Source organism: Polynucleobacter bastaniensis (genome assembly GCF_018882205.1).
GTDB lineage: Bacteria > Pseudomonadota > Gammaproteobacteria > Burkholderiales > Burkholderiaceae > Polynucleobacter > Polynucleobacter bastaniensis.
Map to the genome: position 1 here is coordinate 339,258 of NZ_JACVOU010000001.1, position 55,255 is coordinate 394,512.

Sequence of the window (55,255 nt, forward strand, 5' to 3'; positions counted from 1 at the left end):
TACGTTGGTAAAGGTTTATCTGGTGGACGTGTGATTGTGCGCGCACCTCATGAATTCCGTGGCGATACCGCCAAGAACATTATTGTTGGTAATACCGTTCTTTACGGTGCAATCGGTGGTGAAGCATTCTTTAATGGCGTAGCTGGTGAGCGTTTTGCGGTTCGAAACTCTGGTGCCACAACGGTTGTTGAGGGTACTGGTGATCACGGTTGTGAATACATGACTGGCGGCACTGTTGTGGTGTTGGGCGCAACTGGTCGTAACTTTGCAGCAGGTATGAGTGGTGGTATTGCTTATGTTTACGACGAAGATGGCCTATTTGAAAAGCGCTGCAATACCAGCATGGCGACTTTGGAAAAAGTATTGCCTTCTGCTGAGCAGATTGCCCAGATGCCTCAGTCACAGTGGCATGCCCCTGTTGATGTGAAGGATGGTGGCGAGCGCATGACTGACGAACAAATTTTGAAGGGCTTGATAGAGCGTCATTTCCGTCACACTGGTTCTGAGCGCGCTAAAGCACTCTTAGCTGATTGGGATAAGGCTCGTAGTCGCTTTGTGAAGGTGCTTCCAACTGAGTACAAACGTGCCTTAGGCGAGCTGTGGGAAAAAGCACAAAACAAAACTGTAACTATATAAGTTACTAATAAGTTGCTTAATTAATAAAGACATTAAGAAAAGATACTAAGGATTCGATATGGGTAAAGTCACTGGATTTATGGAGTTTGAGCGCGTAGATGAAACCTACGAAGCTCCCGTCAAGCGCCTGCATCATTACAAAGAGTTTGTTGCAGCACTGACAGATGATGAAGCTAAAGTGCAAGGTGCACGTTGCATGGATTGTGGCATTCCGTTTTGTAACAATGGCTGCCCAGTTAACAACATCATTCCGGACTTTAATGATTTGGTATTTCATGATGACTGGAAGAATGCATTAGATGTTTTGCAATCCACCAATAACTTCCCAGAGTTCACTGGCCGTATTTGTCCTGCGCCTTGTGAGGCTGCCTGTACCTTAGGTATCAATAGTGATGCAGTTGGTATTAAGTCGATTGAACACGCCATTATTGATAAGGGCTGGGAAAATGGTTGGGTTAAACCGCAGCTACCTAAAACTAAAACAGGTAAAAAAGTTGCCGTTGTTGGTGGTGGCCCTGCTGGTATGGCGACTGCGCAGCAATTAGCGCGCGTCGGCCATGACGTCACCGTATTTGAAAAGAATGATCGTGTTGGCGGGTTGTTACGCTACGGGATTCCTGATTTCAAGATGGAAAAGTGGTTGATCGATCGTCGTGTAGAGCAAATGCAAGCTGAAGGTGTGAAGTTTGAGACTGGCGTATTTGTAGGTAAAGAGGCGATTGGTGCTGAAGTAAAAAACTATTCCACAAAAACAGTATCACCTGATCAGTTGATGAAAGATTTTGACGCTGTTGTGATTAGCGGCGGATCAGAACAGCCACGTGACTTGCCAGTTCCTGGCCGTGAATTGAAGGGTGTTCACTATGCTTTGGAATTTTTGATTCCACAGAACAAAGAAAATGCAGGCGATTTCAAAAATGAAATATCTGCATCCGGTAAGCATGTGGTCGTGATTGGTGGTGGTGATACTGGATCTGATTGCGTAGGAACATCCAATCGTCATGGCGCTGCCAAGATTACTCAGTTCGAATTATTGCCGCAACCACCAGAGACTGAAAACAAGCCTTTGGTATGGCCATATTGGCCAACTAAATTGCGTACATCTTCTTCGCATGAAGAAGGTTGTGAGCGCGATTGGTCTGTTGCGACTAAGCGTTTTGAAGGTAAAGACGGCAAACTTGAGAAGTTGATTTGCGTGCGCTTGGAGTGGAAAGACGGCAAGATGACAGAAATGCCAAACTCTGAATTCGAAATTAAGGCGGATTTAGTATTTTTGGCAATGGGTTTTGTATCCCCAGCGGCTCAAGTTTTAAATGCCTTTGGTGTTGAAAAAGATGCTCGTGGTAACGCAAAAGCTACTGTTGATGGCCAAAAAGCTTACCAAACCAATGTTCCTAAGGTGTTTGCTGCTGGCGATATGCGCCGTGGACAGTCTTTGGTGGTTTGGGCGATTCGTGAGGGTCGTCAAGCTGCCCACGCAGTAGACGAGTATTTAATGGGGTCATCTGTTCTTCCCCGATAATATCGAGGATATGAATAGTGGCCACGCCAACTCAGTGGAAGTAAAGCAAAAAACCTCTAGCGGTGGCCATGGCGAAGTTGTCGTTTCAATCAAGGACGTCGACTTCTCTTATGCTCCTGGCGAGCGGCAAATTTTATCCGGACTCAATATGGAGTTCTGTCGCGGCCAAGTGGTTGCCGTCATGGGCGGCTCTGGTTGTGGCAAGACCACTATTCTCAGACTCATTGGCGGTCAGTTCACCGCGCAGTCTGGTCAAGTATTATTCGAGGGCCTTGATATTGGCAAGATGAATGGCGCTGAATTGATGGCGGCTCGTCGTCGCATGGGAATGCTCTTTCAGTTCGGCGCACTGTTTACAGATCTCAGTGTTTTTGAAAACGTCGCCTTTCCCTTGCGTGAGCACACCAACTTAAGTGAAGATCTATTACGTTCTTTAGTATTGATGAAGCTGAATGCAGTTGGCTTACGTGGCGCACGCGATTTAATGCCGGCGCAAATTTCTGGTGGTATGGCACGTCGTGTTGCTTTAGCTAGGGCGATTGCGCTCGATCCCCCTTTAATCATGTATGACGAGCCCTTTGCAGGTCTTGATCCCATCTCTTTGGGTATAACAGCGCGCTTGATTCGGGATTTGAATCAGGCTTTGGGCGCAACCAGTCTTTTGGTTACGCATGATGTGGAAGAAACTTTTGAAATTGCCGATTACGTGTATTTCATTGCCAATGGCCGCATTGGTGCCGAGGGAACGCCGGAAGAGTTAAGTCGCTCAACAGATCCTTTTGTGCGTCAGTTTTTAGATGCCTCGCCAGATGGCCCAGTACCGTTTCACTATCCAGGACAAAGCCTTGAAGAAGATTTTGGGGTGAGCCTCAAATGAGCATACTTCGTAAACCTATAGATCTCTTCGGTGATCTTGGATTTTTCATGCGTCGAAACTTGACTAGCCTTGGGCTTGCTGCACGTATGTTTGCAGCCGTCATTTGGCGCTCTGGTTTTTTATTAAAGAGACCTCGTTTAGTTTCTGATCAAATTTTATTTTTGGGTAATTACTCATTTGTGATTATTGCGGTATCTGGTTTGTTTGTTGGTTTTGTTTTGGGTTTACAGGGCTATTACACCCTGAATCGCTATGGCTCTGAGCAGGCTCTCGGTTTATTGGTTGCGCTATCGCTCACCCGTGAATTAGGTCCTGTGATTACCGCCCTTTTATTTGCTGGTCGTGCTGGTACTTCATTGACTGCGGAAATTGGCCTGATGAAAGCCGGTGAACAGCTCAGTGCTATGGAAATGATGGCGGTAGATCCATTAAGCCGCGTGATTGCTCCGCGTTTATGGGCTGGCATTATTGCAATGCCGATTTTGGCAACTATTTTTACTGCGGTTGGCGTGATGGGTGGCTACTTTGTTGGCGTTCCCTTAATTGGAGTCGATTCTGGCGCCTTCTGGTCGCAGATGCAGGGCGGGGTGGATCTATTTTCCGATATTGGCAATGGCCTCATTAAAAGCTTGGTATTTGGTGTGGCGGTGACTTTTATTGCGCTCTATCAGGGTTATGAGGCAAAGCCCACGCCTGAGGGGGTATCGCAGGCAACCACCAGAACTGTGGTGATTTCTTCCTTATCGGTTTTAGCATTAGATTTCTTGCTCACCGCGATGATGTTCTCGAATTAGAAAGAATAAACTGGGACTCTTATGAGAAAAAGTGCAATTGATATTTGGGTTGGAATTTTTGTAGCCATTGGTTTGCTGGCTGCTTTGTTTCTTGCATTAAAGGTTGGCAATATGAATGCCGTTTCATTTGCACCCACTTACAAAATTTCTGCGCGTTTTGACAATATTGGTGGACTTAAGCCACGCGCTCCAGTCAAAAGTGCGGGCGTAGTCGTTGGGCGCATTGCGAATATCTCTTTTGATGATAAAACATACCAAGCAACTGTCACTATGACGATTGAAGATGCTTATAAGTTTCCGAAAGATTCATCCGCCAAGATTTTGACTTCAGGTTTATTGGGTGAGCAATACATTGGTCTTGAGGCCGGCGGCTCCGATGATATGTTGGCTGCTGGAGATAAGATTACTCAGACTCAGTCCGCAGTAGTGCTAGAGAATCTCATTAGCCAGTTCTTATATAACAAGGCTGCTGACAGTGGCCAAGATAAGGGCGCAGCAAAATAATGTTGTTACTAGTAAAGCTCAAGCGCATCGTGTTACTGGGATTGGTTGGGGCCATGGTGGGTTGTGCCTCCATCCCTGCCGGAGTAGCACCTTCCCCGCATGATCCTTGGGAGCCGTTTAATCGTTCTGTTTTTGAATTCAATGAAGGCTTAGATACTTATCTACTTAAGCCAGTAGTGGCTGGCTACCGTTTTGTCTTGCCAGAGTTTGTACGTGACGGTATTTATAACTTCTTTAGTAATTACAGCGATATCTACACTGCATTGCAGAATCTTTTGCAGGGCAAGCCCGACTATGCTTTTAGCGATTTGATGAGGGTGGTAGTCAATACCACCTTTGGATTAGGTGGCTTGATCGATATGGCAACCCCAGGGGGTCTGCCAAAGCATAAGGAGGATTGGGGTCAAACCTTTGGTGTTTGGGGTGTTCCTTCAGGCCCTTATCTCGTTTTGCCATTCTTTGGTCCGAGTAGTGTGCGCGATACGTTTGGTACGGCGGCAGATTTGGAGTCTGACTACCTATTTAGATTGCTACCAGATGTTGCTTTGCGAAACAGCTTGACTGGCTTGCGAGTGGTAAATGCACGTAATACCTATTACGAGGCGGGTGACCTACTGGATGGGGCTGCAATCGATAAATATAGCTTTGTGCGGGATGCCTATATTCAGAGACGTGCTTACCAGATCAATGAGGGGCGCGACGATGAAGAGCCGCTCATGCCAGTTTACGAGAACCCTTACCAATAAGACGCCTGAGCCTCACTGGATTTACTTAAGGAGCTAAAATGGGCTTCAATGATTAGCGTTGATCGAGGACTCATGAAAAGCCATAAAACCATTCATAAATATTTTTCAGTATTGCTATCAAGCTTGTTTTTGTTTGCTTGCAGCGCTTCTGCCCAAGCGGTTGATCAATCTACGCCAGATGGTTTGATTAAGACTGTGGTTTCTGATGTGATGGCTTCTGTAAAGTCTGATCCAGAAATTCAAAAAGGGAATATCCCGCGCATTGTAGATTTAGTGGAAAAGAAAATTGTTCCTTACACCGACATGCGCCGCACTACTGAAATGGCGATGGGCCCAAACTGGAAAAAAGCGACTCCAGAGCAACAGACCCAATTAGTTTCTGAGTTTAAGAATTTACTGATTCGTACATACTCTGGCGCTCTAAGCCAGCTGCGTGATCAAACAATTCAATTTAAGCCTTTGCGTGCAGCTCCAGACGATAAGGAAGTGGTTGTGAAAACTGTGGTGATTGGTCGTGGTGACCCGGTGCCGCTTGACTACCGTCTTGAAAAAACAGCCAATGGCTGGAGGGTCTACGACATGAACATCATGGGCGTCTGGTTAGTCGAGGCTTATCGCAATCAGTTTGCGAATCAAATTAGCCAGAATGGTGTTGAGGGTCTGGTGAAGTTCTTGCAGGATCGTAATAAGCAGCTTGCTGCTGCGAAGCCCGCAAACTAAAGACCGCACAAGATCAATCAAAGATAAATATTAGATGCCATTTTTGTTACCCAATTCAGTGACGCAAGACAATGTATTGCAGTTGGAGAAAGATGGCCTCTTAAATCTTGCGACATTAAGAGTAGTGGATTGCTGCAATCTCAAGGATTTTGACTCTACCGTACTAACGGTCTTATTAGCATGGCAAAAGAAATTACAGGCTGATGGTCAGCAGATTGCTGTGCAAAATGCACCTGAGAAGTTAATCGTCTTAGCCGGCGTATATGGTGTTGCCCAGTTGCTAGGTTTGTCATAGCATGCACGCCGCAATATCAATTCAAAACGTATCTAAAAATTATGGTGCACTACAGGCGCTAGATGATGTTTCTTTATCCATCGAGCCAGGTGAATTTTTTGGTCTGCTAGGCCCTAATGGTGCTGGCAAGACAACACTCATCTCCATATTGGCGGGTTTAGTGACTGCAGATGGTGGTCATGCTGCCATCATGGGAGCAGATGTTCAAAGCCAATTCCGTGATGCTCGCCGGATGCTAGGTGTCGTGCCGCAGGAGTTGGTGTTCGACCCCTTCTTTACCGTCAGAGAAACACTGCAATTTCAGTCTGGTTACTTTGGCATTCGTCATAACGACGCTTGGATTGACGAGATCATGGCTAATTTGGATCTCACTGGTAAGGCTGATAGTAATATGCGCTCCTTATCTGGCGGTATGAAGCGCCGAGTATTGGTGGCGCAGGCCTTAGTTCATAGGCCGCCAGTCATTATTTTGGATGAGCCTACTGCTGGAGTTGACGTAGAGTTACGTCAATCGCTTTGGCAATTCATTAGTCGCTTAAACCAAGATGGTCACACCATCGTTTTAACAACCCATTACCTTGAAGAGGCTGAGGCATTGTGTCAGCGCATTGCCATGCTCAAGCAGGGAAAGATTGTTGCTTTGGATACAACCGCGAATTTATTGAGCCAATACGGCTCAGTGAAAAAAGATGGTGAGGGTAAAACAGATCTCGAAGATGTGTTTGTCAACATCATGTCGGGGGGTGCTCGATGAAACCTATTTTGAAAAAACTGCCAATCTCTTATGGCAGCGGCTTTCCGACCTTGCTCCGAAAAGAAATCAAACGTTTTTATAAGGTGGCGTTCCAGACAGTCGCCGCGCCAGTCCTTACTGCCGTTCTGTATCTAATGATCTTCGGACATGTGCTCGAAGGCAAAGAGGTATACGGTCGCTTAAATTACACGGCCTTCTTGATTCCTGGCCTAGTCATGATGAGCATATTACAGAATGCGTTTGCAAATACCTCTTCATCACTTATTCAGTCTAAGGTAACTGGCAACCTAGTCTTTGTACTGCTAGCCCCTTTTAGTCACTTAGAGTTTTATGCCGCCTATGTATTGGCCGCAGTGTTTCGTGGAATTGTTGTGGGCGCTGGCGTATTGCTGATTACCGCTTGGTTTGCTATGCCATCTTTTGAATATCCCCTGTGGATCATGGCATTCGCCTTGTTGGGCGCCGCAATTTTAGGAAGCATGGGCTTAATTGCAGGCATCTGGGCTGATAAGTATGATCAATTAGCGGCCTTCCAGAATTTCATCATCATGCCGGCAACGATGCTATCGGGCGTGTTTTATTCCATCCATTCTTTGCCAGCAGCATGGCAAGTGGTATCGCACTTCAATCCATTCTTCTACATGATTGATGGCTTCCGTTATGGCTTCTTTGGAGTGTCAGATATCTCCCCTTGGAATAGTTTGGCGATTGTGACCTGCTTCTTTATCGGAGTGTCAGTGATTGCTTTGCGTTTGCTGCAAAAAGGCTACAAGCTCAGGAACTAAGTTTGTAAAGCGTGTTTCAAAATTAGTATTTAAGAATACTCAGAAATTAGAAATCAGGAGATTGTAATGTTCCCAACCCCAGAACAAATTGAAGGCTATATTCAGCAAGGTCTCTCATGCACCCACGTTAAAGTTGAGGGTGATGGCCAGCATTTTTTTGCGACGATTGTGAGTCCGGCATTTGAAGGTAAGCGTTTGATTCAGCGCCATCAATTGGTATATGGCGCTATGGGTGACCGCATGAAGGCGGAGGTGCATGCTTTATCAATTAAAGCATTTACTCCTGAAGAGTTCGCACAAAACACCCCAACTTAAAATACGAAATTAGCTTTTTACTGGAATAGATTCATGGATAAATTACGGATGGTTGGCGGCACCCCTCTGAAGGGTGAGGTTTCGATTGCTGGTGCCAAGAATGCAGCGCTACCAATTCTGTGCGCTTGCTTGCTCACTGATCAGCCTATCACTTTGCGTAATGTTCCTGACTTACAAGATGTGCGGACTATGCTCAAGCTTCTCCAAGAAATTGGTGTGACTTTCACTTTTCCAGATGTGAATGATCGTAATTGCGTTGTACTTAGGGCAGCCAATATTAAGAGCTCTGAAGCAACATATGAGATGGTTAAAACCATGCGTGCCTCTATTCTGGTTTTGGGTCCATTGCTTGCCAGAATGCATAACGCTAAGGTTTCACTGCCAGGTGGCTGCGCGATTGGTGCACGTCCAGTAGATCAGCACATCAAGGGCTTAAAAGCCATGGGTGCCACCATCAAGATTAAGAGTGGTTATATTCAGGCAGAAACTAAATCTGCTACGGGTCGTCTGCAAGGTGCCTCCATCTTGACCGATATGATCACCGTAACTGGTACAGAAAATTTACTGATGGCCGCTACTTTGGCGTCAGGCACAACCATCCTAGAGAATGCAGCGCGCGAGCCTGAAGTAGGCGACTTAGCTGAGTTGCTCGTCAAAATGGGTGCAAAGATTACCGGCATCGGTAGCGATCGCTTAGTGATTGAGGGAGTTGAAAAGCTCCATAGTGCAGAACATGCTGTGATTGCTGATCGGATTGAAGCAGGCACATTCTTATGCGCAGTTGCTGCTACTGGTGGTGAGGTACTGGTGAAGCACTGCCGTCCAGATACATTGGATGCGGTGATGGTCAAACTCAAAGAAGCCGGTTTAGAGATGGAAGTCGGCCCTGATTGGATTAAAGCTTCTATGAAAGGCCGCCCTAAGGCGGTTAGTTTCCGCACCTCTGAATATCCAGCCTTCCCAACCGATATGCAGGCGCAACTTATGGCAGTCAATGCGATTGCAGAGGGCAATGCCACCATTACTGAGACCATCTTTGAAAACCGCTTTATGCACGTTCAAGAGATGAACCGCCTCGGTGCTGATATCGCAATTGAGGGGAATACGGCTATTGCGCAGGGCGTGGAGAAGCTTTCTGGCGCTATCGTCATGGCCACTGATTTACGTGCTTCCGCCAGCCTAGTGATTGCCGGCTTAGCTGCCCAAGGCGAAACCCAGGTGGATCGGATTTATCACTTAGATCGGGGATATGACCGCATGGAGCAAAAGTTGACCCTCTTGGGGGCTAACATTCAGCGGATCAAGTAAGCCTGATGGATAATTAGTCCATGAAGTTAACTTTAGCCCTCTCGAAAGGGCGCATCTTCGAAGAAACCGCCGAGATCTTATCTAAGATCGGTATTCGTCCGCTTGAGGATCCAGAAAAGTCACGCAAACTGATTATTGAAACCTCTAATCCTGACGTGCGCCTAATTATTGTGCGCGCTTCAGATGTGCCGACCTACGTTCAGTTTGGCGGCGCAGACTTTGGTGTTGCAGGTTTAGATGTGTTGATGGAAAACGGAACCGATGGCCTATATGTTCCTTTTGACTTAAATATTGCCAAATGTCGTATGTCTGTTGCTGTGAGAGAAGGCTTTGACTATGCAGCTGCAGTGAAGCAGGGCTCGCGTTTGAAGGTTGCAACAAAGTATGTCAATTGTGCACGCGAGCACTTTGCTAACAAAGGTGTTCACATCGATACGATTCACCTCTATGGCTCGATGGAGCTAGCCCCATTAGTTGGCTTGGCAGATGCGATTGTAGATTTAGTATCTACCGGCAATACCCTGCGCGCTAACGGCTTAGTTGAGGTTGAGCCTATCGCCGATATCAGCGCACGCTTAGTGGTAAATCAAGCGTCTTACAAACGTAAGCGCACACAGTTGCAGCCATTTTTTGAGTTGCTGAAGTAAAGAAAAATCACATGTCAGCAGACGTCAAAGTTAAACGCCTTAATAGTAAAGATGCAGGATTCAAAGAAACTCTGCTATCTAGTCTTTCTTTGCCGATGGCCGATGATGAGGCAATTGATACTGCCGTAGTGAACATTCTGGCTAAACTCAAAAGTGAGGGTGATGCTGCGGTACTTTCCTTTACAAAACAGTTTGATCGTCTCAACGTTTCCAGTGTTGCTGAGTTGGAAATTTCTCAAGAAGAATTAAAAAAAGCTTACGAAGGTTTATCACTTGAGCAAAAAAATGCTCTCGACGTTGCTGCGCAAAGAGTGCGTGCGTATCACGAGAAGCAAAAGATTGAGGCGGGCTGCCATTCTTGGGAATACGAAGAGGCAGACGGCACGCGCTTAGGTCAAAAAGTCACCGCCTTAGATCGCGTTGGCATTTATGTTCCTGGCGGCAAAGCGGCTTATCCATCCTCTGTACTGATGAATGCGATTCCCGCAAAAGTTGCTGGTGTCAAAGAAGTCATCATGGTGGTGCCTACTCCAGATGGTGCTCGCAACCCTTTAGTCTTGGCTGCTGCTTACTTATCCGGTGTTGATCGCGTCTTTACGATTGGTGGTGCGCAAGCTGTTGGCGCTTTAGCTTATGGCACGCAGACTATTCCTGCGGTTGACAAGATTGTTGGTCCAGGCAATGCGTATGTAGCAGCCGCTAAGCGCCGAGTATTTGGTACTGTCGGTATCGACATGATTGCTGGCCCTTCAGAAATTTTAGTACTCTGCGATGGTTCTAGTAACCCCGATTGGATTGCGATGGACTTGTTCTCGCAGGCTGAGCACGATGAGTTGGCACAATCTATTTTGCTTTGCCCAGATGAGAAATTTATTGAACAAGTACAAAATAGTATTCACAAGCTATTACCTGAGATGCCTAGAAAGAAAGTGATTGAAGCATCGCTTACTAATCGCGCTTTATTGATTCAGGTAAAAGATATGAGCGAGGCATGTGAGATTGCCAACGCCATTGCTGCTGAGCATTTAGAGATTTGCGCTGCTGAGCCGCGCAAGTGGGCTGAGTTAATTCGACATGCTGGCGCCATCTTTATGGGTAACTACACCAGCGAATCTTTGGGTGATTATTGCGCAGGACCGAATCACGTCTTACCAACAGCACGCACTGCACGCTTCTCTTCCCCATTGGGTGTGTATGACTTCATTAAGCGCTCAAGCATGATTGAAGTGAGTGAAGCAGGTGCTCAAACGCTAGGCGCTGTGGCAAGTACGCTCGCGCACGGCGAGGGCTTAACAGCTCATGCCCGCGCTGCCGAGATGCGTTTGAATAAGTAAATTATTTATGAATCATCAGTCTGCAATGGGCGCTCCTATGGAATTCAAAACTGCAACTAAATCAGCTCCCCAGTATGAGGCTGATGAGGGATTATTAACTATGATTCAAATATCTCAAATTAAGAGTTTGATCTCAAGTGGTGTCAAGAAAAAATTGGTCAAATCAAGCTTGATAAGGGATAAAAAAGACCCAGCAAGTGCTTGAACAGAATCGCCTCTAGAGATTTAAAGCTGTACCAGAATTTCTTTTAAGGCGCTAATTAATTCATTTGTTTGCTCATCTGTACCGATAGTGATGCGCAGAAATTCTTCAATCCGTGGGGACTTGAAGTGACGCACAATCATTCCACGATCGCGTAAGGCCTGGTACAGTTTTGCACCGGCATGCTTTGGATGTCGTGTAAAAATAAAGTTGGCTGTTGATGGCAAGGTATCAAAGCCCAATGCAGATAATTCAGAAACTAAGCGTTCGCGAGTTTGAACCACTCTTTTACTCGTCGTTTCCAAATGCGCTTGATCTTGTATTGCAGCAATTGCTCCAGCCTGAGCCAAGCGACCTAGTGGATAAGAGTTAAAACTATTTTTTACACACTCAAGACCCTCAATGAGGGCTGGATGTCCCACTGCAAATCCAACGCGAAGTCCTGCTAGGGCGCGAGACTTAGATAAAGTGTGTACAACTAAGAGGTTTTCTGGGCAGGCATTTCCACGAAGCAGGGGAATACAAGACTCAGTGCCGTAATCGACGTAGGCCTCATCGATCACCACCACTGAATCTGTATTTTTGCTTAGAAGGGCTTCAATCTCAGACCGAGGAATAGCTCGACCAGTTGGAGCATTGGGATTAGGAAAAATAACCCCGCCATTAGGGGTTTTGAAGTTCTCTGTCGCAATTTCAAAATGAGGGCCTAGGGCGACAGTTTGATAGTCAATGCCGAATAATTTGCAATAGACTGGGTAGAAGCTATAGGTGATATCCGGAAACTGAATGGGTTTGGATTGCTTGAGAAGACCTAAAAATACGTGGGCCAAGACCTCATCGGAACCATTTCCTAAAAACACCTGTTTTGGGTCTAGACCATGCAAATCGGCAATGGCTTTTTTAAGGGTCACTCCTTCCGGGTCCGGATAGAGCCTTAAATCATCCGTGTTTTGCTGATTTATAGCTGCTAGGGCCAGCGGGGAAGGGCCATAAGGGCTTTCATTCGTGTTGAGCTTTACCAGTCGCTCCATTTGCGGTTGCTCCCCAGGGGTATAAGGGGTCAGGGTCTGAACAACGGGACTCCAAAAGCGGCTCATGAGGGGCTCTAGTTAAAAATCAGCAAAAGTGAATAAACGCTAGCAATCAAAATCAGCATTTATATCTGTATTAGGAATGATATTATGAGGCTTCAATCAACACTTCGCCTCGCGGCGCACTGAAGCATGCGGCAAGCCGACGTTACCCGAAACACTTCTGAAACCAAAATTCAAATTGCCATCAATTTAGATGGCACAGGTAAAGCTGAGCTAGCCTCTGGCGTACCCTTCCTAGACCACATGTTGGATCAAATTGCCCGTCACGGCATGATTGATCTGAAAGTGGTGGCAAATGGCGATACCCATATTGATGATCACCATACCGTTGAGGATGTAGGTATTACCTTGGGCCAAGCATTTGCCAAGGCAGTTGGTGATAAGGCGGGTATTACCCGTTACGGCCATTCCTACGTTCCTTTGGATGAGACCCTTTCTCGCGTAGTAATCGACTTTTCTGGTCGTCCAGGGCTGGAGTTCAACGTGCCATTTACCCGTGCACGCGTGGGTGACTTTGACGTGGACCTCAGTATTGAGTTCTTCCGTGGTTTTGTAAACCATGCCGGAGTGACTCTGCACATCGATAACTTACGTGGCATTAATGCCCATCACCAGATTGAGACTGTTTTCAAGGCCTTTGGTCGTGCCTTACGCATGGCTTTAGAGTTGGATCTACGTGCCTCTGGTGTTGTTCCTTCGACTAAGGGCAGCCTCTAATCTAGAAAATTTCTAGCGTTGAGTTGAAGACTGTCAAAAAACCACAGAACATAGGCTAACAAGTGGCGCAAACCATTGCGATCGTTGACTACGGAATGGGCAACCTGCGTTCCGTCTATCAGGCCTTTCATCATGTGGCACCAGATGCCAATGTTGTGATCGCGCATACTCCCGAAGAAATTATCTCCGCTGAGCGGGTAGTGCTTCCAGGGCAGGGCGCTATGCCAGATTGCATGAAGCACCTAGAAGAGTCGGGTTTATTGGAAGCCTTGCTTGATGCCGCAAAAAATAAGCCTTTATTAGGTGTTTGCGTGGGTGAGCAGATGCTCTTTAATCAAAGCGCTGAAGTGCGGGCGAATCCCAGTTCAGCCTGGACTCATTGCTTGGGATTGATTCCGGGCGAAGTGCGACGTTTTGAGTTGGCCGGTAAATTACAGCCTGATGGTTCTGCTTACAAGGTTCCCCATATGGGCTGGAATCAGGTACGCCAGGATCGACAGCATCCGCTGTGGAATGGCATTCCAGACTTGACCAGTTTCTATTTTGTACACAGTTATTATGTTGTGCCGCAACGTAAAGAAGATATTGCTGGTTCAACAGAATATGGTGATTGGTTTACCTCTGCTGTTGCAAGGGATAATATTTTTGCTACGCAATTTCATCCAGAAAAAAGTGCAGAATACGGACTAAAGCTATACAAAAATTTTGTTTCTTGGCAACCTTAATACTTTTCTAACGTACCGCTATGCTGCTCATTCCCGCGATTGACTTAAAAGATAGCCACTGTGTTCGACTCGAACAAGGTGACATGGATAAAGCCACTGTGTTTTCTGAAGATCCGGGCGCAATGGCTGCGCATTGGATTAGTAAGGGGGCACGACGTTTACATCTGGTTGATTTAAATGGTGCGTTTGCTGGAAAACTCAAAAATGAATCTGCCATTAAATCCATTCTGAAAGCAGTAGGCGATGAGATTCCGGTTCAGTTAGGTGGCGGCATTCGTGATCTCGAAACGATAGAACGCTTATTAGATGACGGTATTAGTACGGTGATTATTGGTACTGCAGCGGTCAAGAGTCCTGGCTTTGTGCAAGATGCTTGCACTGCTTTTCCTGGCCAGATCATGGTTGGCTTAGATGCGCGGGATGGCAAAGTGGCAACCGATGGCTGGAGTAAGATTACGGGTCATGAAGTCATCGACCTTGCAAAGAAATTTGAAGATTACGGTGTCGAAGCCATCATCTATACCGACATTGGTCGCGATGGCATGATGAAGGGTATCAATATGGATGCCACGATTAAATTAGCCCAAGCCATTCGGATTCCGGTAATTGCCAGCGGTGGCTTATCTAATAACCAAGATATTGAAGCCTTGTGTGAAGCTGAAGCTGAAGGCGTAATGGGTGTCATTGCTGGGCGCTCAATTTACGCTGGTGATTTGGACTTAACTGCAGCGCAAAAATATGCTGATGAGTTAACGCTCAAGTTTGCCAAGAAAATTATCTAAAGTGTCGCCCAGTGCTAACTAAAAGAATTATTCCCTGTCTTGATGTCACGGCAGGGCGCGTTGTTAAAGGCGTGAACTTTGTTGGCCTGCGTGATGCGGGGGACCCAGTAGAGATTGCTAAGCGCTACAACACTCAGGGTGCTGATGAACTTACCTTCTTAGACATTACTGCTACTTCTGATGGTCGTGATCTCATATTGCACATCATTGAAGATGTCGCATCTCAAGTATTTATTCCCTTGACTGTTGGTGGTGGTGTACGTGCAGTAGCAGATGTCCGGCGCTTGCTCAATGCGGGTGCTGATAAGGTCAGCATGAATTCCTCCGCAGTAGCGAACCCAGATTTAGTTTCTGATGCGGCGGCGTATTACGGTTCGCAATGTATTGTGGTCGCGATTGATGCTAAGAAGACCGAGGCCGGTAATTGGGAGGTCTTTACCCATGGTGGTAGAACTGCTACTGGTATGGATGTCGTTGCATGGGCTTCTGAAGTCGCTAAACGTGGTGCTGGAGAAATTCTGCTCACGAGTATGAATCGCGACGGTAGCAAAGACGGCTTTGATCTGGAGTTAACTGCTGGAGTGAGTGATGCAGTAAGTGTTCCAGTAATCGCCTCTGGTGGTGTGGGAAATTTGCAGCATTTAGTTGATGGCATTACTAAGGGCCACGCTGATGCAGTACTTGCGGCAAGTATTTTCCATTACGGTGAATACACCGTTGGCCAGGCGAAAGAATATATGGCGAGCCAAGGAATTCCTGTCCGGATTTAACTTACTTAACCATCTTCAAGGCAGGCCTGAATAATCATAAAAATTTCTTCTAATTGGCTAGTCCAATTTAAATAAAGAATATGAAATTAACTCCTATCATCGTTGATACTTTCGAAGCAAAATCTCATTTTGAAGAACTGCTCAGAAGGGTGGGTACCGGTCGGGTAGTTCGGACCACGCAACGCGGCAAGCCAGTTGCAGATTTGATACCAATTTTATCTAATGATATGGATTTACCCACAGTTGCCGCACAAAAAATGCTGTCTTTAATGAAGGGTGTGTCAGCTCAGACTGAGATTGACATCAAGTTCCTCATTCATGCTGGTAGAGACACCTAAATTTTATTATTACGGGGCATGCAACCTTGTTACGCCCTATATTTAGTAGTTAGCAATGTGATATTCAATTCCTTTGGTAAACCTAGACAAGGATCTCATTTCCGCTATGAAAAAGGTGTACGTGTAGCGATTAATGGTCTAGTTTTCGTAATGAGGGGATAACGAAGATTTTCCAATATCGATATCCAGGCTAAAAGACCATTTTTTCTGTCAAAATGAGGCAAATGTCAGATAAAACAATAAATACAAATCCAGAGCAAGCGGCTTTATTGGAGGCTGTTACTTGGAATGAGCAAGGTCTGGTTCCGGTAATCGCTCAGGAAGAAGGCAGCAAAGACGTCTTGATGATGGCTTGGATGAACCGCGATGCACTTTTGGAAACCTTGCGTCTAGGCGAGGCCGTGTACTGGACTCGCTCAAGGCAGAAACTCTGGCACAAGGGTGAAGAATCCGGTCATACCCAAAAAGTAAAAGAAATTCGCCTTGATTGTGATGGAGACACTATTCTTTTAATGGTTGAGCAGAAGGACGGAATTGCTTGTCATACTGGGGAACATAGTTGTTTCTTTCAGGAGTGGGATCCAGTTGGCTCAAATTGGCGAAAAATCAGCAAAATCTGACATAAATCTTTGGTTTTAAAGGTTTCCCTAACACCCCACTATGATTTGAAATGATATATACTTTGATATATACCAGGGGGTTCGAATGATGAGTCAAACGGCAAAAGTCTTTATGAATGGGCGCAGTCAGGCTATTCGCTTGCCTGCCGCTTTTCGTTTTGAGGAAAAAGAGGTATTTATTCGGCGTGACGCCAAAACCGGCGATTTAATTTTGTCTAGAAAGCCGGAAAACTGGGATGGTTTTTTTCTAGCCTTAAAGGGCGGGGGCGTTCCAAAAGACTTTTTGAGTCCCGAAGATCGAAATCAAGGCTCACAAAATCGAGATCCATTTGTAGGAATCGATAAGTAATGAAATATATGCTTGATACTAATACGGTAAGTAGTTTCATAAAAGAAAACCCAAAAGTAAGTAAAAGAATCTCAAGCATGTCTATGGATAAATTATGTTTATCTGTGATTTCTGAAGGTGAGCTTTTATATGGTTTGGCTAAAAACCCCAATGCGCTTAATCTTCACAGAATAGTTCGAGAGTTTTTAAAGCGAGTTGACATACTGGATTGGGGCAGCGATGTAGCTGAGTATTACGGTTCCCTCAGGGCGCAATTGGAGCGCTCAGGAAGTTTAATGGGATCCCTGGATATGCAAATTGCCGCACATGCCGCTCAAGTTGGCGCTGTTCTGGTCACAAATGACAAAGCATTCAAAAGGGTTCATAAATTAAAGGTAGAGGACTGGACGGTATAGTCTCAGTAGAATGCTTCAATGGACAATATTAAAAATTTAGACTCTGCTTTGGCCCATCTGGCCAATGTAGTGGACCAGCGACGTGATGCATTTAAAGCTGGACAGACCGATCCAAAAACCTCATACACTGCTTTGCTCTTTTCCAATGGCGATGACGGTATTTTAAAGAAAATTGGTGAAGAGGCCACCGAGGCGGTAATGGCCGCCAAGGATGCCCGTAATGCCAATCTAGCCCCGGAGCAGCAAAAGCTACTAGTGGGCGAGATGGCAGATCTTTGGTTTCATTGCTTAATTGCACTTTCCCAGTTTGGCTTGCGTCCAGAAGACGTGATTGCTGAGCTAGAGCGCCGTCTCGGTACTTCAGGCATCGAAGAAAAAGCCGCCAGAAAAGCGGCCAATAAGGAGTAATTGATGTCACATGACCCAAATTGCCTGTTTTGTAAGATTTCTCAAGGATTAATCCCATCTCAGAAGGTTTATGAAGATGAAGAAATCTATGCTTTTAAAGATATAAATCCAGCCGCACCTATCCATTTTCTGATCATTCCCAAAAAACATATCCCCATGTTGGAGTCTGCGGAACCGATGGATGCGCCATTGCTAGGTAGAATGATGGAATTAGCACCGCGTCTTGCCAAGGAGCAGGGTTGTCGTCCCGGAAAAGATGGCGGCTTTAGATTGGTAGTGAACAATGGTGCGGATGGTGGGCAAGAGATTTATCACTTGCACTTGCATGTGATGGGCGGACCGCGCCCCTGGAAAAAATAGTCCGAGGAGATTAAAAATGGGTTCATTTAGCATTTGGCATTGGTTGATTGTCTTGGTAATCGTGATGTTGGTATTTGGTACCAAAAAATTGCGCAATATCGGCACTGACTTAGGTGGTGCTGTTAAAGGTTTCAAAGACGGTATGAAACCGCCTGAGGGAACTGAAGAGCCACAAGATAAGGCCAAGGAACAAATTCAGACCGCTGCCGCATCACCAGAGAAAACTGTGGATGTTCAGGCAAAAGACATCAATAAATAATTGTTGATAGAAATAATGCGCAGCTGTAATGATTGATCTCGGAGTTTCAAAGCTTGCACTCATTGCAGTAGTTGCATTGGTAGTGGTCGGCCCAGAGCGCCTTCCTAAGATCGCCCGCATGGTGGGTAATTTATTCGGACGAGCTCAACGCTATATGGCGGATGTCAAAGCCGAAGTTAACCGGCAGATGGATGTCGAGGAGTTCAAGAAGCTTCGTGAAGAGAGTGTCTCCGCTTTTAAAGATGTTGAGAATTCACTGCAATCTACCGTTCAAGAGGCAGGCGCTAATTTAAGCGATCAGGCCGACATCTTTGAAAATAATTTCACAAGAGCGCCTCTTGATGAAAAAGAAGTGCTTAGCAAGTCAATCCGTCAAGGACGCAATAGTTGGGGTGTGAGACGCGCAGCTAGACCAGTTTGGTTTAAGCACTCAACTGGGATGCGCACTCGCGTGCAATCTGGTGCAGCCCGCATGAAGCGCTTTCACCATAGTGCTAATAAGTAATAAAAAATCAAGACTACAAGAATATAAATATCCACGCATGACTGAAAAAAACTCAACAGAAGATTCCGGCTTACAAGAATCCTTCTTGTCTCATTTATTTGAGTTGCGTGATCGCATTATTAAGTCATCGATAGCCATCATTGTGGTTTTTGTTTCCCTAGTGTACTGGGCGCCGGATATTTTTCATTTATTCTCGCAGCCACTATTAAATGCCTTGCCCTCTGGTGGCAAGATGATTGTGACTGATGTCACAGGTTCATTCTTTGTACCGATGAAGGTCACCATGTTGGTGTCTTTCATCATTGCATTGCCCGTAGTGATGTATCAATTATGGGCTTTCATTGCACCGGGTCTGTATCAGCATGAGCGCAAACTGATCGTGCCGCTGGTGGTGAGTAGCTATAGCCTCTTTATATTTGGTATGGCATTTGCCTACTTCTTAGTATTTCCAACTGTATTTGAGTTTATGGCTAGCTACAACGCCCCCTTGGGTGCGGAGATGTCAACGGATATTGATAAGTACCTTGGCTTTGCCATGAATACCTTCCTGGCCTTTGGACTTACTTTTGAAGTACCCGTTGTGGTTGTGGTTTTAGTGCGTATGGGCATGGTCCCCCTAGCAAAGCTCAAAGAGATTCGTCCCTATGTAATCGTTGGTGCTTTTGTTATTTCAGCAATTGTCACGCCGCCTGATGTGCTTTCTCAATTACTGCTGGCAATTCCAATGACTCTGCTTTATGAGCTCGGACTTTTGATTGCCCGATTTTATGTGCCAAAACCATCAGACGATGATGCTGACGCAAGTACAAAGCCAGATACTCAAGCCACAACTTGATCTTGCCCGAAGGTACTAGCAAGCCACTCTGTCACCCGATCAAATCGATAACGTCTTTGTCTTAGATTCCCCTCCAAGTCTGCGTTGCTACTTGCAAACACTTTTCCTGCAGCAAGCAATGAGCGGCGTTGCTGAGTGGTATCAATCTGAATTAATCTAGGTAGTATCTTTGGCAACTCATGGCGAATATCAACAACGACACAATGTTCATGTTGCAGTTGACCGACTTCGCACAGTAACAACTCTGCCTTGCTCAAGTTAAATTGATTGGCAACAATAAGTCGGTGACATAGCAAGGTCCACTCCTCATCTAATTGATGCTCCGCATGATGATTTAAAGCTTTTTCAGCATAAGTGGCCAATTCAAACCAATCATTATTCTTGGGGCTAGAAACATTTTCCAGGACTTTACTGAGCAATTCTTTTGCTTCGGGCACACCTTGTTGGTGAGCTTGCCAAATCCAATAAGAAGCTTGAAGTCCGCGCACCTTCTCTTCCACTTTTTCACGTTTACGCCAGAGGTTCGCGCCTCTTCTGAATTGAGATACCGGATGACCTAAATCTGCTGCGCGATCAAAGCAGCGATCACTTTCACTAGCGTTGTATCCAGAGAACTGTGGGCGACGATAGATTTCACCCAAAGCAAACCAGGCATCTCGATCACCATCTTTTGCAGCAAGCCCTAGCCAGTAAGCTGCTTTCTTAAGAGAGGCATTTGATTTGACGCCACCAGCCTCAATCGAATCTTTCGTATCAGAACCCACTTCATTTAATTGAGCAAGACGTAAACCCAGGGTCAGTTTTGCAATTGTCAGTCCGAGTTCTGCTGCTTGAACTAGTGCACCTTCATCCTTTTTTGAGAGCCAAGCACTCCACAGGGAGGAGAGTGCCTCATCTTTTGGTTGGAGCTTAATCAGAAGCTCTTTAGCTAAATTGGTGAAGGGGGTTTCTGATTCCGCTAGTTGAAGAAGAAATTCTTTCGCAGTTTTTTGTAGAGCGGGGAGGTCAAGATCGCTCTTCTGCTTTGAGAGCCACTTAGTAAGCTCTACATGAAGCACTTTTTTATTTGGATCAAGTAGTAGTTCTGCAAGTTGCCATTGCGCGGCGTAGCTGATATCAATATTCGCTTTAGCTAGCATCCAGAATGATTCCCAGCCAAAAGAAAAGGCTAGTGAATTAAAGGTGAGATCTAGGGGAACTGTTGATATTTGCTTCAAAATTCCCAGCATCTCTGGGGGGTATGTATCTAGCTCAAAAAGTTCAGTAGAACCCGCACTGGAATTACTAACGGCTTGATTTTTACAGGATAAATAGGATTTCTCTAGCCAAATCAATGCATTAGCCGGCTGGATTGGAGCCCTAAAAGACCCCGTTAAATAAGCGGAGGCTAGGTTTTGTTGTGCGGATACGTCACCTAATCGAGCAGATTGTAGGATTTTTAAGAATTCACGGCTTGCCATATGACAATTTTGGCATCTCAAACCCTAAAAAGACAGGAAACAAAGCCCTTGTTGCCCTGATACAACGAAGAAAGCCAAAAAACTGCCTTTCCACAAGCAAAAACAGCCTCTAAATGCCCTTACCCCCAACCTAGGAGGGCAAAACAAGCAAAATTCATATGTCCCAAACTTATTTGGGCATTACTTTCAATTTATGGAGATTTAAAGAATGAAAAAATCGCTATTAGCAGTTGCAGCAATCGGCGCATTTGCGTCAGCAGCTCAAGCTCAGTCATCAGTGACCGTATACGGTATTTTGGATGTTGGTTATATCGGTTCTAACTCAGCACAACAGGCATCTAACACAGCTTTAACACCTAACTACGCAACTAACTCTAGTTACCCTAACGCAACTCTAAAATCGACCAATAGCTTTTTAGGTCAATCCGCAGAACAAACCTCACGTTTGGGCTTTAAGGGCAATGAAGATTTAGGTGGTGGTAAATCAGCATTTTTTACTATTGAAACTGGCCTCACACCTAACAGCACAAACTTCACAGCTGTTAATAACCGTCAGTCTTTCGTCGGTTTGAAACAAAATGGTTTGGGTCAATTTGCTATTGGTACACAGTACACTCCAATCCACGTTGCTATGAGCAAAACTGACGCTGGTGGTCAAAACAATATGATTGGTAGCGTAATCTATACTGGTAACGCTGATTCTGGTACAGCTTTATTTACAACCGCTACTAACGCGGCATCTAGTGCATATCAATCACGTGCATCAAACGCAATTACTTTGGATTCTGAGATTGTTGCTGGATTTCAAGGTCACGCAATGGCAGTTTTGAACAATTCAAACTCTACAACAATTAACACTACAACCGCTGGTTCAACAGCAAACGTTTCATCTGGTGGCAATACAAACACTAATGGTTGGGGCTTGGGTCTCGATTACACATGGAACAAATTGTTTGTAACAGCTAACTACATGGCTTTAAAGCAATTGACTACAGCTACCAACTATACTTCTGGTGGTACTACAACGGCAGTAGCTGGTACAACAAATACTGGTGCATGGGCATTGTGGACAGGCGCGCAAGCTGCAACTAACGTACAAGACAACACAATGTATGCGGCTTTAACATATGATTTTGGTATCCTTAAGGCTTATGCAAACTACATCAATCGTAAAGCTACTGATACAGCTAACACTAGTTACTCTCAGAAGCGTACTGCTCAGGAAATTGGTGTACGTTCATATGTAACTCCAACAGTTGAAGCTTGGGCAACTGCTGGTATGGGTAGTTTTACTCCGTACGGCAACAACCAAGATAGTGCTAAGTTCAATGCATGGCAGTTAGGCTCTAACTATTGGCTCAGCAAGCGTACAAACTTGTATGCTATCTACGGTCAGTTTGCTCAATCAACTGCTACATACAGAGCTCAAACTGCTGCTCAAGTTACAGCTGGTACATCTACCTCAGGTGTATATTCTGCAAATCAAAACAGCTACGCTGTTGGTGTACGTCATACTTTCTAAATTTAAGGCTAGCGTGAGCTAGTATTAAGTCTGGAAATAAGTTGCAAGTTAAAACCCATCGTAGAAATACGGTGGGTTTTTTCTTTAGTGCAGCCTATAAAAGGTATTTTGTAACACCTATCTATCGCGAAACGATAAATCACAAGTTCGGCAGGTTTTTATAACAAAGCCCGTGAATTGACTTGTACTCCTGTCAAACTATTAAAGTGCTTGTTGAAAGCACATAGGGTGCAAGACTCTACGTAAGTCTATGTTGAAGTGGGGGCGGCAGCAAAGCAAGCATCGTTGGCTTAGAATCTATCATCACCAAAATGATAATTTATTATCCGAATACATTTATATTAAATAGTTCAGCGTTTTATTTTTTTAAATTATCCCGAATTTCCCTCAGAAGCAAAATATCTTCTGATACCGAAGACTCAGGCGGCGCGTCTATTAAACGTACTTTATTGACTATTTTGACCATCTGGAAGATGACAAATGCCAATAGGATGAAGTTGATAGAGATGGTGATGAAGTTGCCATAAGCAAAAATAGGTATTCCAGCCTTTTTAAGGGCATCAAAGGTCCTTGGTACTCCCCCTGGAACATTGCCAAGTACTAAGAAGAGGTTCGTGAAGTCAATATGACCCCCCAAAAGGGTGGAAATCACTGGCATGACGATGTCATTTACGAGGGAATCCACAATCTTCCCAAATGCCCCGCCAATGATTACGCCAACCGCTAAATCAATGACATTACCCTTGACCGCAAAGCCCCGAAATTCCTTTAAAACAGCCATAAATACCTTTCATTTCATATGGATTGAGATTAACTCAAAATTAACCCCATAACTTTGATGCACACTCCATTTTTACTTTAAAATCTCACCTTTAAGTATTTTTACCTATAAATGCCCTTTTCGAGGAATTTTGTAAATGAGTAACAAGCCCAGTATGGATAAGGATCGCCGTAAATGGTTGATCGCCACTTCAGCAGTCGGAGGCGTCGGCGCTGCTGCAGCCCTTTACCCCTTTGTTGATAGCTTTGAGCCTTCTGAGCGTGCCAAGGCCGCTGGAGCTGCGGTTGAGATCGATATTTCTGGCATGCAGCCCGATGAGATGCGTATGGTTGAGTGGCGCGGTAAGCCAGTTTGGGTTGTGCGCCGTACTCCTGAGCAAGTTGCCGAGCTTTCCAAGATTGATGCAGAGCTCGCAGATCCTGATTCTTTAAGGGATCCAGCTCAATTTACCCCGCCTTATGCGCAAAATCAATGGCGCTCAATTAAGCCTGAATACATGGTTGTAGTGGGTATTTGCACGCATTTGGGATGCTCGCCTACGCCTAAGTTTGAGGCAGGTACTCAACCTTCCTTACCAAACACATGGCAGGGTGGTTTCCTTTGTCCATGCCATGGGTCTACCTTTGATATGGCAGGCCGTGTATTTAAGAACAAACCAGCTCCAGACAATATGGAAGTGCCGCCACACATGTATTTGAGCGACACCAAAATTCTGGTTGGCGAAGACAAGAAGGCCTAAGGAGAAATAAATGGCATTTCACGAAAAAGAAGTCCCAGCAAACGCATCTGCCGCAGTGAAGATGATGGCTTGGGTTGACTCACGCCTTCCTGTCACTGAAGCCTTTAAGCGTCATATGAGCGAGTATTACGCTCCTAAGAATCTGAATTTCTTCTATATCTTTGGTGCCTTAGCTATTGTGGTTTTGGCCATTCAGATTATTACCGGTATCTTCTTAACCATGAACTACAAACCAGATGCTGCTAAGGCATTTGAGTCTGTTGAATACATCATGCGCGAAGTGCCATTCGGTTGGTTGATCCGCTACATGCACTCGACTGGAGCTTCAATGTTCTTCGTAGTGGTTTACATGCACATGTTCCGCGGATTGATTTACGGTTCTTATCGCAAACCACGTGAACTCATTTGGATCTTCGGATGTGCGATTTTCTTGGCCTTAATGGGTGAGGCGTTCTTTGGTTACTTGCTTCCATGGGGTCAAATGTCCTATTGGGGCGCTCAAGTGATCGTGAACTTATTTTCTGCGATTCCATTGATTGGTCCAGACCTATCCCTATGGTTACGTGGCGACTATGTAGTTGGTGATGCAACTCTCAACCGCTTCTTCGCATTCCACGTGATTGCTATTCCACTCGTCTTAATTGGTTTAGTTGCAGCACACATTCTGGCATTGCATGAAGTAGGCTCAAATAACCCAGATGGAATTGAGATTAAGAATACAGTTAACGAAAAAGGTATTCCTTTAGACGGAATTCCTTTCCATCCTTTTTACAGTGTCCATGACATCATGTATCTTGGTGGCTTCTTGATCATCTTTGCTTCGATTGTTTTCTTTGCGCCAGAGATGGGCGGTTATTTCTTGGAAGCGAACAATTTCATTCCAGCAAACCCGTTTGTCACGCCGACGCATATTGCACCGGTTTGGTATTTCACACCGTTCTATTCAATGTTGCGCGCTACTACTACGAATTTCCTGTTGCCTTTATGGATTTTCTTGGCAGTGATTTTGGGAATGTTTGCTCTGCAGTCTAAGAGCATCAAAGTAAAAGGGGCTTGCGCAATCATTGCACTAGTTTTAGCTGCTAGCTTTTATGCGCTTGATGCCAAGTTTTGGGGTGTTGTAATCATGGGCGGTTCTGTTGTGATCCTGTTCTTTTTGCCATGGTTAGATCATTCTCCAGTGAAGTCGATTCGTTATCGCCCACAATTTCATAAGTACATTTATGGAACCTTTATTCTGACCTTTGTGGTTTTGGGTTACCTGGGTATCGAGCCGCCATCACCTCTGTACGAAAAGATTTCTCAGATTTGCACTATTTATTACCTGGGCTTCTTCTTGGCAATGCCGTTCTGGAGCAAGCTTGGTACATTCAAGCCAGTTCCAACTCGCGTTACTTTTAAGCCCCATTAATTCAGATACCCGAGAAATTAGGAACTAGTATGAAACGAATTTTGCACACTGTGATGGGCGTCTGTCAGGCAACTGCAATGATTGCCGCCCTTGGTTTTGGTTTAACTGCAAATGCAAGTGAGGGCGGTTTCCCGTTGGAGACTGCACCAAATCGCGTTAGTAATAATGCTTCTTTGCAAAATGGCGCTAAGATATTTGTCAACTATTGCTTGAACTGTCACTCAGCTACAAGCGTGCGTTACAACCGCATGCGTGACATTGGTCTGACAGATCAAGAAATTAAAGATAACTTGATTTTGACTGACGCTAAAGTGGGTGATTTGATGACTATTTCAATGTCACCCAAAGATGGCAAAGCTTTCTTTGGCAAGACTCCTCCGGACTTGTCTGTAGAAGCGCGTGCACGTGGTACCGATTGGCTTTATACCTACTTCCGTACTTTCTATAAAGATGATGCTACCCAAACCGGCTGGAATAACTTGGTGTATCCGAACGTGGGTATGCCCCATGTTCTCTGGCAGTTGCAGGGTGAGCGTGCTGCAAAGTTTGAAGAGCGTCCAGACCCACACGACGCAAGCCGTGTAGAGAAAAAATTTGTTAGTTTTGAGCAGCTGACCCCGGGAACAATGAAGCCTCAAGAGTACGACGACAACATCGCTGACTTAGTTGCCTTTCTGTCATGGATGGCTGAACCAGTACAACTTGAGCGCAAGCGTTTGGGTGTGATTGTGTTGATCTTCTTGGCAATCTTCACGCTGGTAGCTTCACGTTTGAATAAGGCTTACTGGAAAGACATTCACTAAGCTAAGTTTTTAAGATTTAAAGTCGCAGTTGTTTGTGCGTTTGTTGTATTGAAGTAGATATTTAAGGAAATAAATTTATGATGGTGTTGTACTCGGGCACTAACTGCCCATTCTCGCAACGCTGCCGTCTGGTGCTTTTTGAAAAAGGTATGGACTTTGAAATCCGTGATGTGGACTTGTTTAACAAGCCAGAAGACATCTCGGTAATGAACCCTTATGGCCAAGTTCCAATCTTGGTTGAGCGCGACTTGATTTTGTATGAGTCAAACATCATTAATGAATATATTGATGAGCGTTTTCCTCATCCACAATTGATGCCGCCTGATCCTGTAGCACGCGCACGCGCACGCCTCTTCCTCTTCAATTTTGAGAAAGAGTTGTTTGTGCATGTGGCTGCATTGGAGAATGAAAAAGGCAAGGCAGCAGATAAGACTCATGAAAAAGCGCGTTTAGCCATTCGTGATCGATTAACTCAGCTCGCTCCCATTTTTGTGAAGAACAAGTACATGCTGGGTGAAGAGTTTTCTATGCTGGATGTAGCAATCGCACCTTTATTGTGGCGTTTGGAGCATTACGGTATTGATCTCTCACGTAATGCAGCTCCTCTCTTGAAGTACGCCGAGCGTATTTTTAGCAGACCTGCTTACATCGAGGCATTGACTCCCTCAGAAAAGGTAATGCGTCGCTAAGCGGCTCATTACTCAGGCTGGAAGAATAAGCATGTCTGATATTCCAAGCAATAAACCCTACCTAATCCGTGCCCTACATCAGTGGTGCACGGATTTTGGTTTTACGCCCTTCATGGCAGTCTTTGTGGACTCTAGTGTTGAAGTGCCTATGGAGTTTGTGAAGAAGGATGAAATTGTTTTAAATCTCTCCTTGGAGGCCTGCCATCAGCTGAATTTAGATAATGATTGGATCAGTTTTCAGGCAAGATTTGGTGGTGTTCCAAGAAAAATCATAGTCCCTGTAAGCCATGTTTTAGCAATCTATGCACGAGAGAATGGCCAGGGAATGTCCTTCCCTTTTGATGCCACTCAGGCCGGGAAACTCGAAGAAGATGCCCCCGAGAATGCTGAAAAGCCAAAAGCCAATAGACCTTCCTTGACGATTGTGAAATAGGTTAAAATATCATCCGTTGCCCCTTTAGCTCATCTGGTAGAGCAACTGATTTGTAATCAGTAGGTGGTCTGTTCGAGTCGGACAAGGGGCACCAAAAACTCCAAAAAGGATTTACAGTATGTCTCTGTAAATCCTTTTTGGAGTTTTGTGAGAGAGTAAAAAATAGAAGATGATCAATCCAGCGGCACATCTAATAAATCTTGCAATGGAGTACCTCCGAAAGAATGACTTAGTTGGCGCAGAGCGCTTGTTACGCAAAGCAAAAATATTGAGCCCTAAAGATTCGGAGGTCCTTCGATTATTAGGGGTGCTATTTGCGTTTCAGAATAACAGAGCTGAAGCTCTTAACATGTTTGATCGTGCAATCAAGGTAGAACCTAAAAACTGGTTGGCTCATCTTAACCGTGGAAACGTATTAAAAGATCTAAATAAATATGCAGAGTCTATGAAATGCTATGACCTTGCTATTTCATTGCAGTCAAACCATAGTGAGACCTACAACAACAAGGGTAATCTTCTCCAAGACCTTAACAAATATGATGAAGCTTTAAGTGCATATGAAAAAGCAATATTAATACAACCTAATTATGTAGAGGCTTACTGTAACATGGGTAATGCGCTACAAAATTTAAACCGCATCAACGAAGCTTTGCGGGCATATCAGATTGGAATCGATCTAGATCAAGAAAATAGTGCAAATCTTGGGGCTTTAATTCATTGCAAAATGAAGCTGTGTGACTGGGCTGGAATTGAAGATCAATTCAGAAAACTTTCAAGTAGCAAGTCATTTCATAGAAAAAAAATTCATCCTTTTCACTTATTGCCATTTTTAGATAATCCAATGGTGATCAAAAAACTTACTGAAGAATATGTAAGTAGTGAGTATTTCCCTAAGACGGATTTGGGTGAAATTGCCCGTAGGGATCATTCAAAAAAATTACGCATTGGTTATTTTTCTGCCGATTTTAAAAATCACCCTGTCTCATTTTTAATTGCTGGGATGCTTAATGCGCACAATAAAGAAGATTTCGAATTAATTGCATTTTCAACAAACTTAAAGCCGCCGGATGAAATGACCAAGACCATCAAAAATTCTTTTGATGAATTCATTGATGTGAGTTTAATGAGTGATTATTCAGTAGCAAGATTAGCTAGGGATAAAGCAATTGATATCGCGGTTGATCTCGGTGGTATAACTCAAGATGCTAAGTTAGGTATTTTTTCATACCGGGCGGCACCAATTCAAATTGGCTATATTGGATATCTAGGAACGCTAGCCGCCCCTTACATGGATTACATTATTGCTGATAAAACTATCATTCCAGATAATCTCCAAAACGAGTATTCAGAGAAAGTTATTTATTTACCTAGTTATCAAGCAAATGATGATAGGACAATAATTTCTGAAAAGGTATTTACTAGAGAAGAGTTGGGTTTGCCAGAGAGGGGCTTTGTTTACTGCTGCTTTAATAATGGTTTTAAGATAACCCCGGCAATATTTGATAGCTGGGCAAGAATATTGATTGCAGTTCCTGATAGCTCCCTACTTGTATATGCTGATAGTGAAAGCGTAAGACTAAATTTGACAAAAGAAATCGAACGTCGAGGGGTCAATAGCGGTAGACTTATTTTTGCAGATCGATTAAAGCGTGACGAGTATCTCGCACGATATCGGATTGCAGATTTATTTCTAGATACATCCCCATATAATGCTGGTACGACTGCGAGTGACGCATTATGGGCCGGACTCCCTGTCCTTACTTTCTTGGGACAGTCTTTCTCTGCTCGAATGTGCGGCAGCCTTTTGAACGCAATTGGCCTGCCAGAGTTGGTGGCCTCATCACAGAAAGAGTATGAGGATTTAGCGATCAGCATTGGCAAGGATCCAGTAAGAATCGCAGTCCTCAAGAATAAATTAGTAGAAAATCGCCTCACCACACCATTATTTAATACTAAATTATTCACAAAGAATCTAGAGTCTGCTTATAAAAAATCTTATGAGCGCTATCAATCGAGCCTTGCGCCTGAGCATATTTATTAAATATATGAATGAAAATATAAAAATCAAATTTGTAGTTGCTACAAGGCAAAGTGCGGAAAAATTTTGGAGTAATGGTGCCACTGGAGTCTCTTTGGCGCTCTTCCCGAGCCCCCACCTAGAGGTAGTCCTCTATCCTGAAAATACTAAGGGCTTATCTGAAATCTATAACAAAGAGATTGAGCAGTCTAAGTATGATCCATGCTTGCTGGTCTTTGCTCATGATGACTTGCACATCCTTGATTTTTTCTGGATACAGCAAATCTTTAATGGATTATCTCACTTCGGCATAGTTGGCGTGGCAGGAAACAGGCGACGAATTCCACTCCAGCCCGCTTGGGCATTTATTGATGAAAAATTAACATGGGATCTGCCTGAAAATTTAAGTGGCGTTGTGGGTCATGGGTCTTCATTTCCGCCGACTGCTATTAGTAATTTTGGGCCACCCTTCCAGGAGGTAAAGCTTCTTGATGGGCTCATGCTGGCAGCCTTTAGCGAGACCTTAATTAAAAATCATATGCGCTTTGATGAGAAATTTAAATTTCATTTTTACGATATGGATTTTTGTCGACAAGCAGAAGTTCGCGGAATATCCATGGGTACTATTCCCCTGTCGCTTATTCACCAGAGCGGGGGTAATTTTGGCTCCGAGGATTGGAAAAGCTCTTATCAGAAATACTTAAATAAATGGGATCAGTAATGGAGCAAACACCAGTTCACGAGCAGCACAATGCTGATTTATTAAATCTAATCCCTGTTACCTGTAAAAATCTTATTGAGATTGGGTGTAGCTCAGGCGCTCTTGCAAGAGAATTTAAGAAACTCGCACCTGATGCTGATTATCGAGGAGTCGAGATTGATGCTAATTTTGCAGTTCTTGCACGCCGGTACTGTGATGAAGTAACAGTCTTAAATATTGAAGGTGCGGATGAAAAATTTTGGTCTAATACCGGCGATCGAGATTGTTGGATTTTTGGGGATACTCTAGAGCATCTTCAGAATCCATGGCGAGTGCTAGAGAAGATTCATCATGTTATGCCCGAGGGCGGGGTTGTTGTGGCATGTATTCCTAATGTTCAGCACTGGTCAATCCAGGCGAAATTAAGTATTGGTGATTTTCGGTATGAAGCTCAAGGTTTGATGGATAAAACCCATCTTCGCTGGTTCACTAGGCAGACAATGATTGAGTTATTTGATCAAGCTGGATTTGTCATTGAGCAAGGCGCCCCTAGAATTTTTAATGAGCCCGGGCGAGAATCTTTTTTGCCGATTATTGGTGAGATGGCCAGACTTGCTGGGTCTGATTCTGAGATTGCAATTTCAGATGCATTGCCCATGCAGTTTGTCATTCGAGCAATAAGAAAATAATACTTTAACTCGCAGCTTATTTTCTCAAATCTACTGTTCGGCTTTCCGGCAAATATAGTAGTGCAATCACTGCACCAGTTGCCAAGAAAAGAGTCGGATACCAAAGCCCCGCAAGATTGCTTTCCCAGTGCTGATTCAACCAGGTCACAATAAAAGGCAGAAGCCCACCTATCCACCCAGCAGCTAGATTATGCGGAAGGGTGGCTGCGCTATTTCTCGTTTTAGCTGGGAATAGCTCTGCAAGTAGGGCTGTTTGTGGGCCCACTACAAGTGCTAGGATTGCTGATAGGCCAACCAAGACACCTGCTATTAATAAGATAGATCCGCTATTACTTTGTAGTAAATAGAACGCTGGCAGTATTAGTGTGGCGCCCAAGATGAGGCCGCTGACAACGACAGGCTTTCTGCCAATCTTATCCGATAGCCAGCCCGCAAAAATAGTTAGTGGTAATAGAGCAATCGTTGCATAAACACTCAATTGATCCACTAACTGAGAGGGTAATTTCACTACAGTTTTTAGAAATATTGAAGTGTAGACCTGCACGCAGAAAAAAAGTATCGCCCCACCTGCTGAAACGCAAAAGAAAAGTAGGAACATTCGTTTTCTCGTTTCTGGATCTTTCAAGTTGTCACGCAAGGGGCTTTTAGACTGGGCTTCTGTTTTACTCAACTGCAAATAGATCGGCGTTTCTTCTAGAGCCATGCGGGCTTTAAATGCAATCAAGAGCAGAAGCAGTGAAACCCAGAATGGTACACGCCACCCCCACGATAAAAATTCTTCTTGGGTAAGATAGGTTTGTAACAAAGCAATTTGGAGTGTGGATACCAAGATGCCAAGTGGCCCCATGAGCTGCAAGAAGCTAGTTTTAAAGCCTCGATTAGAGTCGCCTGCATGCTCAGTGAGGTAGACAGCGCTACCGCCAATCTCACCTCCTGCTGAAAGGCCCTGAAGTAGTCTGAGGCTTACTAGCAAGATAGGTGCCCAGATCCCCACCTGAGCATAGGTCGGCAAAAAACCAACGCAGACCGTAGCAATTCCCATGAGAGTGATGGTGATCATAAACACGGGGCGTCGCCCAATACGATCGCCAATGCTCCCAAAAATAGCTGCTCCTATGGGCCTCACCACCATACCTACACCAAAAGTCGCAAGGCTAGCTAATAGGGCTGTGCTGGGGTCGCTTGAGGGAAAGAAGAGAGGGCCAAAAACTACAGCCAGAGTAGCAAAAGTCAGAAAGTCGTACCACTCTAGAAAGGTTCCAAAGCAGGCTGCAATAGCTACTTTTCTATAGGAATGTGATGAGGCTTGTGTTTCTGATTCGCACGTAGCAGTCAATTTTTATTCTAAGTTTATTCTGGATCTGTTGACGATTCAATGAGGGGCGTAGGTAAATTTTTACTAGGCTTAACACCGAGCTCACGCACCTTTTCTGCAGTACGAATCAGATTGCCTTTACCGGATTTGAGTTTACTAAAGGCATCGTGGTAACTCGTTTGGGCCTGATCCAAGCGTTGGCCGAGTTTTTCAAGATCGTCAACAAAGCCAACAAACTTGTCATAGAGCGTGCCGCATTGTTTTGCAATTTCTAGAGCGTTGCGATTTTGATGATCTTGACGCCAGAGATGCGCGACAGTTCTTAGCGTTGCCATCAAAGTACTTGGGCATACCAGCACAATATTCTTAGCTAGTGCCTCTTGGTACAGATTAGGCGCTGTCTTCAAGGCTAGCAAGAATGCAGGTTCAATGGGTACAAACATCAATACAAAGTCCACCGAGCCAATCCCGTATAAGGAACTGTAGTTCTTGCTTGAGAGTCCATGAATATGTTGTCGAAGAGACTGAATATGTGCCGCCAATTCTTGTTCAGAGATGGTTGGATCGGTGGCCTCGGCATGACGGGAGTATGCCGTAATAGAAACCTTGCTATCAACCACTAAGCTTCTACCCTCTGGCAGTTTAACTACTACGTCAGGCTGAAGACGTGAGCCATCCGTCTGAGTATGACTATCTTGTACAAGGTACTCCTCACCTTTACGCAGGCCTGAAGATTCGAGAATAGACTCTAAAACCAATTCACCCCAATTACCTTGTATCTTCGAGTCACCCTTGAGCGCCTGGGTCAGCGAACGCGTTTCATCTGACATACGTAAATTCAGATTGGCTAGACGCTCGATTTCACTCTTGAGGGCAAAGCGTTCGCGTGCTTCATTTCCGTAGGAGGTATTTACCTGCTCTTTAAATTCTGAAAGCTTAGTTTGTAGAGGCTTTAGAAGGGCATCTAAGCTAGTCAGGTTTTGCTCAGTAAAGCGCTTAGACTTATCTTCCAAAATTTCATTAGCCAGATTTTTGAATTGGCTAGTCAGTGCTTCTTTAGCTTCATTGAGAGATTCAATTCTTCCTAAGCCCTGTTTACGCTCGGAGTCTAGTGCTGCCTCAAGTCGAATGGCATTCTGTAATGCCTGATCACGCTCAGCTCTTAAGTTGGCAGAAAGCGCAGCATCATGTTCAGTTTGCTGCTCAACTCTAGTGAGGGTTGAGCGTAGATTGAGCGCATAGACTAAAAGGCCTGCACATAAACCGAATGGCAGGCCAAATAGTAGAAGAGAGCTTAAATCAAAAGTCACAAATACGAGCTATGTTGGTTTTGTGTAATTAGCCTTGTACAAGCTTTTTCAACTCACCGCTTTCGAACATTTCAGTCATGATGTCTGAACCACCAATGAATTCGCCATTGATGTAAAGCTGAGGAATGGTTGGCCAGTTAGCAAATTCTTTAATGCCCTGACGAATTGCTTCATCTTCCAGAACGTTAACAGTGTGAAGATTCTCAACACCGCTTGCACGCAAAATATTGATCGCATTTCCGGAAAAGCCGCATTGTGGAAACTGGGCATTGCCCTTCATAAACAATACAACGGGATGGCTAGTAACGATTTCTTGAATTTTTGCTTGGGTGTCCATATTTTTTCCTAAATTGATACCATTTAAAGGTGATGATTTACTGCTAATAATAATGAGGTAATTTTAAGGCTATCTAAAGAAAAGGGTTAATTTCGATTGTCAGTTTTAGAGGCTTTTTCGTCCAGAAGCTACTCGGCAGTGGCCTGCAAAATCGAGGTGTGCCTGCACATCTATCAAACCCGCTACTTTCATGAGCCCCATAACAGCGTCAGATTGATCAAAGCCATGCTCGACGGCAATTAAGCCGCCAGGTTTTAGGTATTGATCTGCCCCTGCAATAATGATTTCTAGGCAGCCTAGACCGCTACCGTAATCAGTCAACGCAGATACAGGCTCAAAGCGGAGGTCCCCTTGAGTGAGGTGGGGGTCTTGATGAGCGATGTAGGGCGGATTACTCACAATCACATCAAATTGGCTTGCTTCAGTTAATGCCGCATACCAACTACCCAGTAAAAACTGGACTTGATCTAATAGGTTCAAAGACTGGGCATTTTGCTTTGCAATAGCCAAAGCCTCAGTCGATTGATCTGATGCAATCAGGGATGTCAGTGGTGCAGAGCTTGCGATAGAGAGTGCAATAGCACCAGATCCAGTACCCAGATCCAACACCTTGGTGGGTTTATTGAGTTTAGTAATTTCAGTAAGGGCAATCTCTACGAGGAGTTCAGTTTCTGGGCGGGGAATAAGTATCCCAGGGCCAACCTCTAACTCAATATTATGAAAACCCTTTTTGCCTAAGATGTATGCAATAGGTTCCCCAAGAACTCTTCTGGAGACTAGACTTTCCCATTCTAGAAAAGCTGGCGCATTCAAACTCATATCATCACGAGATAGCAAGGCAGAGCGTGGAAGTTGGTAGTGCTTGTCTAGGATGTAGGCCAGCAATATCCGTGCTTCATTGCTTGGCAATGCGCAGTTACTAATTAATTCGCCTAAAGGCTGGTTGACGCTCATCCCTTGGGTGGAATTAATTATCGCCAAGTGCTGCTAGAAGCTCGGCTTGGTGTTCTGATGCCAAGGCATTGCAAAGGTCATCAAGGTCACCATCCATCATGGCATCAATTTTGTACAGCGTGAGATTGATGCGGTGGTCGGTAATTCGACCTTGTGGAAAGTTATAGGTCCGAATACGATCACTGCGATCACCAGTGCCAACTAAAGACTTTCTGGTCTGAGCTTCTAGCTGATGTTTTTCTCGTTCACGCGCATCCATGATGCGTGATACAAGAACCTTCATCGCTTGTTCACGATTGCGGTGCTGACTGCGATCATCTTGGCACTCAACGACAGTTCCGGTCGGCAAGTGGGTGATACGCACAGCAGAATCCGTTTTATTAATATGCTGACCACCAGCACCTGAAGCTCTAAAAGTATCGATGCGTAATTCAGCAGGGTTAATTTTTACCGCTTCCAATTCATCGGCTTCTGGCATCACTGCCACTGTGCAAGCTGAAGTATGTATACGCCCCTGTGTTTCTGTTTGGGGAACGCGTTGTACGCGATGACCACCAGACTCAAATTTGAGGCGTGAGTATACCGATTGCCCGACAAGACGCAGAACCACTTCTTTGTAGCCACCCAGATCGGACTCGGCAGCATTCACTACTTCTACTTTCCAGCCTTGGCGCTCAGCAAAGCGCGTATACATTCGCAGTAAGTCGCTGGCAAAGAGGGCGCTTTCGTCACCGCCAGTACCCGCACGAATTTCTAAAAAGACATTGCGTTCGTCGTTGACGTCTTTGGGTAGGAGTAGTTTTTGAAGAATGCTTTCAAGCTCTTCCATAGTAGCTTGAGCTTGTTTCTGCTCTTCATCAGCAAAGTCCTTCATATCAGGATCCTTACGCATCTCTTCTGCAGCTTGTGCGTCAGCCTCAGCCTGTTTGTATAGGCCAAATTGCTCCACTACCGTCGCAATATCAGAATGCTCACGTGTGAGCTTCCGATAGTAGTCCATATCCTTGGTGGACTCTTCGGTAGTTAATAAAGAATTGAGTTCGGCTAAGCGCGTATCTAGGTGGTCTAGCTTAGCCCGCATGCTGGGCTTCATCTAATGGTCTTCTGGCTTGGAGTGTGAGGCGAATAATTTGGGAAGTAACTTAATCAGCGCTTCACGCTCAGCGCCATTGGAGTGTTGCAAAGCATGTAATGAGCCATGTAAGAACTTATTGGTTAAGCCTTGAGCCATCGCATTGAGAACTTCTTGGGGATCCTCACCACGCATTAATCGTTTCATAGCACGATCAAGTTCAAGCTGCCTTAGGTGTTCGCTTTGTTGCTGTATATCCTGAATGAGTGGCACAGTCTTACGACCTTGCATCCAGTGCATGAAATTACCAACCCGATCTTCAATGATCGCTTCAGCCTGACTCACTGCTGCTTGGCGTAAAGAAGCCCCCGTCTGAATCATTACACCCAAATCATCGACTGTATACAAATAGATGTCATTTAAGCGGCTAATCTCTTGCTCAAAGTCACGAGGAACCGCTAGATCAATCATCACCATTGGTTTGCGGCGACGTTGCTTAAGAGCGCTCTCTACCATACCTAAACCAATAATCGGCAGTGATGATGCTGTACTCGAAATGATGATGTCAAATTCATGTAATCGACTTGGCAGATCTGAGAGCTTGAATGATTCCGCCTCAACATCTTGAATGGAAATCGAATCTGCTAATTCTTGTCCGCGTTCAATCGTACGATTAGCAATTGCCACTGCTTTAGGCTTGCGTGCCACGAAATGGGTAGCACATAAAGTGATCATGTCACCAGCGCCGATAAATAGAACACGTTGATCAGCAATACTTTCAAAAATGCGCTCAGCTAATCGGACGGATGCTGCCGCCATGGAAATCGAGTGCGCACCAATTTCTGTGGAGCCACGAACTTCTTTTGCAACAGCAAAGGTTTTCTGAAAGAGTTGATTGAGATACGTACCAAGAACGCCTGCATCATTTGCAGAACGCACAGCATCTTTCATCTGCCCCAAGATTTGGGTTTCGCCAATCACCATAGAATCTAAGCCACAAGCCACTCGAAAAGCATGGCGTACCGCATCAGACTGCGGTAGTGAGTAAATGTGTGGCTCTAAACTGCTTGGAGCAAGTTGTTGGGTTTTGGCCAACCAATCAAAAGTGGCTTCATGCAACAGGCTCGCTGCATCTGCATCATTAGCGGCGCAGTAGAGCTCGGTGCGATTGCAGGTAGACAGAATTGTGGCCTCAGGCAGGCCGGCCTGATTCGCACCAACGAGATGCTGGCGAAGATCGTGCAACGCTTCTTGAAGAAATTCAGGGTCAAAGGCGACCTTTTCCCGAATGGCGACTGGCGCTGTGTGATGATTGATGCCGAGTGTCAACAACTTCATAATGGTGATTATAGATTTGATGTCAGTAACAATGGGGGTGGCAATGGGGTTTTTAGCTTTTCTGGTGATCGGCGGCTTAACTGGCGTATTTACCTTGGTTTTTTACCCAGGAAAACGCCAATCTAAGCCCAAGATTCAGAAATACCTCATGGCAGTCTTGGTTGGTAGTATTGCTACCTTAGCTAGCTCCTATATAGGGCAATTTGTAGGCTTATTTCAGTCGGGTCAGATGCTGGAGTGGCTCAGTGCCATAGTGGCAGCATGTTTGGCTGGCTACCTCTATGCGGCAGTTAGTCGTTAATTAAAGAGCTTGGCTTAAGGAGGGGCGCTGGGTATGGGCTCGCTGGAGCTAACCCAGAAAATAGGAGTTTTTTGGTGCTTCACGAGCCACTCATTGGTTTTAGTGAAGTGCCCACAACTTGCCTGTGCACCAGGCTCTAGAAAGGGTCGATCTGTTTTATAGACCCCTAATCCAGAGGGGTGTGAGGATTGCAGAATCAATTGATCTTGGGTAGCCTCAATCAGGGCTAACTTGGATTGGGCATGACCACCCCACAGCATCCAAACCAGATGGGGCTTTTGCTGCGCTAAAGCGCTTATCAGTCGATCAATGAGAGGTTTCCAGCCCAGATTAGCGTGACTGCCTGCTTCACCTAATTGGACGCTCAGAGCGGTATTGAGAAGCAAGACGCCTTGCTCAGCCCAGACATGAAGATCGCCATTGGGAAGGGCGTCAAAACCTTCCAGCGCCAGCGCTTTGCTGATGTTGCGTAAGGAACTCGGAAATTGGCGAGAATTTGTTGGAATACTGCTCGGTATCGAAAAAGCCAAGCCCTGCGCTAGTCCAGGGGAGTGATATGGATCTTGCCCCAAGATGACTACCTTCACTTGATTAAGTGGAGTTAGCGTTAGTGCTTTGAAGAAATTGTGAGGTTCTGGACAAATCTTCCCGACCTCTTTATTGAGCTCAGCTCTCAGATTGGTCTGCAGTATTTGCCACTCAGGAGATTCAAAATAATCCCCGAGTAGGGGGCGCCAATCTTCTGGAATGTCAGCCGCAGAAAATGAATGCATTACTCAGCTGGTGTGAGGATGTATTGGTTTGGAATTTGATCGTCCTCAAGAACAGTCATGCACTCGTGCTCTAAATCATCTCGGTAAAAGCAAATCTGAATGACTTGTCCCGAGATTAAGCTAGATAACACTGTATCCCAACGAGCAGCGGTAATACGCTCACCATTGATGCTAGCTAAAAGATCTCCGGTAGCTAGACCAGCCAATTGCGCGGCACCACCGTCGAGTACGTGGGTCACTTTTAGCCAGCCGCCCACTTCAGCATGACGCAAGCCAAGTTGTAATTTAATTTGCTCAAGCTTGGAATGAGTTTTTTGTTTTACTGAAATAGCTTGGGAATCAATCCATTTTTGAATGGGAATATCTTCAGCGCCAAAAATATAGCGAAATTGAAATTCGTTCCAGGTTTTAGAGAATCCCTTCCCAAGCAGTTTGAGTATCAACTCGTCCAAGCCGTCTTCAGCAATGCCATCTTGCGTGACTCCATGGGTTTGCCAAATGAGACGCATCAAATCATCTAAGGACTGGCGGTTATTTGTAAAAGCCCGAATCTTGAGATCTAAACCCAAAGCGAGCAAGGCGCCCTTGCCGTAATAGCTAACGACTGCATTCGGTGTGTTCTCGTCAGCTTGGTAGTACTTAGTCCAAGTATCAAAAGAGCTGTCAGCTAGGCTTTGCTTGAATCTACCAGGCCCACGCAAGATACCATTCCAATTATTAGCAACTAACTTAAGGTAAGCCTTCAGGTCAATGCGTTTACTGCGGAATAATTGCAAGTCATCGTAGTAACTCGTAAAGCCTTCAAATAACCACAGCAAACGAGTATGGTTTCTGCGATCGAGTTGATAGGGTTGAAATGCTTTTGGCTGAATACGTTTGACTAACCAAGCGTGGAAGTATTCATGGCTACAGAGACCTAGAAATTCACGATAAGATTCTTCATCTAATGGGGTATCCAATTGAGGAATTTGATCACGACGACATAGAAGAGCTGTGCTATTGCGATGCTCGAGTCCGCCATAGCCAGAGAGGACTGCATTCACTAGAAATAAATAATTCTGGAAAGGTGCTTTTTTAGTCTTTGGTTCAAAGAGGTTAATAGTGCAGGTACAGATTGCCTGAAGATCTTTTGCTAGACGCTCCAGATCAACTTCATAAATACAGCCTTGAATAGCCATAGCGTGTGACACGCCATTTGATTGCCAGTGTGCAATCTGGAACTCACCCATCGCAACCGGATGATCTAAGAGATCATCATAATTTTTAGCGAGATAAAAGCCGTAACCTTGATCATCCACTTTGGCTGGTCGTAAGCCTGTCTGAACAGTCCAGGCATTTGCATGGCTATCCTTGGGTGGAACCAGGACTACAGCACAGGGTAGAGATTCTTGATCTTTAACTACTAAACACAAACTACTTGGGTTGATAAAAGCACGCTCAGTGTCTAGATAGGCGGCCCGTACTGAAGAATCAAATGCATATACCGTAGTGAGTATTTCTACAGGACCAGTTACTTTTGGTAGGCGCCATTGATCATTATCGATGCGCTCTAAGACCAGCGCTTCATTCGGCTGATCAAGCGCAAACGCTTCGATCGTTTCAATTTGCTTGCTGAAATCGCGTATTAAATAGCTTCCCGGAATCCATGCGGGCATTTGTAGGATCTGTCCATTGGGCGAGGGATTCTCAATGTGTAACTTCACATGAAAACGGTGACCATATAAATCCGCCGACCAAATGGTGTACTGGATTGCTGGTAGATCAGAGGTATTTAATTTGTTCATCAGGATTGCCTCTTACTTCAGACTGCTAAATTTCTTTTCAATGTCGGTGATTTGAACCGCGCCAGGAAAGCGACTGCCATCAGTAAAGAAAATAGTAGGTGTACCTGTAATGCCATAGGTTTTAGCGAAGGCCATGTTTTTATCTAAAGGCGTGGTGCAGTCGCTTTTGCCGCTGGGTGCAATGCCATTGATCATCCAATCGATGTAGGCTTTCTGGGGGTCTGCGGCACACCAAATTTGTTTCGACTTTTGAGCAGAGTCTGCTGACAGAATTGGGATAAGGTAGGTATAGACCGTCACGTTATCTAGTTGCTGCAAAGATTTATCTAAACGCTTGCAGTAGCCGCAATTCGGATCAGAAAAGACTGCTAACTGTCGACTACCATTGCCGCGTACTACTTTTAAAGCATTTGATGAATTGAGTTCAGACCATTTGATGCGATTGAGGTCCGCCTGTTTTTGCTCGGTAATATTTTTCCCAGTAGCGATCTCAATAATTTCGCCCTGGATTAAGTATTTGCTATTGGCATCGGTATAAAACACCTCATTTCCAACTAGGACCTCGTATATACCTGGAATGGGTGATTGAGAAACTCCTTTAATCTTCGTGTTTGCACCAATCTTCTTTTGCAGTTCAGATCGGACTTGCTGTTCCGATTGCGCGTTGACCACTCCCGCTAAAAATATGATAGAGCAAGCTAAAGCAAGAGTAGAAAGTAATTTATTCAAAATCAGCATCTCCGAGAGCGCGTTCGATGAGGCGCCGTTTGATGAAGTGGCTGCGATTGACGATACCCAGCCCCCAATTACGTAATTGCTTTTCAGTGTTACTGCTAGCTGAGAAAAGTTTTTTAAGTTTGTCTGTTACCCAAAGTAATGCGCTGGTATCACCTTGACGTTGGCGCTCGTAGCGACGTAGTAGCACTATGTCATTTGGTAGTCGAAAAGATTCTCGTTTACTAAGTACATGAAGTAGTGATGCAACATCTCTGAGGCCTAAATTTAAACCTTGTCCTGCTAGTGGATGAATGACATGAGCCGCATCTCCAATCAGAACCACTTTCGGATTTTCTGCTGGGCCAATAAAGCGACTCGCCTGAATTTTTCTAAGAGGGAAAGTGGCTGGTACTGAGTTGAGCGAGAGCTCTCCAAGTTGAGTAGCTATTGCGCCATTAGCAATCGAGGAGAACTTTTCAGCCCACCCTGCAAAATCGAGTTTTAAAAGATTCTCGGCATTTTCTGGTGAGGTTGACCATACCATCGACACTTGTTTATTTGGTAGCGGTAGCATCGCCACAATATCGCCGCCTGGTAAAAACCATTGATAAGCAGTTTCTAAATGAGCGCTACTGCAAATCCAATTAGCTACCACGGCATTTTGTACGTAGCTTTCCTCTTTTGCAGGAATGCCTAACTCTGAGCGGATGGGTGAATTAGCACCATCAGCAGCAATCAGGAGCTGGGCTCTCAAACTTGAACCATCTTTCAGATGGAGTAGAACTCCATCAGCAATCACTTGAATGTTTTTGACTGCGCCATTAATGCGCTCTAATTTACTTTGGAAGCGTGAGGCTTGATCTAGGGTGTGCTCGATCACATTCGATTCGCCGATCCAGGCTAGCTGGGGAACGCCTGCCTCAAAAGCGGATAGATGCAGCTGATCCTGCTTTTCGCCACGATCGCCGAAAATTCGCATATCTCGAACCGCTTGTAAGCGGCTGTGATCAACCGCATCCCAAACTTGTAGATGAGCCAATAATTTTTGCGTGCCGGGAGAAAAAGCATAAATACGTTGGCCCCACTGACTACCTTCGGGGGCTGAAACCACTTGCCCTAAGTCGGGGGCAATCTGAACCGTATGTAGTCCAAGTTGCGCTAGACCTAAGGCACAAGCCTTGCCTACTATGCCTCCGCCGACTACAGCAATATCTACAGTCCGTATTTGAGAGGTATTTTTGGGCATTTTTGCCAAGGTATTTGCATGAACTTCTGACATATCTCGATGATATCGAAACTAGCCCTTTACAATACGACCATGTCTTTGAAATGTGGCATCGTCGGCCTGCCTAACGTCGGCAAATCTACCCTCTTTAACGCGCTTACCAAAGCTGGAATCGCGGCGGAAAACTATCCTTTCTGCACGATCGAGCCCAATGTGGGTGTGGTCGAGGTTCCTGACCCTCGTCTTGCCGCTTTGGCTAAGATCGTCAAGCCTGAACGCATCCTGCCTGCCGCTGTCGAATTCGTCGATATTGCGGGATTGGTAGCTGGCGCCTCTAAAGGTGAAGGTCTGGGGAATCAATTCTTAGCCAATATTCGTGAAACTGACGCTATTACCCATGTGGTGCGTTGTTTCGAGGATGCTAATGTGATCCACGTAGCCGGCAAGATTGATCCAATCTCCGATATTGGGGTGATTGATACCGAATTAGCCTTGTCAGATTTAACTACGGTTGAAAAAACGCTACAGCGCTCAAGTAAGGCGGCTAAGTCAGGAAATGACAAAGAGGCTACAGCCCTAGTCGCTGTCTTGACCAAAGTGCAAGCCCATTTAGATCAAGCTCAGCCGGTACGCAGCATGAATCTGACTGAAGGAGAGAACTTGATCTTAAAGCCGCTCTGCTTAATCACAGCAAAGCCGGCAATGTATATCGCCAACGTTAAAGAGGATGGTTTTGAAAACAATCCGCATTTAGATTCGGTGATTCAGCATGCGGCCAAAGAAGGTGCTCCCGTAGTGGCGGTGTGCGCCGCCATTGAGGCTGAGATTGCTGACTTGGATGATGCCGACAAAGCGGAGTTTCTTGCCGACCTAGGCATGGAAGAGTCTGGATTAGATCGCGTGATTCGTGCGGGTTATAAGTTACTGGGTTTACAGACCTACTTCACTGCTGGTGTTAAAGAGGTTCGCGCCTGGACCATTCATCAAGGTGATACTGCTCCCCAGGCTGCAGGGGTTATACATACGGACTTTGAGCGTGGCTTCATTCGTGCACAAACTATTGCATATGAAGACTTTGTTCAATTTAAGGGTGAGCCTGGCGCCAAAGAGGCTGGCAAGATGCGTGCCGAAGGTAAGGAGTATGTCGTTAAAGATGGCGATGTCCTGAACTTCCTCTTTAACGTTTGAAGCATCATCTCAAAGAAAAAGCCCTTATCAGTAAGGGCTTTTTTACTTTCTTGGGAGATAAATCAACCCGCTTTGACAGCCTTTTCTAGGCACTTAGAAATTTCTTCATAACGCTTGATGGCAAGCTTGGTAGGCACTACCTCTTTTTTGCGCCCATCTTGATTCGCTGCCATCTTGATGTAGCCCATGGCACTCAGATTCTTGAGGCGACCGTGTAGTGTGGCTTGAGAGCCATACCCCGACAGAGAAATTAAATCACCAACCAATAGAGATTGCTTGGCATGAAAGCTCAAAATGATTTTGTCCAAAAGACTTTCTTCAATAGCGTCGAGTTTTTTGCCAGGGTTAATTCGATCAAGAACATCGATCAGGTTTAAAAAGCGAATATAGCAAGAGGATTTAGTGGTGGACATTGTTTGATGCGTTAAGTTAAGTGTAGTTAGCCCTAGGGTTAATACCATTGTAGACCTATTAATCTTGTTTGTAACTTGTATGTATTAATAGAATCAACCATACTCGTAGTAATGAATAAGTTAAGTCACGAATGGATGGTTGGATTTATCGTGAGCGTGCTTGCTTACTCAAGCCTTTTTTACATTAACGCTTGGCTTACAACGCACCTGAGCTATGGTCTTGGCGTCAATTGGATTTATCTTCCGGCCGGCTTACGTCTATTTTTGACGCTCATCTTTGGCCTATCTGGTGCGGTTGGTATTGCCATTGCTTCATTTTTAATTTGTTTTTTTGGGCAATTTCCACTCGAGCTCACCACCTACATTGGTATCGGCTTGATATCTGGCTTTGCTCCCTATTTAGCAAGACTCTTTGTGATGAGCAATATCAGCATCTCATCCGATTTAAGTAACTTGAGCCTACAGAAACTGGCAATTTGTATTTTGATATACGCCACCCTAAGTTCAGGCTTACACCAATGGTGGTTCGCAGTTCGAGGCCTTGATGAGGCAGGAACTCTCAATCACTTTTTGGTGATGTTGATTGGCGACGTACTCGGGGCGGTAATACTGATCGGACCTGTTAAATATGGCCTAGATCTAATGAGGCTTTCTAAATCGAATTAACTAAATAGCTTGCTTAATGCATCGCCTGGATCATCTGCCCTCATAAAAGCCTCACCTACCAAGAATGCATTGATCTGATGATCACGCATCAATTGCACATCCGCACGATTCATGATTCCAGATTCGGTAACCAGAGTTTTCCCAGTGGGAACCATTGACAGTAAGGACAGTGTTGTTTGAAGGGTCACTTCAAAAGTCTTCAGATTGCGATTATTAATTCCAAGTAATGGTGTTTTTAATTCAAGGGCTTGTTCTAATTCAGGAGCGTTATGAACCTCTACGAGAACATCAAGACCGAGTTCGTGAGCACAGGCTTCTAGCTCCTTCATTTGATTAAGCTCTAAGCAGGCCACAATGAGTAAAATAGCATCAGCACCGATTGCCCTTGCTTCATAGACTTGATAAGGATCAATCGTAAAGTCTTTGCGTAAGACGGGAATACTGCAGGCAGCTCTTGCGACTTGAAGATAAGCATTAGCCCCCTGAAAATAATCCCGGTCAGTGAGAACAGAGAGGCAGGCAGCCCCATTTTTTTCATAGGATTGAGCAATTTCAGCTGGCTGAAAATTTTCTCGCAAGATTCCTTTGCTAGGGCTGGCTTTCTTAATCTCAGTAATCACGCCGGCTTTACCTGCTGCAATCTTTCCTTCGATAGATTGAATAAAGCCCCGTGGTTTTAGTTGCGCGTCACGATTATTTTCTTCAGCCTGATCACGTTGATTGGCTAAAGAGATTTTTTTCGAATCGGTAGCGATCTCTATTTTCTTGGTAGCAACAATTTTGTCGAGGATATCGCTCATAAAAATCTTTATTAATATTGGGTTGCAGCTACAAACTGGTCTAGCTTTTGACGGGCAGCACCAGAGGCAATAGCTGCTTGCGCCATCTGAATACCGCTAGCAATACTGGGTGCTACATCGGCTACATAAAGTACCGCACCTGCATTGAGGCAAACAATGTCACTTGCTGGGCCAGATTTTTTATTGAGTACATCTAAAACAATCGCTTTAGATTCCTCGGCATCGGCCACCTTAAAACTGCTAGTAAGCGCTTTACTTAAACCAAAGTCTTTTGGATGAATCTCGTATTCACGAACCTGACCATCCTTTAATTCACCTACTAAGGTTGGGCCCTCGAGAGAAATCTCATCTAAGCCATCACGACCATAAACTACTAATGCATGATCCATTCCCATCGCTTGCAATACACGCGCCTGAATGCCAACTAAGTCTGCATGAAATACACCCATGAGGATGCGCTTGGCATCTGCTGGGTTTGTAAGGGGTCCTAGAATATTAAAAATCGTGCGCACACCTAAATCTTTGCGAATCGGCACCACATTTTTCATTGCAGGGTGATGGTTTGGTGCAAACATAAAGCCCGCACCTACATCAGAAATACACTTTGCAACCTGCTCAGGTGAGAGCGAGAGCTTAACGCCAAAAGATTCCAGAATATCTGCGCTACCTGATTTGCTACTCACGCTACGATTGCCATGCTTAGCAATCTTTGCACCAGCCGCTGCGGCCACAAACATGGCGGCTGTAGAGATATTGAAAGTGTGAGCCCCATCTCCACCCGTACCGACTACATCAACTAAATTTTTTCTATCCTCTACGTGTACTGGCGTTGCGAACTCACGCATAACTTGCGCAGCTGCGGCAATTTCACCTACAGTCTCCTTTTTGGTACGCAGGGCAACGAGTAGGCCAGCAACTAAAGTGGGTGGCATTTCACCGCTCATGATCAGACGCATCATGGCAGTCATCTCATCATGAGAAAGTTCGCGATGTTCAATGCAACGCTGTAGTGCTTGCTGTGGAGTAATGGACATGGAAATCGACCTAGTGCTTGTAATTTATTTGGCTTGCAAGAAGTTCTTTAGCAGTGCATGACCATGCTCAGAAAGAATCGATTCTGGGTGGAATTGCACGCCTTCTACCGCCAGTTCTTTATGGCGTACACCCATAATTTCACCATCAGAAGATGAGGCTGTTACCTCAAGAACTGCTGGCAATGAACTCTTTTCAATTGCAAGTGAGTGATAACGCGTCACTTTGAATGGGTTGGGTAAATCTTTGAAAATACCGACGCCAGTATGGTGAATATCATCGGTCTTGCCATGCATGACCTTCTGGGCGCGAATAATCTTGCCGCCAAACGCCTCACCAATCGCTTGGTGTCCAAGGCAGACGCCTAGGATTGGAATCTCTCCGGCATACCGTTGAATTGTGGCTACAGAAATTCCTGCTTCAGCTGGACTGCAAGGCCCAGGGGAAATGCAAATACGTGCAGGATTGATCTTGGCAATCTCTTCAACAGAGATTTCATCATTGCGGAAGACCTTTACCTCTTCACCAAGTTCTGCAAAATACTGAACGAGGTTGTAGGTAAATGAATCGTAGTTATCAATCATGAGGAGCATCGAGTCCTCCTTGTACTAAATCAGCCGCCATTAAAACTGCTCGAGCTTTCACTTCAGTTTCTTTCCACTCAGCAGTGGGATCAGAGTCTGCTACTACACCAGCACCTGCTTGAGAATGCAATACGCCATTACGAATCACGCCAGTACGAATGGCAATGGCCACATCCATATCTCCTGAGAAGGAGAGGTAGCCTACTGCGCCACCATAAACGCCGCGCTTTACAATTTCCATCTCATCAATAATTTCCATCGCCCGAATTTTTGGGGCGCCCGATAAGGTGCCGGCAGGAAAGGTTGCGCGCAGAACGTCCATATTGCTCATATTGTCTAATAGCTCGCCTTCAACAGAGCTCACAATATGCTGTACGTGAGAATATTTTTCAATCGACATCGAATCAGTTACTTTGACAGTACCTGTCTTTGCAATACGACCCACATCGTTACGCGCCAAGTCAATCAACATGACATGTTCAGCAATCTCTTTTGGGTCGGCCAGTAATTCTGTAGCAAGGCGTTCATCTTCTTCGGGTGTCGCACCACGAGGACGTGTGCCAGCTAGCGGACGAATCGTCACAATCTTCTGACTTTCACGTTGCTCTTGGCGCACTAAGATCTCTGGAGATGAGCCGACTACCTGTAGATCACCAAAGTCATAGAAGTACATATAAGGCGATGGATTTAAAGAGCGCAATGCACGGTATAAGGCGAGCGGTGAATCTGTAAAGGGTTTGCTAATACGCTGGCCAATCACAACCTGCATGCAATCGCCAGCCAAAATATATTCTTTAGTTTTAAGAACAGCATTTTCAAAATCGGCTGCCTTGAACTTACGGATCAATTCTGTTTTAGTGCTTGGTAAAGAGGCCGGCATGCTCACAGGTTTACTTAAGCAAGCAAGTAACTCTTTTAATCGAGCTTGGCCCTTTTCAAAGCTATCTTTCACGCTCGGGTCTGCATAGACAATTAAATAAATACGACCTGCAACGTTATCAACCACTGCTAACTCTTCGGTGAGCATCAATTGAATATCGGGTACACCCAATTCATCTGGCAGATGGTGTTTTGCTAAACGCGATTCAATGTAACGAACCGTGTCATAGCCAAAGTAGCCAGCAAGCCCACCACAGAAGCGTGGGAGACCGGCTTGTACTGCTACTTTGAAGCGCTTGAAATAAGCGTCTACAAAATCTAATGGGTTGTCATGATTACTTTCAAGCACCTTGTCATTGAAGAGTACTTCAGTGAGTGGGGCATCAGGTGTACCTACTGTTCTTAAAACAGTTTTTGCAGGTAGGCCAATAAAAGAGAAGCGTCCAAAGCGTTCACCACCTAAGACGGATTCAAGTAGATAGGTATTCTTTTGTCCAAAGGCTTGAGTGAGCTTGACGTATAGAGAGAGTGGCGTCTCTAAGTCTGCTAAAACTTCTTTCACTAATGGAATACGATTGAAACCCTGTTTTGCGAGGGCAAGAAATTCTTCGTGCTGCATTACGCTTTTCCTGACGTCGCTAGTTCTGCGCGCATCGCCTTAATCACATCGGCATAATTTTCTTTGCCAAAGATTGCAGAACCAGCAACAAAAGTATCTGCACCAGCTTTGGCTACTTCTGCAATGTTGTCAACCTTAATTCCGCCATCCACTTCAAGACGAATGTGGCGACCAGTTTCTTGTTGATAACGATCTAGGCGCGCACGTACTTGAGCAATCTTATCTAGGGTGCTCGGAATAAATGACTGACCACCAAACCCGGGATTTACGGACATCAATAGAACCAGATCAAGTAAATCAAGTGTGTGATCTAAGTGATGAAGTGGTGTTGCTGGGTTTAAAACCAACCCAGCCTGACAACCTTGATCGCGAATCAAATTAATTGTACGGTTCACATGAGGACTTGCCTCTGGATGAAAACTAATCAGGTTTGCACCTGCTTTTGCAAAATCGGGAATCAGGCGATCTACTGGTTCCACCATGAGGTGCACATCAATCATCGCTGGCTTACCATCTTTTGTAGCATGTGGGCGAATTGCCTCGCAAACCAAGGGGCCAATAGTCAGGTTGGGGACGTAGTGGTTGTCCATCACATCAAAGTGAATCCAGTCTGCACCCGCCATGAGAACATCCTGAACTTCCTTGCCTAGGCAGGCAAAGTCGGCCGACAAAATGGAGGGGGCAATGACAAACTGGCTATTTGAGGGTGATTTCTGGCTATCCATCCCTAGATTCTAGCTTGCAGTTGGGCTTAGGATGGAGCAGAATTCGAGCATGAATCCTCATGAAATCAGCATTACAGTCAAAACCCAGTACTTGGCCGACCAGTCTGACCCCGATAATCGTCAGTTTGCCTTTGCCTACACGGTCACTATTAAAAACACCGGCACAGCCAGCATCCAGTTAATTGCACGCCATTGGTTTATTACCGATGGGGAAAATGATGTCCAAGAGGTGCGTGGTCTGGGGGTGGTAGGTCAACAACCCCTTTTGCGGGCAGGGGAGCAGTTCGAGTACACCAGCTGGGCCACTTTACCGACGCCGGCTGGAACCATGCGTGGGGAGTATTTCTGTGTCACTGAAGAAGCTCAGTTTTTCCAGGCCCCAATTCCTGAATTTGCCTTAGTAATGCCCAGAACCTTGCACTAGATTCCCAAACCCCCTATTTTTTGCCCTTACCAGTCCACAGGACAATAAAAAGCAGGAGGACTAAGGCAAGGCCACCCTCCAAGGCAAATAAGATCATGGGGTATTCATCGAGTACATTGGCAATCATGATTTCTATATCCAAATTAATAAGTCGCAAAAATATTTCACAAGTCTTTGTCTGCAGTGTATTCGCTGTCAGTATCGCCAGCTTATTAGTCGCTTGCTCTACGCCTCCTACCCGAGGATCTGCTTATCGAGCTAGTGGTGCTGCCCCAACTATCTATAGCTCCTCGATCGCTAGCTTCCGATCCGTCTCATGGCAAGACTTACCTGGTTGGCAGGAAGATGATTTAACCCAGGCTTGGCCAGCCTGGCTCAAGAGCTGTGATGCCCTGCGTAAACGCAATAGTGAAATAAATTGGCGCCAGGCTTGCACCCAGGCCGCAACGATTCCAGGCCGTGATGAGCGTGCAATTCGCCAATATTTTGAGGTGAATTTTCAGGCATACGAAGTACGCAATAGCGCTACAGGCAGCGAATCTGGGCTAATCACAGGTTATTACGAGCCTGTCATGAATGGCTCCCAGACCCGCACAGCTGCTTACCCTGTTCCCTTGTACGGCCTGCCAAATGCCTGGAAAGGCTCAAAGCCAAGTCCTGCGCCAGCACGTGCAGAACTCATGAGTTCTGGAGTACTCCGGGGTTCAGAAATAGCCTGGGTGCGAGACCCTGTTGCTGCTGCTTTTATGCAAATTCAAGGCTCTGGAAAAATTCGCATAGAGGATGGGCGCGTATTGCGACTTGGTTATGCCGGCACCAATGATCAACCGTTCAAGTCTTTTGCCCAGTGGTTGCTTGATCGCAAGGAGATCACGCGCGGTGAGGCAACGATGCAGGGTATTTCTGCATGGGCCAAGCGCAACCCAGGCCGAGTAGACGAGATGCTCAATGCCAATCCTCGATTTGTGTTTTTTAAAGAGTTGCCGGGTAATGTTAGTGCTGATCTTGGCCCCAATGGTGCTTTAGGAGTGCCTTTAACAGCTGAACGTAGTATTGCCATTGATCTCAAGGCGATGCCCTTAGGTGCACCTGTCTTCTTAAGCACTACTAAACCCTTGAGCAGTCAAACCTTACAAAAGTTAGTGATGGCACAAGATACAGGCAAGGCCATTGTGGGCGGGGTACGAGCAGATTACTATTGGGGATCAGGAGATTCTGCAGGTGAGTTAGCGGGACGCATGAAGCAAGATGGCAAGATGTGGCTATTGTTGCCACGCTGAACAAATTATTTTTTGAAAGAGATCGATGACCTACAACACCATATTGACTGAAGTAGATGGCAAAGTTGCCGTCATTACTCTCAATCGTCCTCAGGTATTAAATGCTCTCAATGATGAGTTAATGAATGAGTTAGGTAAGGCGTTGTTAGGCTTTGATACTGACGACAAGATTGGTTGCATCATCATCACCGGTAGTGAAAAAGCGTTTGCCGCTGGTGCAGATATTGCAACGATGGCGAAATATGGATTTGCCGATGTTTATCGTAGCGGCTTTATTTCTCGTAACTGGGAAGAGATCAAAAAAGTACGTAAGCCAGTGATTGCAGCAGTGTCTGGATATGCTCTTGGTGGTGGTTGTGAGTTGGCGATGATGTGCGACACCATCATGGCCGCTGATAATGCAAAGTTTGCTCAACCAGAGGTGAAGTTGGGAATCATCCCTGGCGCTGGTGGTACACAACGTTTACCGCGCGCAGTCTCAAAAGCAAAAGCTATGGATTTAGCGCTGACCGGCCGGATGATGGATGCGGCTGAAGCCGAGCGCTCTGGTCTTGTCGCCCGTATTTTCCCGCAAGCAGATTTACTAAAAGAAGTGAAAGCGATTGCTAAGACTATTGCGGATATGCCACTGTTAACTGCGATGATGGTGAAAGAGGCAATCAATGCCGCATACGAAACTACGCTATCAGAAGGTATGCACCTTGAGCGTCGTTTGTTCCACTCTTGCTTTGCAACTCATGATCAAAAAGAGGGTATGGCAGCTTTTATGGAAAAGCGTCCAGCGAAATTTACGAACTCGTAAAAATTTCAGCACTCAGAGTTAATTATTTTTCTAAGTAGCGTTGAGCTAGCTTGACCCAGTAGCTAACGCCTACGGGGATCAGTGCGTCATTAAAGTCATACGAAGGATTATGAAGATGACATGGGCCCATGCCATGACCTACCGAGCGGTGATCGCCATCACCGTTACCTAGAAATACGTAGCAACCTGGTTTCTCTAGCAGCATGAATGCAAAGTCTTCTGCGCCCATGGTTGGATCGATAGAGGTATTGACGTTTTGCGCTCCAACCAGCTCACTCATGACCTCGCTTGCAAAATGCACTTCCTTGTCATGATTAATGAGCGGAGGATAGTTACGCGCAAATCTAACTTCTGCTTGACAGTCAAATGCGCTAGCTACATTGTGTGAGATCTCTCTCAAACGTTGTTCAATTAAATCTAGGACTTCGATAGTAAATGTGCGAACGGTTCCACCAATAAACGCGCTATCCGGTATCACGTTGCTCGTCTCGCCCGCATGGAACTGCGTTACCGATAACACAGCCGCATCTACTGGGCGCTTATTGCGTGTAATGATGCTTTGGAATGCTTGCACAACTTGAGTGCCAGCAAGTAAGGGGTCAGCGCTATTGTGTGGCAAGGCGGCATGTCCACCCTTACCTCGAATGGTGATTTCAAAAGTATTGCTAGAAGCCATCATCGGCCCAGACGTCACGCCAAAATGACCTTCAGCAAGCCCTGGCCAGTTATGCAGACCAAAGACAGCATCGCAAGGAAATTGTTTAAAGAGTCCATCCTTAATCATTTCTTGTGCGCCGGCACCACCCTCTTCCGCGGGCTGAAAAATAAAAATGACTGAACCGGTAAAGTCTCGATGATTGGATAAGTATTGAGCGGCACCCAAGAGCATGGCAGTGTGACCATCATGGCCACAGGCATGCATCTTGCCGGGATTCTTTGAAGTATGTTCAAAGTTGTTATGTTCTTGTAATGGCAGTGCATCCATGTCGGCTCGTAATCCAACCATCTTGCCTGGACCCAGTTCCCCATCCAGTCTTCCAACCACTCCAGTTTTTCCAAGGCCGCGATAAACTGTGATTCCCCAGCTCGAAAGTGCTTCGGCTACCAGATCAGACGTACGATTTTCTTCAAAACGCAATTCTGGATGCGCATGAATATTGCGGCGAATCTCTTGAATAGCTGATGCGGAGTCTATGATTTCTGGAAGTAATCGCATAACTTCATCTTATCTGAATTTACTCAGGCAGTTTTATATGTTCTGCAGCAAACTCTAAGGCCTCAATGGAATAGGGGGCATTCTCTAATTTCTGCATCTGCTGAGGAAGAGTCGGAATAGAGCCTAAAAAAGGTGCAAAAATTCGATCCTTCAAGGTCTGAATATTTTCAGCCAATAGGGGCATTTCCTCTGAAAGTGTATTGGCAACCCAGCCCGCAATCGTTAACTGACGTGACACAATTGCCTCGCAAGTGAGTAGGGCATGATTAATGCAACCCAAGCGCATGCCCACAACGAGAATGACGGGTAAATCCATCGCCTGCGCTACATCCCCCAAATCTTCCTGCTCATTTAATGGGACTAAAAACCCACCTGCGCCTTCCACTACTGCTGAATCAAATACTGAGGTCAATGTATTGAATTCATCTAATATTCTGGTGGCATCTAAATGCACCTTATTTTTCTGAGCAACGAGATGAGGTGCTGCTGCTACATCTAGAATAAATGGACAGAGACTTTGCTCGCGAGAATGTAATCCTGAAGCAATGCGCAATGTCTCTAGGTCTTCATTGAGTTTTTGACCGCTAGTGTCAACATAAGTTCCTGCAACCACGGGTTTGAAGCCCACCGTGTGAATACCAGCTTCCCTCAGTTTAAGAATGAGTGCGCCGCTGACCAAAGTTTTGCCAACTTCAGTATCAGTGCCCGTAACAAAAAAACCGTTGGATGTACTCAGTGTCATCAATTGCTTTTTACTTCTTGCTCAATCATCTGCAATGTCTTGATCAGTTCGCGTACATCATCAACGCTATGGTTTGCAGAAAAAGTGATGCGCAGGCGCGAGCTACCAACGGGAACGGTGGGCGGCCGAATTGCTGGTATCCAATAACCCGCCTCATCTAAGAGCTTGGCGGCTGCCAATGCGCTGGCATTGCTTCCTAAGATCACGGGCTGTATTGGGGTGGATGAAGGTGTTTTTTCCCAATTTTGGAAAGTCATTTCATCACGCCAAATCTGAATCAGTTGATTTAATTGTTTGCGACGCGCAATACCTTCCTTGCCTTCGATGAGCTCCAAACTGGTAAGTAGAGTGTGTGCAATCGCTGGCGGCGTAGCAGTACTGTAAATGTAGGGACGCCCTTTTTGGATAAGCCATTCAATAAAGGGTGCGGCGGCACAAATAAATGCACCACTAACACCAGCTGCTTTGCCAAGCGTACCAATGTAAATAATTCTTTCGGAATGCACGCCCGATTGCTCCAGAATGCCATGGCCCCGCTCGCCAAGCACGCCAAAGCCATGCGCATCATCTACCAGGAGTAGCGCATCATATTGTTCGGCAAGATGCAGTAGATTTTTTACGGGCGCGATATCCCCATCCATACTGAAAACACCATCGACCACAATCAATTTGAGTGAGTGCGTATCTTGCTGTAATGCTTCTTCTAGAAAGTCGAGATTTTGGTGATCAAATAAAGTCACTTTGGCTTTAGTTTGTGAGCTTGCTAGACGTACACCATCAATTAAAGAAGCATGATTGAGTTTGGCCGAATAAATACTGACTTCACCTGGATTGGCAAGTCTACTGAGGCCGGTAATAGCGTTGATGTTTGCAAGATAGCCGGTACTAACAAACAATGCTCTTGCATTGGGAATATGCTTACTCTCACAAGCCGCTAATTTTTTTTCAAGCAAATCGTGCGCAACGCTATGGCCACTGATTAAGTGTGATGCACCGCTACCAACCCCATATCGTTTTGCGCCTTCCGCAAGCGCAATAACTAATTCAGGGTGATTAGCTAGGCCTAAGTAGTCGTTACTACAAAACGCTTTGAGTTCTCGTTGATCAACCTGGGCCCTGGTATCGCAAGGTGATGCGCTGGTGCGCAACTTACGTCTAAGCAACTGCGCATCTAGATCGGCGATCTGGTGCTCTGCCATATCTCGAGCTTTAAAGTTTGTACTCATGCCAGCACTTGATTGAGAGCGCGCTGTACAGAGGCACCCATTTGTATCGTTTCTTCTGAAGAGAGAATATACGGTGGCATAACGTAAATCGTATTAGCAATGGGTCTAATAAGAATACCTTCCTCCATCCCTGCTGAAAACATCTCTCGTGAAAAAGTATTTTTACGCTGGAGTGATTCAGGTTTAACATCAAATGCTAGGATCATGCCCTGCTGACGCCAATGTTCGATGCGAGGGTCTAATTTTACCCAAGCAAATGCACTAGCGAGATCTTTGCTGCGTCCAATATTTTTTTCAAGAACAGATTCAGTTTCGAAGATTTCTAAGCAGGCTAGGGCGGCAGCGCATGCTAATGGGTTACCTGTGTAGGAATGCGAGTGTAAGAAACCTTGCTGTAGTTGATCGCCATAAAAAGTACGATAAATTTTGTCAGTCGTCATGGAGAGTGACAAGGGAAGATATCCCCCGCTGATTCCTTTAGAGAGTGTCAGAAAGTCTGGCCAAATTCCTGCATGCTCACAAGCAAAAAACTTTCCTGATCGACCGCAGCCTATCGCGATCTCATCGGCGATGAGGTGGATGTTGTAGTGATCACAGAGTGATCTTACAAGGTGCAAATATTCAGGCGAGTACATTGCCATTTGCCCAGCACATTGCACGAGTGGTTCAATAATGATCGCGGCAATATTGTGA

At 45.3% G+C, this 55,255-nt stretch carries 66 protein-coding genes and 1 tRNA gene (2 of these 67 only partly in view); 44 read left to right on the top strand and 23 right to left on the bottom strand.

The window, feature by feature from the left end:
• The 15 genes from ICN22_RS01855 to ICN22_RS01925 all read left to right on the top strand — a co-directional run.
• Positions 1–636, top strand: the 3' end of a protein-coding gene (locus ICN22_RS01855; protein WP_255533787.1) for a glutamate synthase-related protein. Its footprint begins 4,098 nt before the window's first position; the window shows 636 of its 4,734 coding nt (coding positions 4,099–4,734); the start codon falls outside the window, past its left edge; the stop codon is at positions 634–636.
• A 58-nt stretch (positions 637–694) separates the two neighbouring features.
• Positions 695–2,158: a glutamate synthase subunit beta gene (locus ICN22_RS01860; RefSeq protein ID WP_216168580.1), complete on the top strand. Its 1,464-nt coding sequence runs from the start codon at positions 695–697 to the stop codon at positions 2,156–2,158.
• A gap of 10 nt (positions 2,159–2,168) precedes the next feature.
• On the top strand, positions 2,169–3,035 hold the full coding sequence (locus ICN22_RS01865) for an ABC transporter ATP-binding protein (protein ID WP_216863445.1): 867 nt from the start codon (positions 2,169–2,171) through the stop codon (positions 3,033–3,035).
• Positions 3,036–3,082: 47 nt separating this feature from the next.
• On the top strand, positions 3,083–3,829 hold the full coding sequence (gene mlaE, locus ICN22_RS01870; RefSeq protein ID WP_216168822.1) for a lipid asymmetry maintenance ABC transporter permease subunit MlaE: 747 nt from the start codon (positions 3,083–3,085) through the stop codon (positions 3,827–3,829).
• 21 nt (positions 3,830–3,850) lie between these two features.
• The gene (mlaD, locus tag ICN22_RS01875) at positions 3,851–4,333 is read left to right on the top strand and encodes an outer membrane lipid asymmetry maintenance protein MlaD (RefSeq protein ID WP_216168581.1); all 483 of its coding nucleotides are present in this window, start codon (positions 3,851–3,853) and stop codon (positions 4,331–4,333) included.
• Positions 4,333–5,079: an MlaA family lipoprotein gene (locus ICN22_RS01880; protein WP_216168582.1), complete on the top strand. Its 747-nt coding sequence runs from the start codon at positions 4,333–4,335 to the stop codon at positions 5,077–5,079. The genes mlaD and ICN22_RS01880 overlap by 1 nt, the downstream gene beginning before the upstream one ends.
• 72 nt (positions 5,080–5,151) lie before the next feature.
• The gene (locus ICN22_RS01885) at positions 5,152–5,799 is read left to right on the top strand and encodes an MlaC/ttg2D family ABC transporter substrate-binding protein (RefSeq protein WP_216168583.1); all 648 of its coding nucleotides are present in this window, start codon (positions 5,152–5,154) and stop codon (positions 5,797–5,799) included.
• Between the two features lie 34 nt (positions 5,800–5,833).
• A complete protein-coding gene (locus tag ICN22_RS01890; protein ID WP_216168584.1) occupies positions 5,834–6,094 on the top strand; it encodes an STAS domain-containing protein in 261 nt (86 codons plus the stop codon).
• Position 6,095: 1 nt separating this feature from the next.
• A complete protein-coding gene (locus ICN22_RS01895) occupies positions 6,096–6,848 on the top strand; it encodes an ABC transporter ATP-binding protein (protein ID WP_216168585.1) in 753 nt (250 codons plus the stop codon).
• A complete protein-coding gene (locus ICN22_RS01900) occupies positions 6,845–7,633 on the top strand; it encodes an ABC transporter permease (RefSeq protein WP_216168586.1) in 789 nt (262 codons plus the stop codon). Before ICN22_RS01895 ends, ICN22_RS01900 begins: the two co-directional genes overlap by 4 nt.
• Before the next feature lie 66 nt (positions 7,634–7,699).
• Positions 7,700–7,948 (top strand): BolA family protein, encoded by a 249-nt coding sequence (locus tag ICN22_RS01905; protein ID WP_216168587.1) that lies wholly within the window; start codon positions 7,700–7,702, stop codon positions 7,946–7,948.
• 33 nt (positions 7,949–7,981) lie between these two features.
• The gene (gene murA, locus ICN22_RS01910; RefSeq protein ID WP_216168588.1) at positions 7,982–9,256 is read left to right on the top strand and encodes a UDP-N-acetylglucosamine 1-carboxyvinyltransferase; all 1,275 of its coding nucleotides are present in this window, start codon (positions 7,982–7,984) and stop codon (positions 9,254–9,256) included.
• 20 nt (positions 9,257–9,276) lie between these two features.
• Complete coding sequence (gene hisG, locus ICN22_RS01915) at positions 9,277–9,903, top strand: ATP phosphoribosyltransferase (protein WP_015420282.1); 627 nt, start codon at positions 9,277–9,279, stop codon at positions 9,901–9,903.
• A gap of 11 nt (positions 9,904–9,914) precedes the next feature.
• On the top strand, positions 9,915–11,237 hold the full coding sequence (hisD, locus tag ICN22_RS01920; RefSeq protein WP_216168589.1) for a histidinol dehydrogenase: 1,323 nt from the start codon (positions 9,915–9,917) through the stop codon (positions 11,235–11,237).
• Positions 11,238–11,244: 7 nt separating this feature from the next.
• A complete protein-coding gene (locus ICN22_RS01925) occupies positions 11,245–11,442 on the top strand; it encodes a hypothetical protein (protein ID WP_216168590.1) in 198 nt (65 codons plus the stop codon).
• 20 nt (positions 11,443–11,462) lie between these two features.
• Here the strand turns inward: ICN22_RS01925 and hisC are convergent, their stop codons facing one another.
• Positions 11,463–12,536 (bottom strand): histidinol-phosphate transaminase, encoded by a 1,074-nt coding sequence (hisC, locus tag ICN22_RS01930; protein ID WP_216168591.1) that lies wholly within the window; start codon positions 12,534–12,536, stop codon positions 11,463–11,465.
• A 126-nt stretch (positions 12,537–12,662) separates the two neighbouring features.
• On the opposite strand from hisC, the gene hisB reads away from it, so the two are divergent.
• The 13 genes from hisB (at position 12,663) to tatC (ending at position 19,596) form a co-directional block, all read left to right on the top strand.
• The gene (gene hisB / locus ICN22_RS01935; protein ID WP_216168592.1) at positions 12,663–13,250 is read left to right on the top strand and encodes an imidazoleglycerol-phosphate dehydratase HisB; all 588 of its coding nucleotides are present in this window, start codon (positions 12,663–12,665) and stop codon (positions 13,248–13,250) included.
• Between the two features lie 62 nt (positions 13,251–13,312).
• Entirely contained in the window at positions 13,313–13,975 is a 663-nt protein-coding gene (gene hisH / locus ICN22_RS01940) for an imidazole glycerol phosphate synthase subunit HisH (RefSeq protein WP_216168593.1), read from the top strand.
• 20 nt (positions 13,976–13,995) lie between these two features.
• Complete coding sequence (gene hisA, locus ICN22_RS01945; protein WP_216168594.1) at positions 13,996–14,757, top strand: 1-(5-phosphoribosyl)-5-[(5-phosphoribosylamino)methylideneamino]imidazole-4-carboxamide isomerase; 762 nt, start codon at positions 13,996–13,998, stop codon at positions 14,755–14,757.
• An 11-nt stretch (positions 14,758–14,768) separates the two neighbouring features.
• Positions 14,769–15,527 carry an imidazole glycerol phosphate synthase subunit HisF gene (hisF, locus tag ICN22_RS01950; protein ID WP_216168595.1) on the top strand — a complete coding sequence of 253 codons (759 nt, stop codon included), beginning with the start codon at positions 14,769–14,771 and terminating at the stop codon, positions 15,525–15,527.
• Between the two features lie 80 nt (positions 15,528–15,607).
• Entirely contained in the window at positions 15,608–15,865 is a 258-nt protein-coding gene (locus ICN22_RS01955; protein WP_216168596.1) for a type II toxin-antitoxin system Phd/YefM family antitoxin, read from the top strand.
• Between the two features lie 224 nt (positions 15,866–16,089).
• On the top strand, positions 16,090–16,485 hold the full coding sequence (hisI, locus tag ICN22_RS01960; RefSeq protein WP_216168597.1) for a phosphoribosyl-AMP cyclohydrolase: 396 nt from the start codon (positions 16,090–16,092) through the stop codon (positions 16,483–16,485).
• A gap of 85 nt (positions 16,486–16,570) precedes the next feature.
• The gene (locus ICN22_RS01965; protein ID WP_439650968.1) at positions 16,571–16,834 is read left to right on the top strand and encodes an antitoxin; all 264 of its coding nucleotides are present in this window, start codon (positions 16,571–16,573) and stop codon (positions 16,832–16,834) included.
• The gene (locus tag ICN22_RS01970; RefSeq protein WP_255533789.1) at positions 16,834–17,229 is read left to right on the top strand and encodes a type II toxin-antitoxin system VapC family toxin; all 396 of its coding nucleotides are present in this window, start codon (positions 16,834–16,836) and stop codon (positions 17,227–17,229) included. The genes ICN22_RS01965 and ICN22_RS01970 overlap by 1 nt, the downstream gene beginning before the upstream one ends.
• Before the next feature lie 18 nt (positions 17,230–17,247).
• Positions 17,248–17,637: a phosphoribosyl-ATP diphosphatase gene (locus ICN22_RS01975; RefSeq protein ID WP_216168598.1), complete on the top strand. Its 390-nt coding sequence runs from the start codon at positions 17,248–17,250 to the stop codon at positions 17,635–17,637.
• A 3-nt stretch (positions 17,638–17,640) separates the two neighbouring features.
• Positions 17,641–17,997, top strand: coding sequence for a histidine triad nucleotide-binding protein (locus ICN22_RS01980; protein WP_216168599.1), 357 nt, complete (start codon positions 17,641–17,643; stop codon positions 17,995–17,997).
• A 16-nt stretch (positions 17,998–18,013) separates the two neighbouring features.
• On the top strand, positions 18,014–18,256 hold the full coding sequence (tatA, locus tag ICN22_RS01985) for a Sec-independent protein translocase subunit TatA (RefSeq protein ID WP_216168600.1): 243 nt from the start codon (positions 18,014–18,016) through the stop codon (positions 18,254–18,256).
• Between the two features lie 28 nt (positions 18,257–18,284).
• Positions 18,285–18,761: a Sec-independent protein translocase protein TatB gene (gene tatB / locus ICN22_RS01990; protein ID WP_216168601.1), complete on the top strand. Its 477-nt coding sequence runs from the start codon at positions 18,285–18,287 to the stop codon at positions 18,759–18,761.
• Between the two features lie 37 nt (positions 18,762–18,798).
• Positions 18,799–19,596 (top strand): twin-arginine translocase subunit TatC, encoded by a 798-nt coding sequence (tatC, locus tag ICN22_RS01995; RefSeq protein WP_216168602.1) that lies wholly within the window; start codon positions 18,799–18,801, stop codon positions 19,594–19,596.
• On the opposite strand, the gene ICN22_RS02000 is transcribed toward tatC, so the two are convergent.
• Positions 19,581–21,056: a tetratricopeptide repeat protein gene (locus tag ICN22_RS02000; protein ID WP_216168603.1), complete on the bottom strand. Its 1,476-nt coding sequence runs from the start codon at positions 21,054–21,056 to the stop codon at positions 19,581–19,583. The genes tatC and ICN22_RS02000 overlap by 16 nt on opposite strands.
• Positions 21,057–21,264: 208 nt before the next feature.
• On the opposite strand from ICN22_RS02000, the gene ICN22_RS02005 reads away from it, so the two are divergent.
• Positions 21,265–22,578, top strand: a complete 1,314-nt coding sequence (locus ICN22_RS02005) for a porin (protein ID WP_216168604.1) — start codon at positions 21,265–21,267, stop codon at positions 22,576–22,578.
• A 358-nt stretch (positions 22,579–22,936) separates the two neighbouring features.
• On the opposite strand, the gene mscL is transcribed toward ICN22_RS02005, so the two are convergent.
• On the bottom strand, positions 22,937–23,359 hold the full coding sequence (gene mscL, locus ICN22_RS02010) for a large conductance mechanosensitive channel protein MscL (RefSeq protein ID WP_216168605.1): 423 nt from the start codon (positions 23,357–23,359) through the stop codon (positions 22,937–22,939).
• A 136-nt stretch (positions 23,360–23,495) separates the two neighbouring features.
• Between mscL and petA the strand changes: the two genes are divergently transcribed.
• From petA to ICN22_RS02055, 9 genes are all read left to right on the top strand, one after another.
• Positions 23,496–24,098, top strand: coding sequence for a ubiquinol-cytochrome c reductase iron-sulfur subunit (petA, locus tag ICN22_RS02015; RefSeq protein WP_216168606.1), 603 nt, complete (start codon positions 23,496–23,498; stop codon positions 24,096–24,098).
• 10 nt (positions 24,099–24,108) lie between these two features.
• A complete protein-coding gene (locus tag ICN22_RS02020) occupies positions 24,109–25,509 on the top strand; it encodes a cytochrome b (RefSeq protein ID WP_216168607.1) in 1,401 nt (466 codons plus the stop codon).
• 29 nt (positions 25,510–25,538) lie between these two features.
• Entirely contained in the window at positions 25,539–26,312 is a 774-nt protein-coding gene (locus ICN22_RS02025) for a cytochrome c1 (protein WP_216168608.1), read from the top strand.
• Positions 26,313–26,389: 77 nt separating this feature from the next.
• The gene (locus tag ICN22_RS02030; RefSeq protein WP_216168609.1) at positions 26,390–27,001 is read left to right on the top strand and encodes a glutathione S-transferase N-terminal domain-containing protein; all 612 of its coding nucleotides are present in this window, start codon (positions 26,390–26,392) and stop codon (positions 26,999–27,001) included.
• 31 nt (positions 27,002–27,032) lie between these two features.
• Entirely contained in the window at positions 27,033–27,434 is a 402-nt protein-coding gene (locus tag ICN22_RS02035; protein ID WP_216168610.1) for a ClpXP protease specificity-enhancing factor, read from the top strand.
• An 18-nt stretch (positions 27,435–27,452) separates the two neighbouring features.
• Positions 27,453–27,528: transfer RNA gene (locus ICN22_RS02040), tRNA-Thr, on the top strand.
• A gap of 75 nt (positions 27,529–27,603) precedes the next feature.
• A complete protein-coding gene (locus ICN22_RS02045; RefSeq protein ID WP_216168611.1) occupies positions 27,604–29,475 on the top strand; it encodes an O-linked N-acetylglucosamine transferase, SPINDLY family protein in 1,872 nt (623 codons plus the stop codon).
• Entirely contained in the window at positions 29,432–30,172 is a 741-nt protein-coding gene (locus ICN22_RS02050; protein ID WP_255533790.1) for a glycosyltransferase, read from the top strand. Before ICN22_RS02045 ends, ICN22_RS02050 begins: the two co-directional genes overlap by 44 nt.
• On the top strand, positions 30,160–30,840 hold the full coding sequence (locus ICN22_RS02055) for a class I SAM-dependent methyltransferase (protein WP_216168612.1): 681 nt from the start codon (positions 30,160–30,162) through the stop codon (positions 30,838–30,840). The genes ICN22_RS02050 and ICN22_RS02055 overlap by 13 nt, the downstream gene beginning before the upstream one ends.
• 16 nt (positions 30,841–30,856) lie before the next feature.
• Here the strand turns inward: ICN22_RS02055 and ICN22_RS02060 are convergent, their stop codons facing one another.
• From ICN22_RS02060 to hemA, 6 genes are all read right to left on the bottom strand, one after another.
• Positions 30,857–32,176, bottom strand: coding sequence for an MFS transporter (locus ICN22_RS02060; RefSeq protein ID WP_216168613.1), 1,320 nt, complete (start codon positions 32,174–32,176; stop codon positions 30,857–30,859).
• A 14-nt stretch (positions 32,177–32,190) separates the two neighbouring features.
• Positions 32,191–33,465, bottom strand: a complete 1,275-nt coding sequence (locus ICN22_RS02065) for a DNA recombination protein RmuC (RefSeq protein ID WP_216168614.1) — start codon at positions 33,463–33,465, stop codon at positions 32,191–32,193.
• A 28-nt stretch (positions 33,466–33,493) separates the two neighbouring features.
• Positions 33,494–33,802 (bottom strand): Grx4 family monothiol glutaredoxin, encoded by a 309-nt coding sequence (gene grxD / locus ICN22_RS02070; RefSeq protein WP_216168615.1) that lies wholly within the window; start codon positions 33,800–33,802, stop codon positions 33,494–33,496.
• A 105-nt stretch (positions 33,803–33,907) separates the two neighbouring features.
• Positions 33,908–34,756, bottom strand: coding sequence for a peptide chain release factor N(5)-glutamine methyltransferase (gene prmC / locus ICN22_RS02075; protein WP_216168616.1), 849 nt, complete (start codon positions 34,754–34,756; stop codon positions 33,908–33,910).
• A gap of 13 nt (positions 34,757–34,769) precedes the next feature.
• Positions 34,770–35,849 carry a peptide chain release factor 1 gene (gene prfA / locus ICN22_RS02080; RefSeq protein WP_216168617.1) on the bottom strand — a complete coding sequence of 360 codons (1,080 nt, stop codon included), beginning with the start codon at positions 35,847–35,849 and terminating at the stop codon, positions 34,770–34,772.
• The gene (gene hemA / locus ICN22_RS02085; RefSeq protein ID WP_216168618.1) at positions 35,850–37,166 is read right to left on the bottom strand and encodes a glutamyl-tRNA reductase; all 1,317 of its coding nucleotides are present in this window, start codon (positions 37,164–37,166) and stop codon (positions 35,850–35,852) included.
• 19 nt (positions 37,167–37,185) lie between these two features.
• On the opposite strand from hemA, the gene ICN22_RS02090 reads away from it, so the two are divergent.
• Entirely contained in the window at positions 37,186–37,467 is a 282-nt protein-coding gene (locus ICN22_RS02090; RefSeq protein WP_255533791.1) for a hypothetical protein, read from the top strand.
• A 14-nt stretch (positions 37,468–37,481) separates the two neighbouring features.
• Here ICN22_RS02090 and ICN22_RS02095 read toward each other — a convergent pair whose 3' ends face one another.
• The 4 genes from ICN22_RS02095 to ICN22_RS02110 are packed head-to-tail and all read right to left on the bottom strand — an operon-like array spanning position 37,482 to position 42,020.
• Complete coding sequence (locus ICN22_RS02095; protein WP_216168619.1) at positions 37,482–38,240, bottom strand: uracil-DNA glycosylase; 759 nt, start codon at positions 38,238–38,240, stop codon at positions 37,482–37,484.
• Positions 38,240–40,024: a M61 family metallopeptidase gene (locus ICN22_RS02100; RefSeq protein WP_216168620.1), complete on the bottom strand. Its 1,785-nt coding sequence runs from the start codon at positions 40,022–40,024 to the stop codon at positions 38,240–38,242. The genes ICN22_RS02095 and ICN22_RS02100 overlap by 1 nt, the downstream gene beginning before the upstream one ends.
• 12 nt (positions 40,025–40,036) lie before the next feature.
• Positions 40,037–40,753 (bottom strand): DsbC family protein, encoded by a 717-nt coding sequence (locus ICN22_RS02105; protein WP_255533792.1) that lies wholly within the window; start codon positions 40,751–40,753, stop codon positions 40,037–40,039.
• Positions 40,746–42,020, bottom strand: a complete 1,275-nt coding sequence (locus tag ICN22_RS02110) for an FAD-dependent monooxygenase (RefSeq protein ID WP_216168622.1) — start codon at positions 42,018–42,020, stop codon at positions 40,746–40,748. The genes ICN22_RS02105 and ICN22_RS02110 overlap by 8 nt, the downstream gene beginning before the upstream one ends.
• A gap of 39 nt (positions 42,021–42,059) precedes the next feature.
• Between ICN22_RS02110 and ychF the strand changes: the two genes are divergently transcribed.
• Positions 42,060–43,154, top strand: coding sequence for a redox-regulated ATPase YchF (gene ychF / locus ICN22_RS02115; RefSeq protein WP_216168623.1), 1,095 nt, complete (start codon positions 42,060–42,062; stop codon positions 43,152–43,154).
• Positions 43,155–43,216: 62 nt separating this feature from the next.
• On the opposite strand, the gene ICN22_RS02120 is transcribed toward ychF, so the two are convergent.
• Positions 43,217–43,567: a hypothetical protein gene (locus ICN22_RS02120; protein ID WP_216168624.1), complete on the bottom strand. Its 351-nt coding sequence runs from the start codon at positions 43,565–43,567 to the stop codon at positions 43,217–43,219.
• A 111-nt stretch (positions 43,568–43,678) separates the two neighbouring features.
• Here ICN22_RS02120 and ICN22_RS02125 point away from each other — a divergent pair, with 111 nt between their 5' ends.
• A complete protein-coding gene (locus ICN22_RS02125) occupies positions 43,679–44,233 on the top strand; it encodes a hypothetical protein (RefSeq protein ID WP_216168625.1) in 555 nt (184 codons plus the stop codon).
• Here ICN22_RS02125 and trpC read toward each other — a convergent pair.
• The 5 genes from trpC to rpe are packed head-to-tail and all read right to left on the bottom strand — an operon-like array spanning position 44,230 to position 48,872.
• The gene (gene trpC / locus ICN22_RS02130) at positions 44,230–45,033 is read right to left on the bottom strand and encodes an indole-3-glycerol phosphate synthase TrpC (protein ID WP_216168626.1); all 804 of its coding nucleotides are present in this window, start codon (positions 45,031–45,033) and stop codon (positions 44,230–44,232) included. The two genes, ICN22_RS02125 and trpC, sit on opposite strands and share 4 nt — an antisense overlap.
• Positions 45,034–45,044: 11 nt before the next feature.
• Positions 45,045–46,067 carry an anthranilate phosphoribosyltransferase gene (gene trpD / locus ICN22_RS02135; protein WP_216168627.1) on the bottom strand — a complete coding sequence of 341 codons (1,023 nt, stop codon included), beginning with the start codon at positions 46,065–46,067 and terminating at the stop codon, positions 45,045–45,047.
• Between the two features lie 24 nt (positions 46,068–46,091).
• Positions 46,092–46,658, bottom strand: a complete 567-nt coding sequence (locus ICN22_RS02140; protein WP_216168628.1) for an anthranilate synthase component II — start codon at positions 46,656–46,658, stop codon at positions 46,092–46,094.
• Positions 46,642–48,147, bottom strand: coding sequence for an anthranilate synthase component I (gene trpE, locus ICN22_RS02145; protein ID WP_216168629.1), 1,506 nt, complete (start codon positions 48,145–48,147; stop codon positions 46,642–46,644). Before trpE ends, ICN22_RS02140 begins: the two co-directional genes overlap by 17 nt.
• On the bottom strand, positions 48,147–48,872 hold the full coding sequence (rpe, locus tag ICN22_RS02150; protein WP_216168630.1) for a ribulose-phosphate 3-epimerase: 726 nt from the start codon (positions 48,870–48,872) through the stop codon (positions 48,147–48,149). The genes trpE and rpe overlap by 1 nt, the downstream gene beginning before the upstream one ends.
• Positions 48,873–48,921: 49 nt before the next feature.
• Between rpe and apaG the strand changes: the two genes are divergently transcribed.
• The 3 genes from apaG (at position 48,922) to ICN22_RS02165 (ending at position 51,378) form a co-directional block, all read left to right on the top strand.
• Positions 48,922–49,296, top strand: coding sequence for a Co2+/Mg2+ efflux facilitator ApaG/CorD (gene apaG, locus ICN22_RS02155; RefSeq protein ID WP_216168631.1), 375 nt, complete (start codon positions 48,922–48,924; stop codon positions 49,294–49,296).
• Positions 49,297–49,421: 125 nt separating this feature from the next.
• Positions 49,422–50,576 carry a murein transglycosylase A gene (mltA, locus tag ICN22_RS02160; RefSeq protein ID WP_216168632.1) on the top strand — a complete coding sequence of 385 codons (1,155 nt, stop codon included), beginning with the start codon at positions 49,422–49,424 and terminating at the stop codon, positions 50,574–50,576.
• Between the two features lie 25 nt (positions 50,577–50,601).
• Positions 50,602–51,378, top strand: a complete 777-nt coding sequence (locus tag ICN22_RS02165; RefSeq protein WP_216168633.1) for an enoyl-CoA hydratase — start codon at positions 50,602–50,604, stop codon at positions 51,376–51,378.
• 22 nt (positions 51,379–51,400) lie between these two features.
• On the opposite strand, the gene ICN22_RS02170 is transcribed toward ICN22_RS02165, so the two are convergent.
• The 4 genes in view from ICN22_RS02170 to bioA are tightly spaced (at most 19 nt apart) and all read right to left on the bottom strand, a layout consistent with a single transcriptional unit that may run on beyond the window.
• Positions 51,401–52,594: a M20 aminoacylase family protein gene (locus tag ICN22_RS02170; protein ID WP_216168634.1), complete on the bottom strand. Its 1,194-nt coding sequence runs from the start codon at positions 52,592–52,594 to the stop codon at positions 51,401–51,403.
• A gap of 19 nt (positions 52,595–52,613) precedes the next feature.
• Positions 52,614–53,336 (bottom strand): dethiobiotin synthase, encoded by a 723-nt coding sequence (bioD, locus tag ICN22_RS02175; protein ID WP_255533793.1) that lies wholly within the window; start codon positions 53,334–53,336, stop codon positions 52,614–52,616.
• Entirely contained in the window at positions 53,336–54,562 is a 1,227-nt protein-coding gene (locus tag ICN22_RS02180) for an aminotransferase class I/II-fold pyridoxal phosphate-dependent enzyme (protein ID WP_216168635.1), read from the bottom strand. Before ICN22_RS02180 ends, bioD begins: the two co-directional genes overlap by 1 nt.
• Positions 54,559–55,255: the 3' portion of an adenosylmethionine--8-amino-7-oxononanoate transaminase gene (gene bioA, locus ICN22_RS02185; RefSeq protein ID WP_216168636.1), read on the bottom strand. The gene runs 650 nt beyond the window's last position; 697 of the gene's 1,347 nt are visible here — the last part of the coding sequence; its start codon lies beyond the right edge, outside the window; the stop codon is at positions 54,559–54,561. Before bioA ends, ICN22_RS02180 begins: the two co-directional genes overlap by 4 nt.

Coding starts and splice junctions, on each gene's coding strand:
- ICN22_RS01970 (WP_255533789.1), top strand. CDS start 16,834: ATGAAATATATGCTTGATACTAATACGGTAAGTAGTTTCATAAAAGAA.
- ICN22_RS01980 (WP_216168599.1), top strand. CDS start 17,641: ATGTCACATGACCCAAATTGCCTGTTTTGTAAGATTTCTCAAGGATTA.
- ICN22_RS02005 (WP_216168604.1), top strand. CDS start 21,265: ATGAAAAAATCGCTATTAGCAGTTGCAGCAATCGGCGCATTTGCGTCA.
- hisA (WP_216168594.1), top strand. CDS start 13,996: ATGCTGCTCATTCCCGCGATTGACTTAAAAGATAGCCACTGTGTTCGA.
- ICN22_RS01865 (WP_216863445.1), top strand. CDS start 2,169: ATGAATAGTGGCCACGCCAACTCAGTGGAAGTAAAGCAAAAAACCTCT.
- ICN22_RS01860 (WP_216168580.1), top strand. CDS start 695: ATGGGTAAAGTCACTGGATTTATGGAGTTTGAGCGCGTAGATGAAACC.
- prfA (WP_216168617.1), bottom strand. CDS start 35,849: ATGAAGCCCAGCATGCGGGCTAAGCTAGACCACCTAGATACGCGCTTA.
- mltA (WP_216168632.1), top strand. CDS start 49,422: ATGATTTCTATATCCAAATTAATAAGTCGCAAAAATATTTCACAAGTC.
- ICN22_RS01900 (WP_216168586.1), top strand. CDS start 6,845: ATGAAACCTATTTTGAAAAAACTGCCAATCTCTTATGGCAGCGGCTTT.
- ICN22_RS02030 (WP_216168609.1), top strand. CDS start 26,390: ATGATGGTGTTGTACTCGGGCACTAACTGCCCATTCTCGCAACGCTGC.
- ICN22_RS02025 (WP_216168608.1), top strand. CDS start 25,539: ATGAAACGAATTTTGCACACTGTGATGGGCGTCTGTCAGGCAACTGCA.
- ICN22_RS02140 (WP_216168628.1), bottom strand. CDS start 46,658: ATGCTCCTCATGATTGATAACTACGATTCATTTACCTACAACCTCGTT.
- ICN22_RS02035 (WP_216168610.1), top strand. CDS start 27,033: ATGTCTGATATTCCAAGCAATAAACCCTACCTAATCCGTGCCCTACAT.
- tatB (WP_216168601.1), top strand. CDS start 18,285: ATGATTGATCTCGGAGTTTCAAAGCTTGCACTCATTGCAGTAGTTGCA.
- hisD (WP_216168589.1), top strand. CDS start 9,915: ATGTCAGCAGACGTCAAAGTTAAACGCCTTAATAGTAAAGATGCAGGA.
- ICN22_RS02045 (WP_216168611.1), top strand. CDS start 27,604: ATGATCAATCCAGCGGCACATCTAATAAATCTTGCAATGGAGTACCTC.
- ICN22_RS02120 (WP_216168624.1), bottom strand. CDS start 43,567: ATGTCCACCACTAAATCCTCTTGCTATATTCGCTTTTTAAACCTGATC.
- murA (WP_216168588.1), top strand. CDS start 7,982: ATGGATAAATTACGGATGGTTGGCGGCACCCCTCTGAAGGGTGAGGTT.
- grxD (WP_216168615.1), bottom strand. CDS start 33,802: ATGGACACCCAAGCAAAAATTCAAGAAATCGTTACTAGCCATCCCGTT.
- ICN22_RS02000 (WP_216168603.1), bottom strand. CDS start 21,056: ATGGCAAGCCGTGAATTCTTAAAAATCCTACAATCTGCTCGATTAGGT.
- ICN22_RS02090 (WP_255533791.1), top strand. CDS start 37,186: ATGTCAGTAACAATGGGGGTGGCAATGGGGTTTTTAGCTTTTCTGGTG.
- ICN22_RS01905 (WP_216168587.1), top strand. CDS start 7,700: ATGTTCCCAACCCCAGAACAAATTGAAGGCTATATTCAGCAAGGTCTC.
- ICN22_RS01975 (WP_216168598.1), top strand. CDS start 17,248: ATGGACAATATTAAAAATTTAGACTCTGCTTTGGCCCATCTGGCCAAT.
- rpe (WP_216168630.1), bottom strand. CDS start 48,872: ATGGATAGCCAGAAATCACCCTCAAATAGCCAGTTTGTCATTGCCCCC.
- ICN22_RS01895 (WP_216168585.1), top strand. CDS start 6,096: ATGCACGCCGCAATATCAATTCAAAACGTATCTAAAAATTATGGTGCA.
- trpD (WP_216168627.1), bottom strand. CDS start 46,067: ATGTCCATTACTCCACAGCAAGCACTACAGCGTTGCATTGAACATCGC.
- hisG (WP_015420282.1), top strand. CDS start 9,277: ATGAAGTTAACTTTAGCCCTCTCGAAAGGGCGCATCTTCGAAGAAACC.
- ICN22_RS01890 (WP_216168584.1), top strand. CDS start 5,834: ATGCCATTTTTGTTACCCAATTCAGTGACGCAAGACAATGTATTGCAG.
- hisI (WP_216168597.1), top strand. CDS start 16,090: ATGTCAGATAAAACAATAAATACAAATCCAGAGCAAGCGGCTTTATTG.
- mlaD (WP_216168581.1), top strand. CDS start 3,851: ATGAGAAAAAGTGCAATTGATATTTGGGTTGGAATTTTTGTAGCCATT.
- mlaE (WP_216168822.1), top strand. CDS start 3,083: ATGCGTCGAAACTTGACTAGCCTTGGGCTTGCTGCACGTATGTTTGCA.
- ychF (WP_216168623.1), top strand. CDS start 42,060: ATGTCTTTGAAATGTGGCATCGTCGGCCTGCCTAACGTCGGCAAATCT.
- ICN22_RS01955 (WP_216168596.1), top strand. CDS start 15,608: ATGAAATTAACTCCTATCATCGTTGATACTTTCGAAGCAAAATCTCAT.
- ICN22_RS02125 (WP_216168625.1), top strand. CDS start 43,679: ATGAATAAGTTAAGTCACGAATGGATGGTTGGATTTATCGTGAGCGTG.
- mscL (WP_216168605.1), bottom strand. CDS start 23,359: ATGGCTGTTTTAAAGGAATTTCGGGGCTTTGCGGTCAAGGGTAATGTC.
- ICN22_RS02055 (WP_216168612.1), top strand. CDS start 30,160: ATGGGATCAGTAATGGAGCAAACACCAGTTCACGAGCAGCACAATGCT.
- tatA (WP_216168600.1), top strand. CDS start 18,014: ATGGGTTCATTTAGCATTTGGCATTGGTTGATTGTCTTGGTAATCGTG.
- ICN22_RS01965 (WP_439650968.1), top strand. CDS start 16,571: ATGATGAGTCAAACGGCAAAAGTCTTTATGAATGGGCGCAGTCAGGCT.
- hisB (WP_216168592.1), top strand. CDS start 12,663: ATGCGGCAAGCCGACGTTACCCGAAACACTTCTGAAACCAAAATTCAA.
- ICN22_RS01925 (WP_216168590.1), top strand. CDS start 11,245: ATGAATCATCAGTCTGCAATGGGCGCTCCTATGGAATTCAAAACTGCA.
- ICN22_RS02110 (WP_216168622.1), bottom strand. CDS start 42,020: ATGTCAGAAGTTCATGCAAATACCTTGGCAAAAATGCCCAAAAATACC.
- ICN22_RS02095 (WP_216168619.1), bottom strand. CDS start 38,240: ATGCATTCATTTTCTGCGGCTGACATTCCAGAAGATTGGCGCCCCCTA.
- ICN22_RS02180 (WP_216168635.1), bottom strand. CDS start 54,562: ATGAGTACAAACTTTAAAGCTCGAGATATGGCAGAGCACCAGATCGCC.
- hisC (WP_216168591.1), bottom strand. CDS start 12,536: ATGAGCCGCTTTTGGAGTCCCGTTGTTCAGACCCTGACCCCTTATACC.
- apaG (WP_216168631.1), top strand. CDS start 48,922: ATGAATCCTCATGAAATCAGCATTACAGTCAAAACCCAGTACTTGGCC.
- ICN22_RS02100 (WP_216168620.1), bottom strand. CDS start 40,024: ATGAACAAATTAAATACCTCTGATCTACCAGCAATCCAGTACACCATT.
- hemA (WP_216168618.1), bottom strand. CDS start 37,166: ATGAAGTTGTTGACACTCGGCATCAATCATCACACAGCGCCAGTCGCC.
- ICN22_RS01880 (WP_216168582.1), top strand. CDS start 4,333: ATGTTGTTACTAGTAAAGCTCAAGCGCATCGTGTTACTGGGATTGGTT.
- trpE (WP_216168629.1), bottom strand. CDS start 48,147: ATGCAGCACGAAGAATTTCTTGCCCTCGCAAAACAGGGTTTCAATCGT.
- ICN22_RS02170 (WP_216168634.1), bottom strand. CDS start 52,594: ATGCGATTACTTCCAGAAATCATAGACTCCGCATCAGCTATTCAAGAG.
- petA (WP_216168606.1), top strand. CDS start 23,496: ATGAGTAACAAGCCCAGTATGGATAAGGATCGCCGTAAATGGTTGATC.
- prmC (WP_216168616.1), bottom strand. CDS start 34,756: ATGAGCGTCAACCAGCCTTTAGGCGAATTAATTAGTAACTGCGCATTG.
- trpC (WP_216168626.1), bottom strand. CDS start 45,033: ATGAGCGATATCCTCGACAAAATTGTTGCTACCAAGAAAATAGAGATC.
- ICN22_RS02050 (WP_255533790.1), top strand. CDS start 29,432: ATGAGCGCTATCAATCGAGCCTTGCGCCTGAGCATATTTATTAAATAT.
- ICN22_RS01885 (WP_216168583.1), top strand. CDS start 5,152: ATGAAAAGCCATAAAACCATTCATAAATATTTTTCAGTATTGCTATCA.
- tatC (WP_216168602.1), top strand. CDS start 18,799: ATGACTGAAAAAAACTCAACAGAAGATTCCGGCTTACAAGAATCCTTC.
- ICN22_RS02020 (WP_216168607.1), top strand. CDS start 24,109: ATGGCATTTCACGAAAAAGAAGTCCCAGCAAACGCATCTGCCGCAGTG.
- ICN22_RS02165 (WP_216168633.1), top strand. CDS start 50,602: ATGACCTACAACACCATATTGACTGAAGTAGATGGCAAAGTTGCCGTC.
- bioD (WP_255533793.1), bottom strand. CDS start 53,336: ATGACACTGAGTACATCCAACGGTTTTTTTGTTACGGGCACTGATACT.